This window comes from Streptomyces sp. NPDC001880 (genome assembly GCF_053594575.1).
In genome coordinates this window covers 1-57671 of the sequence record NZ_JBSFET010000035.1, presented here as the reverse complement: position 1 = coordinate 57671, position 57671 = coordinate 1, and the positions used below count along the sequence as shown (strand labels likewise).

The 57671-nt window shown below is 70.4% G+C and carries 49 protein-coding genes (1 of these 49 running past the window's edge); 31 read left to right on the top strand and 18 right to left on the bottom strand.

Annotated elements, in window-relative coordinates; translation table 11 throughout:
- The 4 genes in view from ACWCQ6_RS20310 to ACWCQ6_RS20295 are tightly spaced (at most 46 nt apart) and all read left to right on the top strand, a layout consistent with a single transcriptional unit that may run on beyond the window.
- Positions 1–402, top strand: the 3' portion of a protein-coding gene (locus ACWCQ6_RS20310; RefSeq protein ID WP_451091043.1) for a peptidase. It extends 270 nt beyond the left edge of the window; 402 of the gene's 672 nt are visible here — the last part of the coding sequence; the start codon falls outside the window, past its left edge; the stop codon is at positions 400–402.
- Positions 403–448: 46 nt separating this feature from the next.
- Complete coding sequence (locus ACWCQ6_RS20305) at positions 449–1414, top strand: COG1470 family protein (RefSeq protein WP_451091027.1); 966 nt, start codon at positions 449–451, stop codon at positions 1412–1414.
- Positions 1411–2571 carry a hypothetical protein gene (locus ACWCQ6_RS20300; RefSeq protein ID WP_451091025.1) on the top strand — a complete coding sequence of 387 codons (1161 nt, stop codon included), beginning with the start codon at positions 1411–1413 and terminating at the stop codon, positions 2569–2571. Before ACWCQ6_RS20305 ends, ACWCQ6_RS20300 begins: the two co-directional genes overlap by 4 nt.
- A gap of 38 nt (positions 2572–2609) precedes the next feature.
- The gene (locus ACWCQ6_RS20295) at positions 2610–3953 is read left to right on the top strand and encodes a hypothetical protein (protein ID WP_451091041.1); all 1344 of its coding nucleotides are present in this window, start codon (positions 2610–2612) and stop codon (positions 3951–3953) included.
- Positions 3954–4171: 218 nt separating this feature from the next.
- Here ACWCQ6_RS20295 and ACWCQ6_RS20290 read toward each other — a convergent pair whose 3' ends face one another.
- Complete coding sequence (locus ACWCQ6_RS20290; RefSeq protein ID WP_451091023.1) at positions 4172–5662, bottom strand: peptide MFS transporter; 1491 nt, start codon at positions 5660–5662, stop codon at positions 4172–4174.
- A 491-nt stretch (positions 5663–6153) separates the two neighbouring features.
- Between ACWCQ6_RS20290 and ACWCQ6_RS20285 the strand changes: the two genes are divergently transcribed.
- Both ACWCQ6_RS20285 and ACWCQ6_RS20280 read left to right on the top strand, forming a co-directional pair.
- Positions 6154–6831 (top strand): response regulator transcription factor, encoded by a 678-nt coding sequence (locus ACWCQ6_RS20285; RefSeq protein WP_072488330.1) that lies wholly within the window; start codon positions 6154–6156, stop codon positions 6829–6831.
- A gap of 88 nt (positions 6832–6919) precedes the next feature.
- A complete protein-coding gene (locus ACWCQ6_RS20280) occupies positions 6920–8185 on the top strand; it encodes an ATP-binding protein (protein ID WP_451091021.1) in 1266 nt (421 codons plus the stop codon).
- A 17-nt stretch (positions 8186–8202) separates the two neighbouring features.
- Here the strand turns inward: ACWCQ6_RS20280 and ACWCQ6_RS20275 are convergent, their stop codons facing one another.
- Positions 8203–8751, bottom strand: a complete 549-nt coding sequence (locus tag ACWCQ6_RS20275; protein WP_451091019.1) for a GtrA family protein — start codon at positions 8749–8751, stop codon at positions 8203–8205.
- Positions 8752–8924: 173 nt separating this feature from the next.
- On the opposite strand from ACWCQ6_RS20275, the gene ACWCQ6_RS20270 reads away from it, so the two are divergent.
- From ACWCQ6_RS20270 to ACWCQ6_RS20260, 3 genes are read left to right on the top strand one after another with little or no spacing between them, the layout of a single operon-like run.
- A complete protein-coding gene (locus ACWCQ6_RS20270) occupies positions 8925–10064 on the top strand; it encodes a 5-(carboxyamino)imidazole ribonucleotide synthase (protein WP_451091017.1) in 1140 nt (379 codons plus the stop codon).
- Complete coding sequence (purE, locus tag ACWCQ6_RS20265; protein ID WP_451091015.1) at positions 10061–10600, top strand: 5-(carboxyamino)imidazole ribonucleotide mutase; 540 nt, start codon at positions 10061–10063, stop codon at positions 10598–10600. Before ACWCQ6_RS20270 ends, purE begins: the two co-directional genes overlap by 4 nt.
- Before the next feature lie 6 nt (positions 10601–10606).
- Positions 10607–11800, top strand: a complete 1194-nt coding sequence (locus ACWCQ6_RS20260; protein WP_451091013.1) for a dipeptidase — start codon at positions 10607–10609, stop codon at positions 11798–11800.
- A 50-nt stretch (positions 11801–11850) separates the two neighbouring features.
- Here ACWCQ6_RS20260 and ACWCQ6_RS20255 read toward each other — a convergent pair whose 3' ends face one another.
- Complete coding sequence (locus tag ACWCQ6_RS20255) at positions 11851–12213, bottom strand: VOC family protein (protein WP_451091011.1); 363 nt, start codon at positions 12211–12213, stop codon at positions 11851–11853.
- A 144-nt stretch (positions 12214–12357) separates the two neighbouring features.
- On the opposite strand from ACWCQ6_RS20255, the gene ACWCQ6_RS20250 reads away from it, so the two are divergent.
- The gene (locus ACWCQ6_RS20250; RefSeq protein WP_451091009.1) at positions 12358–12867 is read left to right on the top strand and encodes a CGNR zinc finger domain-containing protein; all 510 of its coding nucleotides are present in this window, start codon (positions 12358–12360) and stop codon (positions 12865–12867) included.
- 92 nt (positions 12868–12959) lie between these two features.
- Here ACWCQ6_RS20250 and ACWCQ6_RS20245 read toward each other — a convergent pair whose 3' ends face one another.
- On the bottom strand, positions 12960–14303 hold the full coding sequence (locus ACWCQ6_RS20245) for a UDP-glucose dehydrogenase family protein (RefSeq protein WP_451091007.1): 1344 nt from the start codon (positions 14301–14303) through the stop codon (positions 12960–12962).
- 235 nt (positions 14304–14538) lie between these two features.
- Between ACWCQ6_RS20245 and ACWCQ6_RS20240 the strand changes: the two genes are divergently transcribed.
- Positions 14539–15696: an acyl-CoA dehydrogenase family protein gene (locus ACWCQ6_RS20240; protein WP_451091005.1), complete on the top strand. Its 1158-nt coding sequence runs from the start codon at positions 14539–14541 to the stop codon at positions 15694–15696.
- 259 nt (positions 15697–15955) lie between these two features.
- Positions 15956–16351 carry a hypothetical protein gene (locus ACWCQ6_RS20235; RefSeq protein ID WP_451091003.1) on the top strand — a complete coding sequence of 132 codons (396 nt, stop codon included), beginning with the start codon at positions 15956–15958 and terminating at the stop codon, positions 16349–16351.
- Positions 16352–16758: 407 nt separating this feature from the next.
- On the opposite strand, the gene ACWCQ6_RS20230 is transcribed toward ACWCQ6_RS20235, so the two are convergent.
- Positions 16759–17733, bottom strand: a complete 975-nt coding sequence (locus tag ACWCQ6_RS20230; protein WP_451091001.1) for a helix-turn-helix domain-containing protein — start codon at positions 17731–17733, stop codon at positions 16759–16761.
- Between the two features lie 215 nt (positions 17734–17948).
- Positions 17949–18440 (bottom strand): ATP-binding protein, encoded by a 492-nt coding sequence (locus tag ACWCQ6_RS20225; RefSeq protein ID WP_451090999.1) that lies wholly within the window; start codon positions 18438–18440, stop codon positions 17949–17951.
- 163 nt (positions 18441–18603) lie between these two features.
- On the opposite strand from ACWCQ6_RS20225, the gene ACWCQ6_RS20220 reads away from it, so the two are divergent.
- Positions 18604–19482 carry a helix-turn-helix domain-containing protein gene (locus ACWCQ6_RS20220; protein WP_451090997.1) on the top strand — a complete coding sequence of 293 codons (879 nt, stop codon included), beginning with the start codon at positions 18604–18606 and terminating at the stop codon, positions 19480–19482.
- The gene (locus ACWCQ6_RS20215; RefSeq protein WP_451090995.1) at positions 19479–19688 is read left to right on the top strand and encodes a DUF397 domain-containing protein; all 210 of its coding nucleotides are present in this window, start codon (positions 19479–19481) and stop codon (positions 19686–19688) included. Before ACWCQ6_RS20220 ends, ACWCQ6_RS20215 begins: the two co-directional genes overlap by 4 nt.
- Before the next feature lie 38 nt (positions 19689–19726).
- Here the strand turns inward: ACWCQ6_RS20215 and ACWCQ6_RS20210 are convergent, their stop codons facing one another.
- On the bottom strand, positions 19727–20476 hold the full coding sequence (locus ACWCQ6_RS20210) for an SMI1/KNR4 family protein (protein ID WP_451090993.1): 750 nt from the start codon (positions 20474–20476) through the stop codon (positions 19727–19729).
- 124 nt (positions 20477–20600) lie between these two features.
- Positions 20601–21896 carry an LCP family protein gene (locus tag ACWCQ6_RS20205; RefSeq protein WP_451090991.1) on the bottom strand — a complete coding sequence of 432 codons (1296 nt, stop codon included), beginning with the start codon at positions 21894–21896 and terminating at the stop codon, positions 20601–20603.
- A gap of 119 nt (positions 21897–22015) precedes the next feature.
- On the opposite strand from ACWCQ6_RS20205, the gene ACWCQ6_RS20200 reads away from it, so the two are divergent.
- Positions 22016–22564 (top strand): acyl-CoA thioesterase, encoded by a 549-nt coding sequence (locus ACWCQ6_RS20200; RefSeq protein WP_451090989.1) that lies wholly within the window; start codon positions 22016–22018, stop codon positions 22562–22564.
- Positions 22565–22655: 91 nt separating this feature from the next.
- Here the strand turns inward: ACWCQ6_RS20200 and ACWCQ6_RS20195 are convergent, their stop codons facing one another.
- Complete coding sequence (locus ACWCQ6_RS20195; protein WP_451090987.1) at positions 22656–24134, bottom strand: LCP family protein; 1479 nt, start codon at positions 24132–24134, stop codon at positions 22656–22658.
- Positions 24135–24315: 181 nt separating this feature from the next.
- On the opposite strand from ACWCQ6_RS20195, the gene ACWCQ6_RS20190 reads away from it, so the two are divergent.
- Complete coding sequence (locus tag ACWCQ6_RS20190) at positions 24316–25329, top strand: glycosyltransferase family 2 protein (RefSeq protein ID WP_072488348.1); 1014 nt, start codon at positions 24316–24318, stop codon at positions 25327–25329.
- 102 nt (positions 25330–25431) lie between these two features.
- On the opposite strand, the gene ACWCQ6_RS20185 is transcribed toward ACWCQ6_RS20190, so the two are convergent.
- The 4 genes from ACWCQ6_RS20185 to ACWCQ6_RS20170 all read right to left on the bottom strand — a co-directional run bounded on the left by ACWCQ6_RS20185 (position 25432) and on the right by ACWCQ6_RS20170 (position 31354).
- A complete protein-coding gene (locus ACWCQ6_RS20185; protein WP_451090984.1) occupies positions 25432–27114 on the bottom strand; it encodes an LCP family protein in 1683 nt (560 codons plus the stop codon).
- A gap of 49 nt (positions 27115–27163) precedes the next feature.
- Positions 27164–28963 (bottom strand): LCP family glycopolymer transferase, encoded by a 1800-nt coding sequence (locus ACWCQ6_RS20180; protein WP_451090982.1) that lies wholly within the window; start codon positions 28961–28963, stop codon positions 27164–27166.
- Positions 28964–29186: 223 nt separating this feature from the next.
- Entirely contained in the window at positions 29187–30419 is a 1233-nt protein-coding gene (locus ACWCQ6_RS20175; RefSeq protein ID WP_451090980.1) for an LCP family glycopolymer transferase, read from the bottom strand.
- Between the two features lie 182 nt (positions 30420–30601).
- The gene (locus tag ACWCQ6_RS20170) at positions 30602–31354 is read right to left on the bottom strand and encodes a TIGR03089 family protein (protein ID WP_451090978.1); all 753 of its coding nucleotides are present in this window, start codon (positions 31352–31354) and stop codon (positions 30602–30604) included.
- A gap of 138 nt (positions 31355–31492) precedes the next feature.
- Between ACWCQ6_RS20170 and ACWCQ6_RS20165 the strand changes: the two genes are divergently transcribed.
- From ACWCQ6_RS20165 to ACWCQ6_RS20155, 3 genes are all read left to right on the top strand, one after another.
- Positions 31493–32863 carry a peptidoglycan recognition protein family protein gene (locus tag ACWCQ6_RS20165; RefSeq protein ID WP_451090976.1) on the top strand — a complete coding sequence of 457 codons (1371 nt, stop codon included), beginning with the start codon at positions 31493–31495 and terminating at the stop codon, positions 32861–32863.
- Between the two features lie 217 nt (positions 32864–33080).
- Positions 33081–34172 (top strand): sugar phosphate nucleotidyltransferase, encoded by a 1092-nt coding sequence (locus tag ACWCQ6_RS20160; RefSeq protein WP_451090974.1) that lies wholly within the window; start codon positions 33081–33083, stop codon positions 34170–34172.
- A 103-nt stretch (positions 34173–34275) separates the two neighbouring features.
- Positions 34276–35274 (top strand): DNA-3-methyladenine glycosylase family protein, encoded by a 999-nt coding sequence (locus ACWCQ6_RS20155; protein ID WP_451090972.1) that lies wholly within the window; start codon positions 34276–34278, stop codon positions 35272–35274.
- A gap of 493 nt (positions 35275–35767) precedes the next feature.
- Here ACWCQ6_RS20155 and ACWCQ6_RS20150 read toward each other — a convergent pair whose 3' ends face one another.
- From ACWCQ6_RS20150 to ACWCQ6_RS20140, 3 genes are all read right to left on the bottom strand, one after another.
- Positions 35768–37078, bottom strand: a complete 1311-nt coding sequence (locus tag ACWCQ6_RS20150; protein WP_451090970.1) for a coenzyme F420-0:L-glutamate ligase — start codon at positions 37076–37078, stop codon at positions 35768–35770.
- Positions 37075–38031, bottom strand: coding sequence for a 2-phospho-L-lactate transferase (gene cofD / locus ACWCQ6_RS20145; RefSeq protein ID WP_451090968.1), 957 nt, complete (start codon positions 38029–38031; stop codon positions 37075–37077). Before cofD ends, ACWCQ6_RS20150 begins: the two co-directional genes overlap by 4 nt.
- A gap of 103 nt (positions 38032–38134) precedes the next feature.
- On the bottom strand, positions 38135–38635 hold the full coding sequence (locus tag ACWCQ6_RS20140) for a cysteine dioxygenase (protein WP_451090966.1): 501 nt from the start codon (positions 38633–38635) through the stop codon (positions 38135–38137).
- A gap of 714 nt (positions 38636–39349) precedes the next feature.
- Here ACWCQ6_RS20140 and ACWCQ6_RS20135 point away from each other — a divergent pair.
- The 3 genes from ACWCQ6_RS20135 (at position 39350) to ACWCQ6_RS20125 (ending at position 45286) form a co-directional block, all read left to right on the top strand.
- Positions 39350–39613: a WhiB family transcriptional regulator gene (locus ACWCQ6_RS20135; protein WP_030927001.1), complete on the top strand. Its 264-nt coding sequence runs from the start codon at positions 39350–39352 to the stop codon at positions 39611–39613.
- 346 nt (positions 39614–39959) lie between these two features.
- Positions 39960–43778 carry a glycosyltransferase gene (locus ACWCQ6_RS20130; RefSeq protein ID WP_451090964.1) on the top strand — a complete coding sequence of 1273 codons (3819 nt, stop codon included), beginning with the start codon at positions 39960–39962 and terminating at the stop codon, positions 43776–43778.
- Positions 43775–45286, top strand: a complete 1512-nt coding sequence (locus ACWCQ6_RS20125; protein WP_451090962.1) for a DUF5719 family protein — start codon at positions 43775–43777, stop codon at positions 45284–45286. Before ACWCQ6_RS20130 ends, ACWCQ6_RS20125 begins: the two co-directional genes overlap by 4 nt.
- Before the next feature lie 49 nt (positions 45287–45335).
- Here the strand turns inward: ACWCQ6_RS20125 and ACWCQ6_RS20120 are convergent, their stop codons facing one another.
- Positions 45336–45776, bottom strand: a complete 441-nt coding sequence (locus ACWCQ6_RS20120) for a metallopeptidase family protein (protein WP_451091039.1) — start codon at positions 45774–45776, stop codon at positions 45336–45338.
- Positions 45777–46144: 368 nt separating this feature from the next.
- Here ACWCQ6_RS20120 and ACWCQ6_RS20115 point away from each other — a divergent pair, with 368 nt between their 5' ends.
- The 8 genes from ACWCQ6_RS20115 to ACWCQ6_RS20080 all read left to right on the top strand — a co-directional run bounded on the left by ACWCQ6_RS20115 (position 46145) and on the right by ACWCQ6_RS20080 (position 54963).
- On the top strand, positions 46145–46522 hold the full coding sequence (locus tag ACWCQ6_RS20115; RefSeq protein WP_451090960.1) for a DUF3499 domain-containing protein: 378 nt from the start codon (positions 46145–46147) through the stop codon (positions 46520–46522).
- Positions 46523–46585: 63 nt separating this feature from the next.
- Complete coding sequence (locus ACWCQ6_RS20110; RefSeq protein ID WP_451090958.1) at positions 46586–47986, top strand: phosphomannomutase/phosphoglucomutase; 1401 nt, start codon at positions 46586–46588, stop codon at positions 47984–47986.
- 652 nt (positions 47987–48638) lie between these two features.
- Complete coding sequence (locus ACWCQ6_RS20105) at positions 48639–48821, top strand: Trm112 family protein (protein WP_072488362.1); 183 nt, start codon at positions 48639–48641, stop codon at positions 48819–48821.
- Between the two features lie 72 nt (positions 48822–48893).
- Positions 48894–50030: an SIS domain-containing protein gene (locus tag ACWCQ6_RS20100; protein ID WP_451090956.1), complete on the top strand. Its 1137-nt coding sequence runs from the start codon at positions 48894–48896 to the stop codon at positions 50028–50030.
- A 111-nt stretch (positions 50031–50141) separates the two neighbouring features.
- Positions 50142–51323, top strand: coding sequence for a mannose-6-phosphate isomerase, class I (gene manA, locus ACWCQ6_RS20095; protein ID WP_451090954.1), 1182 nt, complete (start codon positions 50142–50144; stop codon positions 51321–51323).
- Positions 51324–51410: 87 nt separating this feature from the next.
- A complete protein-coding gene (locus tag ACWCQ6_RS20090) occupies positions 51411–52421 on the top strand; it encodes a cation diffusion facilitator family transporter (RefSeq protein ID WP_451090952.1) in 1011 nt (336 codons plus the stop codon).
- 300 nt (positions 52422–52721) lie between these two features.
- A complete protein-coding gene (ahcY, locus tag ACWCQ6_RS20085) occupies positions 52722–54179 on the top strand; it encodes an adenosylhomocysteinase (RefSeq protein WP_451090950.1) in 1458 nt (485 codons plus the stop codon).
- A 163-nt stretch (positions 54180–54342) separates the two neighbouring features.
- Entirely contained in the window at positions 54343–54963 is a 621-nt protein-coding gene (locus ACWCQ6_RS20080; protein WP_451090948.1) for a hypothetical protein, read from the top strand.
- 160 nt (positions 54964–55123) lie between these two features.
- Here ACWCQ6_RS20080 and ACWCQ6_RS20075 read toward each other — a convergent pair whose 3' ends face one another.
- A complete protein-coding gene (locus tag ACWCQ6_RS20075) occupies positions 55124–56080 on the bottom strand; it encodes an RDD family protein (protein WP_451090946.1) in 957 nt (318 codons plus the stop codon).
- 120 nt (positions 56081–56200) lie between these two features.
- Here ACWCQ6_RS20075 and ACWCQ6_RS20070 point away from each other — a divergent pair, with 120 nt between their 5' ends.
- The gene (locus tag ACWCQ6_RS20070) at positions 56201–57208 is read left to right on the top strand and encodes a stage II sporulation protein M (RefSeq protein WP_451090944.1); all 1008 of its coding nucleotides are present in this window, start codon (positions 56201–56203) and stop codon (positions 57206–57208) included.
- The last annotated feature ends 463 nt before the right edge of the window (positions 57209–57671 follow it).

The window sequence follows — 57671 nt, the reverse complement described above, 5'->3', positions numbered from 1 at the left end:
CGGGTGGGCGGCGCCGACCCGGGCCAGGTCCAGGTCTCCGGCCCGCCGAACTCCGCCGCGATACCCGCCAACACCCCCATCAAGATCAGTGACCTGTCGGGTACGTACACCCCGAAGAAGAGCGGCAAGGTCGACTTCACCGCCGGGGTGCTCACCATCAAGGCGCTCGGTACGACCACGACATGCACCCCCTCCAACAACCCGGGACCGTCGCTCCAGCTCGATGTGACGGCCGCGGGCAAACCGCAGACCACCCCGGACGACGGCGGCGGGCAGCTGCCGAAGACCGGCCCGCTCGACTCGGCCGTGGCACTCGGCACGCTGGGCGGCACGGTGCTGCTGGCCGGTGCGGCCGGGGTGCTCTGGCTGACCAGGCGCGGGCAGGGGGCCGTGAGCCGATAGGCGTTGCCGGACCCAGCCGCCGCCGTCACGCACCAGGGAGCAGCCCATGCCGTCGCCGACCGGTCACGCCGCCCGACTCGCCCTTGCCGTACTGCTGTGCGCCCTCGCCATGACACCGGTGACCGCCGCCGCGACGGGGCCCGCGTCGCACCCGGGCGCCACTGGGTGGACGGCACGGCCCGCGGTGAGCGGCTCCGGCACGGGTGGCAGACCGTACTTCTATCTGGAGGGCCCGCCCGGCACCGTGCTGCAGGACCGGCTCTCCGTCACCAACCCGGGCCGGTCCCCGGTCACCGTACGGCTGAGTGGCGCCGACGGTGCCGGGGGCAACGGCGCCACCGGGACCGGGCGCTGGCTGCGGACCGCCGCCGGCGAGGTGACCGTCCCGGCCCGCACCCGGGCCGATGTGCCGTTCACCGTCACGGTGCCGGCCGGTGCGACGCCCGGCGACCACTCCGGCGCGATCGTCGTGCGCGGCGGTGACCGCTCGGTGGACGTACGGGTCCGGCTGCGGGTCGGCGGGCCGACGCTGGCCGCGCTCACCGTCGAGGACGTCACGGTGTCCGGGCGGGCCATCCACTACACGCTGGTCAACCGGGGCAACGCGGTTCTCGCGCCGCGGATCGCGGTCCGCGCCGACGGGGTGTTCGGGGCGCTGCTGCGACGTGAGGCCCGCACCCTGCCGGTGCGGGTGCGGCCCGGACAGCGCGTCAGGCTCACCGAGCCGTGGCGGGACGTCCCCGCGCTCGACTCGGCGACCGTACGCCTGCGCGTCACGGCGGCGGGCGGCGCACACGGCGAGGCGACGGCCCGCGCGGTCTTCGTCCCGTGGGCACCGCTGACCGCCGGCGTGCTGCTGGTCCTGGGCGCCGCCGGCGCGGGCGCGTACGCCCTCCGGCGCAGGCGGGCGCGCGACCGGCGGCCGGACGACGACGAACGGCCCGGACGGTCACCGGGCGACCTACAGCACTCCGGGAGCAGACACTTGGCGAAGGCGGGAGCGGAATCGTGACTGGACAGGCCGGACCGGCAGCACCCCGCAGCGCCCATCACCGGTGGGCCGCCGCGCTGTTCGTCGCGCTGCTCGCAGCACTGCTGTCCGCCCCGCCGGTGCTCCCCGCGACCGGGGCCGAGGCGGCGGTGGTGAGGGCCGCAGACGCGAAGCCCGGGGTCACCCTCTCCAAGCAGCAGGCGGGCAAGGGCGGCGAGATCACCGTGAAGGGAAGCGGCTGGCGCCCGAAGGCACTGCTGATGATCCTGATCTGCGGGCGCTCCGCACCGGACCGCGGTGTGATCGGCGGGACGAACTCCTGCGCCAACGCCGAGGGCAGGGCCGTCACGACCGACGCCAAGGGAGCCTTCCGCAAGAAGACGCCGGTCGCCGAACCGCCCGTGCCCTGCCCCTGCGTGGTGCATGTCGCCACCGTCACCGGCGAACAGGCCACCGCCGACGCCGTGTTCGTCGTCGCGGACCACCCGCTCGCCGCGCTGCCGAAGGAGACCGGGGGCGGCAGGCTCGCGGTGCTCGCCACCACCCGGCTGGAGGGCGACAGCGGGATCCTCACCTGGTTCGGCGCCCCGCCCGCCCGGAATCTGGTCTTCACCGTGGGCAACCTCGGCTCCGACCCCGTCAAGGACCCGGTCTTCGAAATCGGCACCGCGCACGGCGTCTTCGCCCCGCAGTGGGAGGAGCGGCAGTGGCGAGGCACCATCGCCTCCGGCCGCAAGGCGCAGATCGAGCTGCCGGTCGAACTGACGGCGGGCGCCCACGGCGACTACCAGGTCTCGCTCAAGTACGGCGGCAAGGTGCTGGCCGAACAGCCGTGGGGGGTCGGCCGCCCCTGGGGCGTCACACTCTTCTGGATCCTGCTGTGCCTCGTCGTACCGGCCGCCGTGTTCCGGATCGGCATGGCGATCGTCGACAAGGTACGGCCCCGCTCCTCGCGCGCCCCGGGCCGCGCCGGACGCCGCCGCCCGCCGGGACCGGCCGACGCCGCCGCGAAAACCCCGAAGCGCCGCCGCGCCCGGGGGACCGCCGCCGGAACCGGAGTCGCGCCCACCGGCGGTCCGCCCGCCGACGGTCCGTCCACCACCACGGCCACGCTGCCGTGGTTCACACCCGATTCCGCACCGTCAGAGAACAGACCGACGACGAAGGGACATTCGTGAGTACGCAACGCAGGACGGTCGCGGCGGGAGTCGCGATGATGCTCGGCGGCGCGGGCTTGGTGCTGGCCGCGAGTCCGGCCCAGGCCGCCGACGTCTCGTACAGCACGGAGTGCATTCCGCCGCCCATCTCGGGGCTGCCGGCCGTGCAGGGGACCACCAGGGTGCAGCTGACCGCGCCCGCCGAGGCGAAGGTCGGGGACACCGTCGAGGTGGTGTGGAAGACGGTCGAGGCCGCTTCCAAGAACCCCGATGTGCTCGATCTGGACAAGGACACGGTCAAGCCGACCGGCACGCTCAAGGTGGGCGGCGCCGCCACAGGCACAGTGAAGATGGAAGGGCCGCGGCAGAACCCGCCGATCCCCAAGAACAGCGCCATGGTGCTGCCCGACATGAAGGGCACGCTGAAGCTGGAGAAGGCCGGTGAGATCACGCTGACGCCGGATGCGTACAACATCAACGTCTCCAAGCCGATCTCCACGGACACCAAGTGCACCCCGAAACAGACCGTCCAGCCGGGCGTGACCATCAAGGTCACGGACGGCGGCGGCTCCACCACCACGGGCGGTACGACGAGCGGCTCGACCACCGCGGGCGGTACGACCTCCGGCTCCACCACCGCCGGCGGTACGACCTCCGGCTCGACCTCGGGCTCCACCACCGCGGGCGGTACGACGACGGGCGGCGACTCCGGCTCCTCGACCTCGGGCTCCGGTGGCGGCAGCGGACAGACCGACTTCCCCGGCAAGGAGGTCGCGGTCCACTTCGCCTGTACGTCCCCGGGACCGGCCGACATCTCCTCCAAGGTGACGATCAACGCCAAGAAGAGCGGCGGCAGCTACGCCCTCACGGTCAAGACGGCCAAGGGCGTGATGGACAGCCCGGCCGCGCTGCCGGCCGGCGCGCTCAAGCCGTCGATGGACATCACCCTGGGCGGCGCCGACAAGGGCTCGGTGAAGGTCACCGGCCCGGCCAACGCCGAACCGCTGGAGCAGGGCAAGCCGGTCGACCTGTCCGACATGACCGGCACCTACAGGCCCGGCGCCTCCGGCAAGTCCACGCTCAGCCCCGGCACCCTGACGATCGACGTCACCCTGGGCGCCTCGAAGATCAACATCCCGTGCAAGGTGAAGGGCTCGGTGACCCCGTCGCTGGAGCTCGACACCACCGCCCAGCAGGGCGGCGCCTCCGGCTCCGCCACCTCCGGCTCCACGGGCGCGGGCTCCGCGGCCGGCGGCACGGCCTCCGGCGGCGGACTGGCCGCCACCGGGGCCGAGGACACCGGCACCCTGCGCGCCCTCGGACTGGTCGCGGGCACGGCGATCCTGCTCGGCGGTGCCGTGTTCACCTTCACCCCGTGGCGCAGGCTGCGCGGCACCAGGTGAACCGGCTCCCGTGACCACGGCACAGGGGCCGCGACAGCCGTAGCAATGGCACAGGGGTCGCGACAGGCGTGACCACGGCACAGGGGCCGCCGCACCGGTCGACGGTGCGGCGGCCCCTGTGTGCGGGCAGAAGGCGATCAGTGCGTCAACGCAGCGGCGCATCAACGCAGCGGCGCGTCAACGCATCAGTGCATCGGCACATCAGTCCATCAAGTGCGTCAGCGCACGTCGCCCATGAGCTGGCTGACCTTCTTGCGGTACATCCAGATCGAGAACGCCGCGACGATCGCGAGCGTCGCCTCCAGACCCACGATCCCGGTCTTGTTCAGGTCGACACCGGCCAGCGACAGCAGGCTGGTGGTGCAGTCGCCCGCGGTGACCGCGAGGAACCAGACACCCATCATCTGGCTGCCGTACTTCGCCGGCGCCATCTTCGTGGTGACCGACAGGCCGACCGGGGAGAGGCAGAGCTCGCCGACGGTCTGCAGGAAGTAGATCGACACCAGCCACATCGGGCTGACCTTGTCGCCGTCCGTCGTCATGGTCAGCGGCAGCATGAAGACGAGGAAGGAGACGCCGACCAGGAAGAGACCCGAGCCGAACTTGACGACCGTGCTGGGCTCCTTGCCGCGCCGGTTCAGCGCCAGCCATATCCAGGCGACGACCGGGGCCAGCGCCATGATGAAGACCGGGTTGATCGACTGGTACCACGAAGTCGGGAACTCCATACCGAACAGGCTGTTCGTGGTGGAGGACTCACCGAAGAGCGACAACGTGGAGCCGCCCTGGTCGTAGATCATCCAGAAGATGGCTGCGGCGACGAAGAACCAGATGTAGCCGGACATCTTCGACTGCTCGGTCTGCGAGAGATCACGGTCGCGCTTGATCCGCACCAGTACGGCGATCGGAATGACCAGGCCGGCGACGGTGATCGGAACGAGCGCCCAGTTCAGCGTGTACACATCGGTGGCGACGAGCACACCGTAGAAGACGACGGCGACGACCAGCCACAGCAGACCCTTGCGCAGGGTCGTACGGCGTTCCTCGGCCGACAGCGGCATCGGGACGACGCTGCTGCGGGCGCTGAGGTGGCGCGTACCGATGAGGAACTGGGCCAGACCGAACGCCATGCCGGCCGCGGCGAGGGCGAAGCCGAGGTGCCAGTCCACCTTCTCGCCGATCGTGCCGATGATCAGCGGAGCGGCGAAGGCACCGAGGTTGATGCCCATGTAGAAGATGGTGAAGCCACCGTCGCGACGCGGGTCCTCCGGACCGTCGTAGAGGTGGCCGACCATCGTCGAGAGGTTGGCCTTCAGCAGACCTGAGCCGAGTGCGACCAGTGCCAGACCGGCGAAGAAGGTGCCGGAGCTGGGCAGGGCCAGAGTGAGATGGCCCGCCATGATGATCGCGGCCGAAATGGCGACCGTCTTGCGCGGCCCCCAGACCCGGTCGCCGAACCAGCCGCCGGGCATGGCGAGCAGGTACACCATCGCCAGATAGATGGAGTAGATCGCGGTGGCTTTGGCCGCGTTCATGTCCAGGCCGGAATTGGAGACCAGGTAAAGCGGAAGCAGGGCCCGCATGCCGTAGAAGCTGAAGCGCTCCCACATCTCGGTCATGAAGAGAGTGGCCAGGCCGCGGGGGTGGCCGAAGAAGGTCTTCGCGGATCCAGATGTACTGGCCGGGTCCTTCGTCAGGCTGGACGCCATGGTCGATCCTTGTGTGCTCGGGACGCAACGCCTTGTCGGCGTGGTGCGCCCGGTGGGGGGAGGCCGGCACCGGCACGGGCGTGCCCCACCCCTCACGCCCGGGAGGGGATTCGTCCCGCTCGCCGGATTTATTAGGGAGCCGGCGGTAGGGGACGGGGAGCGACCGTGTCGGGATCCACGCCCGGTGCGCATCCTTACGCTCCGGGCCCGGCCACAGGTCATTCACTGATTCCATGACTGGCGGGTACCAGTCGGCCAACAAAAGAGACCCTTGGCGCTAAGAGCTGCCCAAAGGTCCTTGAGTGGTGCAACAGGCGTCGAGCCACCATACGCCACGACAGAGTCCGATATGAATGGACTTGAGAGATGGATCACAGGTCCTGATGGGGTCGAATTCCCATATTCAAAGGCGCCCACTCGTTTATCTCGCAGACCCGCAGGGCTTTTGGATCACCTCACGGCAGCCACTCCGCGCGGACTACCATCACTGCATGACCCGTGTACTGCTCGCCGAGGACGATGCATCCATCTCGGAGCCGCTGGCCCGCGCACTGCGTCGGGAGGGTTACGAGGTCGAGGTCCGCGAAGACGGGCCGACCGCACTCGACGCCGGCCTCCAGGGCGGAATCGACCTGGTCGTGCTCGACCTGGGTCTGCCCGGGATGGACGGCCTCGAAGTTGCCCGCAGGCTCCGTGCCGAGGGTCACACCGTGCCGATCCTGGTGCTGACCGCCCGCGCCGACGAGGTGGACACCGTCGTAGGCCTCGACGCGGGTGCCGACGACTACGTCACCAAGCCCTTCCGCCTCGCCGAGCTGCTCGCCCGGGTCCGCGCCCTGCTGCGCCGCGGCGCCACCGAGCCCGCGCCCCAGCCCGCGACGCACGGCGTCCGGATCGACGTCGAGTCGCACCGCGCCTGGATGGGCGAGGAGGAACTCCAGCTCACCGCCAAGGAGTTCGACCTGCTGCGGGTCCTGGTCCGCGACGCCGGCCGGGTCGTCACCCGCGACCAGCTGATGCGAGAGGTCTGGGACACCACCTGGTGGTCGTCGACGAAGACCCTCGACATGCACATCTCATGGCTCCGCAAGAAGCTCGGCGACGACGCCGCCAACCCCCGCTACATCGCGACCGTACGGGGCGTCGGCTTCCGCTTCGAGAAGAGCTGACGTTCCGAGGAGGGAGCGACGTGCCGGGAAGAGACGACCCGCTGGCAAGAGGCGACCTGCTGGGAAGAGCTGACGTGCGGAAGCATTCATGCGCCGCAGACTGATCAATTCCACGCTCGCGGTGGTGCTCGTGGTGATCGCCGTCTTCGGGGTCTCCCTGGTCATCGTCGAGACCCGCACCATCAGCAACAGCGCGCAGGAGAGCGTCGACTCCGAGGCGCTTCGGCTGATCAGCGCCGTCGAGAGCCGGCTGCTGGAGGACGAGCGGATCACCTCGGCGCTGCTCTCCCAGCAGCTCACCAGCAAGCGCTACGCCCTGATCGAGATCCCTGGCCGCCCCCCGCTCGAAATCGGCAAGCGCCCCACCGGCAATGTGATCAGCGGCACCGCCGAGGGGGAGCACGGCGAGAAGGTCACCGTCGAGGAGTCCAGCTCCGCGGTCACCCGCGAGATCGGCCGCACCCTGATGATCATCGGCGCGGTGGCGCTGCTGGCCATCGTCTCCGCCGTGCTGCTGGCCGTACGCCAGGCCAACAGGCTGACCTCACCGCTGACCGACCTGGCCGAGACCGCCGAGCGCCTGGGCTCCGGCGACCCGCGCCCGCGCCACAAGCGGTACGGGGTGCCGGAGCTGGACCGGGTCGCCGATGTCCTGGACGCCTCCGCCGAACGGATCGCCCGGATGCTGACCGCGGAACGCAGGCTGGCCGCCGACGCCTCCCACCAGCTCCGTACGCCGCTCACCGCGCTCTCCATGCGGATCGAGGAGATCTCGGCCACCGACGACCCGGACACGGTGAAGGAGGAGGCGAACATCGCCCTCACCCAGGTCGAGCGGCTCACCGACGTGGTGGAGCGGCTGCTGACCAACGCCCGTGATCCGCGTACCGGCTCCGCCGTCGTCTTCGATCTCGACGAGGTCGTCAAGCAGCAGATCGAGGAGTGGCGTCCCGCCTACCGGAGCGCGGGCCGCGCCATCGTCCGCTCCGGCAAGCAGGGGCTGCGGGCCGTCGGCACACCGGGTGCGGTCGCCCAGGTGCTGGCCGCGCTGATCGAGAACTCACTGATGCACGGGGGCGGCACGGTCGCGCTGCGCACCCGGGTCACCGGCAACCAGGCGGTCATCGAGGTCACGGACGAGGGCCCCGGGGTTCAGCCCGATCTGGGCGCCCGGATCTTCGAGCGGACGATCAGCGGCCGCAACTCCACCGGCATCGGCCTCGCGGTGGCCAGGGACCTCGCGGAAGCGGACGGCGGCCGCCTCGAACTGCTCCAGCAGCAGCCCGCGGTCTTCGCCCTGTTCCTCAGCCGGGTGGCCCTGAAGAGGCAGGAACCGGAACGCCCGGTGCGGTGAGCGGCGGGGGAGGCCCGCTATCGCCGTACGGAATCCGCCCCTACCTGCGGCACCGGCTCCGTGCCCCCCTGCTTCAGGAACCTCTCGGCCCCACCGGCCACGGGCTTCTCGGCGGCCGGCGCGGGCTTCTCCACGGGCAGCGCCTTGAACACCCACGTCCGGTAGGACCAGAAGCGGAACAGGGTCGCGATGCCGATCCCGAGGATCTTGAAGACATTGCTCTGGACCGGGCTGTCCCAGCCGAAGCCGTACGTCGCCACGTACAGCACACCGGTCTCGATGACCGCGCCCGCCCCGCTGAACAGCAGGAACAGCGTCAGCTCACGGGTCCGTCCGCTCTTGTCGCGGTCCCGGTACGTCCAGTAGCGGAAGCCCAGGTAGTTGCCGAGGACGGCGACGAGGGTGGCCAGCAGACCGGCCCGTACCGTCGGGATGCTCGTGTAGCGCCAGAGCAGGTTGGACACCGAGATGTTGACCACCAGGCCGACCGCGCCGACCGCACCGAACTTGGCGACTTCCCGGGCAAGCAGCTCCAGCCGCGCCCGTAGTGCGCCCCGTTCGCTCATGGTGATCGCTCAGCCTGTCTGTCGGAAACGTCAACCCGGTCATGCTAACCAGCCCGTCCTCGCCCCGCCCGTGGATGCAGTGACTGGTGTGGCGATGCTGTGACACGGCTGCCGGACCGGGCGGCCGGAGGGCGTCGTCGGGAGCGCCCCGGGGCGGCGGATACCCTGGAGAAGTGACGTTCCCGGTAGTCGGCATGGTCGGTGGCGGTCAGCTCGCCCGAATGACCCACGAGGCGGGCATCCCCCTCGGCATCAAGTTCAAGCTCCTCAGTGACACCCCCCAGGACTCGGCGGCCCAGGTGGTGAGCGAAGTCGTCGTCGGCGACTATCGCGACCTGGACACGCTGCGTGCCTTCGCGCGCGGCTGTGACGTGATCACCTTCGATCACGAGCACGTACCGACCGAGCACCTGCGGGCCCTGGAGGCGGACGGCATCCCCGTGCGCCCGGGACCCGACGCGCTGGTGCACGCCCAGGACAAGGGGGTGATGCGCGCGAAGCTCACCGAGATCGGCGCGCCCTGCCCCCGCCACCGCATCGTGAAGGACCCGGCCGATGTCGCCGCCTTCGCCGAGGAGACCGGGGGCTTCCCCGTCGTCCTCAAGACGGTCCGCGGCGGTTACGACGGCAAGGGCGTCTGGGTGGTCCGCTCCGAGGCGGACGCGGCGGAGCCCTTCCGGGCCGGGGTCGCGGTCCTGGCGGAGGAGAAGGTCGACTTCGTACGGGAGCTGGCGGCCAACATCGTCCGCTCACCGCACGGCCAGGCCGTCGCCTACCCGGTCGTCGAGTCGATCCAGGTCGACGGGGTCTGCGACACGGTGATCGCCCCGGCCCCCGAGCTGGACGAGCGGCTCGCCGGCGAGGCCCAGCAGCTGGCTCTGCGCATCGCCTCCGAGCTCAATGTCGTCGGCCACCTCGCGGTCGAACTCTTCGAGACCCGTGACGGACGCATCCTCGTCAACGAGCTGGCCATGCGCCCGCACAACTCCGGTCACTGGACGCAGGACGGCGCGATCACCTCGCAGTTCGCCAACCACGTCCGCGCCGTGCTCGACCTGCCTCTCGGCGACCCGCGCCCGCGCGCCACCTGGACGGTCATGTCCAATGTCCTCGGCGGCGACTTCCCGGACATGTACCAGGCGTATCTGCACTGCATGGCCCGCGACCCCCAGCTCAAGATCCACATGTACGGCAAGGACGTGAAGCCCGGCCGCAAGGTCGGACACGTCAACACCTACGGCGACGACCTGGCGGACGTGCGGGAGCGCGCCCGGCACGCGGCCGACTACCTGCGAGGAACGATCACCGAATGACTTCCCCCGCCACTGCCGCACCGCTTGTCGGCATCGTCATGGGCTCGGACTCCGACTGGCCCGTCATGGAAGCGGCGGCCAAGGCCCTCGACGAGTTCGAGATCCCGTACGAGGTCGACGTCGTCTCCGCCCACCGCATGCCGCACGAGATGATCGCGTACGGCGAGCAGGCGGCGGACCGCGGCCTCAAGGCGATCATCGCGGGCGCGGGCGGCGCCGCCCACCTGCCCGGCATGCTCGCCTCCGTCACCCCGCTGCCCGTCATCGGTGTGCCGGTCCCGCTGAAGTACCTCGACGGCATGGACAGCCTTCTCTCCATCGTGCAGATGCCCGCCGGTGTGCCGGTCGCGACCGTCTCGGTCGGCGGCGCGCGCAACGCGGGCCTGCTCGCCGCCCGCATCCTCGCCGCCCACGACGGCGAGCTGCTGGCCCGGATGCGGGAGTTCCAGCAGGAGCTGAACGACCAGGCGACGGAGAAGGGCAAGCGGCTCCGCAGCAAGGTCCAGGGCGCCGACTCCTTCGGCTTCGGGAAGTAGGCGAAAGTGACGCAGCTGGAGCGGGCGAGGGAACTCCTCGCCGAGTACCCCGTCGTCGACGGGCACAACGACCTGCCGTGGGCGCTGCGCGAACAGGTCGGCTACGACCTCGACGCCCGCGACATCGCCACCGACCAGTCCGGCCATCTGCACACCGACATCCCCCGGCTGCGCGCGGGCGGCGTCGGCGCCCAGTTCTGGTCCGTCTACGTACAGTCCGACATGGCGGGCGACGAAGCCGTCAGCGCCACCCTGGAACAGATCGACGTGGTCGCCGAGCTGATCGGCCGCTACCCCGCCGACCTGCGGCGCGCCCTGACCGCCGACGACATGGAGGCGGCCCGCGCCGAGGGCCGCATCGCCTCCCTGATGGGCGCCGAGGGCGGCCACTCCATCAACAACTCGCTGGGCACCCTGCGCGCCCTGCACACCCTGGGCGTCCGCTACATGACGCTCACGCACAACGACAACATCGCCTGGGCGGACTCGGCGACCGACGAGCCCGGCGTCGGCGGCCTCTCGCCGTTCGGCCACGAGGTCGTACGGGAGATGAACCGCACCGGCATGCTGGTCGACCTCTCCCATGTGGCGGCCAGCACGATGCGCGACGCGCTCGACACCTCCACGGCGCCGGTGATCTTCTCGCACTCCTCGTCGCGGGCGATCTGCGACCACCCGCGCAACGTCCCGGACGACGTCCTCGGCCGGCTTCCCGCCAACGGCGGCATCGCCATGGCGACCTTCGTACCGAAGTTCGTCCTGCCGGAGGCGGTCGCCTGGACCCGGGCCGCGGACGAGAACCTGCGTGCGCACGGCCTGCACCACCTCGACACCACCGCGCAGGCGATGGAGATCCACGCCGCCTTCGAGGCGGCCAACCCGCGCCCGATGGCCACCGTGGCGACCATCGCCGACCATCTCGACCACATGCGCGAGGTCGCCGGCGTCGACCACATCGGCATCGGCGGCGACTACGACGGAACGGCCTTCCTCCCCGACGGCCTCCAGGACGTCGCCGGCTACCCGAACCTGATCGCGGAGCTGCTCGGCCGCGGCTGGTCCACCGCCGATCTCGCCAAGCTCACCTGGCAGAACGCCGTACGGGTGCTGCGTGACGCCGAGAGCGTCGCGCGCGAGCTGCGCACCCGCCGCGGCCCGTCGCACGCCACGATCGAGCAGCTGGACGGCGCGACCGTCTGAAGACGTTGACGTGTGGGGGCGGCCCCCGGGGCGCCCCCACACGTCAACCACTACCCCGCGCAGAGGCAGAACGGGTGCCCCGCCGGGTCCGCGTACACCCGGAAGCTCCGCTCCCGGTCCTCCGCCTCCAGCACGGTGGCGCCCAGCGCGAGCGCCTCCTTCTCCGCCGCGTCCGGATCCGCCACGGTCAGATCCAGATGGACCTGCTGCGACGCCTCCGCGCTCGGCCACCGCGGCGGTACGAAACCGGGCGCGGCCTGGAACGCGAGGAGTGTGCCCCCGATGCCGGTCAGCTCCACCCAGTCCTCCCCGTCGGGCACGATCTCTCCGCCGAGCAGGCCTGCGTAGAAACCGGCGAGCGCGGCCGGGTCGGGGCAGTCCAGAACTACCGATCCCAGGGTGGCGACAGCCATGACAATTCCTCCTCGGGCAGATGGATGCGGTTGGTTACCCGTAGAAGCCTTCAACAGGTAACCGTTACTGCATGCTGCCGCAAAGGAAGTAACGTCGCAACCATGAGGTCGCAATCGTGAGGTCGCAGTCATGAGGTCGCAGTCATGAGTGAGAAGGAACCCGCGCCCGGTGCGCTCGCGCTGATCGAGGCACTGGTCAACACGCTGGACGTCGAGACGGGCGCGGACACTCTCGACACGGCGGACGGACGCGCCGCCTTCGGCCTCACCGAACCCGAGGTCCCGGACGCACGCGCCCTGCGCGAGGCGCTCCGTACCGCCTGCCTCGCCCACGCCGGCCACCGCTCGCCGGACGACGCCGCGGCCACGCTCGACCGGCTCCTCGCCGAGGCGCCCCTGCGCGTCACCGTGGACGCGGCGGGCGCCGCCGCACTGCGCCCCGCCACCGAACCGGCCGGGCTGACCGCACGCATCGCGTCGGCCATCGCCACCGCGGCGGCCGAGGGCACCTGGGCCCGGCTCAAGGCCTGCGAGGCGGAGGACTGCCGCTGGGCCTACTACGACCGCAGCCCGGCGGGGCGCCGCCGATGGTGCTCCATGTCGGTGTGCGGCGCCCGCGCCAAAATGCGCACCTACCGCGCGAAGCGCGGCTGAGGCTGTCCCGCAATCCCCGGTGGGCACGCGACGACAGCCACGGCACTTACGGGACAGCCCTCAGGCCAGGGCCTGGGGTCTTTCTCTCCGGCTCAGGCCGTCGGACGGCCCATCGCCCGGTACGTCCAGCCGGCCCCGCGCCACAGCTCGCCGTCGAGCGCGTTGCGGCCGTCCAGGATGATCCGGCGGGACGCGACCTCGCCGAGCGCCGCCGGGTCCAGCTCGCGGAACTCGCGCCACTCCGTCAGATGCAGCACCACATCGGCGCCGCGCACCGCGTCCAGCGCCGTGTCCGCGTAACCCAGGGTCGGGAAGAGCCGCCGGGCGTTGTCGATGCCCTTGGGGTCGAAGACCGTGACCTGGCCGCCCTGCAGATGGATCTGCCCGGCCACGTTCAGCGCCGGCGAGTCCCGTACGTCGTCCGAGTCCGGCTTGAACGTCGCGCCCAGCACCGCCACCCGCTTGCCGAGGAAGGAATCGCCGCCCACGGCTTCCCGGGCCAGCTCCACCATGTGGCCGCGGCGCCGCATGTTGATCGAGTCGACCTCGCGGAGGAAGGTCAGCGCCTGGTCCGCGCCCAGTTCGCCGGCGCGCGCCATGAAGGCCCGGATGTCCTTCGGCAGACAGCCGCCGCCGAAGCCGATCCCGGCCCGCAGGAACTTCGAGCCGATCCGCTCGTCGTGCCCGATCGCCTCGGCCAGCTTCTTCACATCGCCGTCGGCGGCCTCGCAGACCTCCGCCATGGCGTTGATGAACGAGATCTTCGTGGCCAGGAAGGAGTTGGCCGCGGTCTTCACCAGCTCGGCGGTCGGGAAGTCCGTCACCACGAACGGCGACCCCTCGGCGACCGGCGCCGCGTACACCTCGCGCAGCAGCTTCTCGGCTCGCTCGCTCGCCACCCCGACGACGATCCGGTCCGGGTGCAGGGTGTCGTTCACGGCGAAGCCCTCGCGCAGGAACTCCGGGTTCCAGGCCAGCTCCGCGTCGGCGCCCGCCGGTGCCAGCTCCGCCAGCCGCGCCGCGAGCCGGGCCGCCGAGCCCACCGGGACGGTCGACTTCCCTACGACCAGGGCCGGCCGGGTCAGATGCGGGGCCAGCGACTCGAACGCGGAGTCCACGAAGCTCATGTCGCAGGCGTACTCGCCGTGCTTCTGCGGAGTGTTCACACAGACGAAGTGCACATCGCCGAAGGCCGCCACCTCCTCCCAGGAGGTGGTGAACCGCAGCCGTCCCGTGGACCCCGCGATGCCCTCGACGTGCTTGCTCAGCAGCTCCTCCAGCCCCGGTTCGTACATCGGGACCCGGCCGGCGCTCAGCATCTCGATCTTCTCGGGCACGACATCGAGGCCGAGCACCTCGAAGCCCAGCTCGGCCATGGCCGCGGCGTGGGTGGCGCCGAGGTAGCCGGTGCCGATCACAGTGATCCTGAGGGCCATGAAGTGCTCCTGTGAGATGCGGACAGACGTGCGGTGAACGAGCATAGTCGTGCCCCCGAAGCCCAGATTTTCCCCCTGCCCGCACCCCTTTCACCACCTTCTTCCAGCCCTGTTTCTCCACCTTTCTCCCACCCCTGTCGTGAAGCTCACGCGGGCATTGCATAGGCCATCGCGGGAGCCGCGCTCTAAAATTGGGTTACTTAACGGTAGTTAGCGTCTTTGGGGAGTGAGCGTCTTGGCGGGTTCCACCGATTTCGACCTGTACCGTCCGGCCGAGGAGCACGAGATGCTCCGGGAGACGGTGCGTGCGCTCGCCGAGGCGAAGATCGCCCCGCACGCGGCGGCGGTCGACGAGGAGGCGCGCTTCCCGCAGGAGGCGCTGGACGCCCTGACCGCGGCGGACCTGCACGCGGTGCACGTACCCGAGGAGTACGGAGGCGCGGGCGCCGACGCCCTCGCCACGGTCATCGTGATCGAGGAGGTGGCCCGTGTCTGCGCCTCCTCCTCCCTCATCCCCGCCGTGAACAAGCTCGGCTCCCTCCCGGTGATCCTCTCCGGCTCCGAGGGCCTGAAGAAGAAGTACCTGGGCCCCCTCGCCAAGGGCGACGGCATGTTCTCGTACTGCCTCTCCGAGCCCGACGCGGGTTCCGACGCGGCCGGCATGAAGACCCGGGCCGTATGCGACGGCGACTTCTGGGTGCTCAACGGCGTGAAGCGCTGGATCACCAATGCGGGCGTCTCCGAGTACTACACGGTCATGGCCGTCACCGACCCGACCAAGCGCTCCAAGGGCATCTCCGCCTTCGTCGTCGAGAAGTCGGACGAGGGCGTCTCCTTCGGCGCCCCGGAGAAGAAGCTCGGCATCAAGGGCTCCCCGACCCGCGAGGTCTACTTCGACAACGTCCGCATCCCCGCCGACCGCATGATCGGCGAGGAGGGCACCGGCTTCGCCACCGCGATGAAGACCCTGGACCACACCCGCGTCACCATCGCGGCCCAGGCCCTCGGCATCGCCCAGGGCGCCCTCGACTACGCCAAGGGCTACGTCCAGGAGCGCAAGCAGTTCGGCAAGCCGATCGCCGACTTCCAGGGCGTCCAGTTCATGCTCGCCGACATGGCCATGAAGCTGGAGGCGGCCCGCCAGCTCACCTACTCGGCCGCCGCCAAGTCCGAGCGCGTCGACGGAGACCTCACCTTCTTCGGCGCCGCGGCCAAGTGCTTCGCCTCCGACGTCGCCATGGAGATCACCACGGACGCGGTCCAGCTGCTCGGCGGCTACGGCTACACGCGGGACTACCCGGTGGAGCGGATGATGCGCGACGCGAAGATCACCCAGATCTACGAGGGCACGAACCAGGTGCAGCGGATCGTCATGGCGAGGAACCTCCCGTAGCGACTTCGTCCCGACTGCGTCAACGTCACGGCCCCCGGCGCCATGCCGGGGGCCGTGACGTGCTCTGTCCGCTTGGCAGCCGCGGTTCGTTCCGGCGCGTTGCTCAACTATGCCCCCTTTTTTTTGGGGGGTCTCCTTGAACGCGTTCTCTTGCACGAGAATCCGGAATTCCATATTCCGGAAATATATTCCATTGGCTCCGTCGTGGTGCGTGCTACAGTCCTCAACTGCAAGATCACCGGGACTTTGGAGGGTGAATATGGGGAAGCTCAAGGTTATCGGCGTGGCATTTTTTGCCTCGGTGGCGGTTGCTGCCGGAATGGGTACCGCGAACGCTTCATCCGGTTGGGATCCTGTCGGATCGAGCACTTTCAAGTACCGTGACGTAAACCTGGGCCAGTGGTTCACCGGCTATGTCTATTCGTCCGGTGGTAATTTCATGGCCTGCGTCGACTCCACGTCGCGATCCCACTCGTACACCCTGTGGGAGCACGACCCCAGCGGTTCCAAGAAGGTCGCGACGAAGACCAGTTCGGGCGGCTGTCTCACCTTCAATAGCATCGGCGACTACGTCGACGGCGACAACAAGAAGGCGGAGTTCATGCTCTCGACGAACAACCCTGAGGGTGGTTACGGAGTCGTTTTCTACGACTAGGCCGCGGCATCGGGCGACATTAAATAATGCAGGGACGTCATATGCTCGCAGGTCGATCGCGAGCATATGGCGGCCTTTCTTTTTTCATCACCCAGTTTGTTCTCTGCCGCCCAGGCTGCCCACCGATACGGGCAAAAGTCGACCCTCGGCCGGTGTTTCGTATCAGGCCACGCCCGTGCGTTCTTGCGGAACCGGGCTCCGATCGATACCAGCCGTATCCAGCTCCTCCGTGGTGAACCTCAACAACTGTGCGGGTGATCCATTGGCGTAGGAGCGGGAGTTCGTAGCAGGTGTCAATTTGTTCGCGGACCCCGTCGGCGATGGCGATCCCGCGTGCTTCGAGGACGATCAGGAGCCCTTCGGCCAAGCCCTCGGGGCGATTGCTCGGGCGTTGAGTGGTGTTTCGGTCAGGCGGCTGTGCGGAGGTCTGTCCGGCATTCGCGGCAGTGGCCGGGGTGGCGGGAGCGGAAGGCGCGGTCGCAGTGGTCGCAGTTCTGGAGCGGGATGACGACGGTGCCGGGGCGTGCGGGTGCGATGTCCTGGGCTCCTGGCAGTGGTGGTGGCAGGAGTGCGGTGATTCGGTGGCGCAGGAGCTTGGCGGGGTGTTTCAGGGGGTTCGGGAGGTCGTTGGTGAGGGTGTGGCGGATGGTGTCGGGGTGGGCGTCGCGTTCGAGCCAGGTGGCGACGCCGGGGGTGAGGGTGTGGATGTCGTTCTCGGAGAGGACGAGTTGAGGTGCGTGGCGGCGCAGGTCGGCGAGGAGTGCGGTGGCTGCGTGCTGGAGTTCCGGGGTGAGTTCCTGTGGCTGGGGGAGCGGTGGTGGTGGTGTGGTGCGCGCGGTGGGGGCCGGTACGAGGGCGGGGGCTGGCTGCGGCTGCGGTGTCGGTGACGGGGGTGGTGCGGGGGCTGGGACGGGGTGCGGTTCGGGAGTGGTTGCGTGTGGTGGCGGTGCGGTCCGTGGAGTCGGCTTGCTGGGGGCTGTCCGGGGGCGGGGCGCTGTCACGGGGTGGGCGGTGGCGCCGGGCTGGTTGTACGAGATGGTGCGGGTGATGATGCGGCCGTCGGGGAGGCGTACGCGGCTGCGGTGGAGGTAGCCGTGGGCTTCGAGTTCGCGCAGGGCGGCGGCGATGCGGGTCTCGCTTTCGGGGAAGCGTTCGGCGAGGCGTTTGATGCCGATCCTGGCTCCGGCGGGGAGCGACTGGATGTGGGCGGCGAGTCCGATCGCTGCGAGGGAGAGTCCGCGGTGCTGGGCGAGGTGGTTGCCGATGACGGTGAAGCCCGCGGCATGCCGGAAGTTGATGTGGATGACGCCGGATGACGGTGTGGTGTCTCCGGGTACGGGGGACGGGGCGCACGGGGGCGCGGTAACCTGCGGGGTATCCATCAGGAAGGGCCTAACTTCCTCGGTGGTCAGGCCCCCGGTTGAGACTGTGAATCTCGTCGGGGGCCGTCGCATGTCTGGAGTTGTCGCGGCGAGCATATGCCGACCAACCCACCCGAAATCCAGCCCAGTTGTCCCATGTCACCCGAGTGAGTGACGAGTGTGGGGCGGGGTCGGGTTTGGGTGGGGAGGGTGATTTCCCCAGGTCCTTTAAAGCTTTATGCGTCGTGGGACGCGGGGACGTGGTGCACCGGGTCGTGGGTTTCCGCGACCCGGTGGAACGGTCGTGGTGCGAGGTCGAGTTCGGCCCAGACGGTCTTGTGCGGGACGGGTCCGACATCGATGCCCCAGCGGTCGGCGAGCGCCTCGACGATCAGCAGACCGCGCCCGCTCTCCGCGTGCCGGTCGGGGGCGGAGGCGACGGGCAGTTGCTCGGCCCGGGTGTCGGTCACCTCGATCCGTAGGAGCTCGTCGCGGTGGGCGATGAGGCTGAGTCGGAAGTCCCGGCCCGGTACGCGGCCGTGGACGGCGGCATTGGCGGCCAGCTCGGCAACGACGTGCGCGGCTGGTTCGCAGGCGATCCCCCAGTCGCCCAGATGCGCCGTGGCCAGGAGTCGGGCGAGCCTGGCGCCCCGGCGGGTGGGGGAGAGCAGCACGGTGAACTGCCGGACGGGAGCGGAATGTTCGGTTCGGGTGATTTCTCGGGTCACGTCACTCAGCGTGGCCGCGCATGCGTACCGTGAACAGCAACGAGCCCCTTGCGTACGGTAATTGTCCCGTGCTTGTCCAGTGCTGTCCCGGCTGTCCGGGTGACGCACCGGGGAGACCAGGGGTTGAGCCAGGGACGGCATGCACATCGGAAGTGGGGCACGGATGAGCGTGGATGAGACCGGTACGGAAAACGGCGACGCCGGGGCGGACGAGCCGGGCTGGGACGTCGATCCCGATGACGAGTCGGGGGCGGCCGTGGTCGCGGCGGTGGGCCGCCAGATCAAGGCGTGGCGGGAGGCGGCGGGGCTACGGGCCGGCGAATTCGGGGCCGCGATCGGGTACGGGGAGGACCTCGTCTACAAGGTGGAGGGCGGCCGTCGCATCCCCCGCCCGGAGCTCCTGGACAAGGCGGACCAGGTGCTCGGCGCGCGCGGGAAGATCGCGGCGATGAAGCAGGACGTGGCGGAGGTCCGGTACCCGAAGAAGATCCGGGACCTGGCGAAGCTGGAGGGGCGAGCCGTCGAGCTGTCGGCGTACGGGGATCACAATTTGCACGGGCTGCTTCAGACGGCGGAGTACGCACGGGCGTTGTTCGAGATGCGGCTGCCCCCGTACGAGCCGGACGAGATCGAGCGGGCCGTTGCGGGTCGCATGTCCAGGCAGGCGATCTTCGAGCGAGCCCCGGCTCCCGCGCTCAGTTTTGTGCAGGAGGAAACGACGCTGAGGCGTCCGCTCGGGGGCACAATGGTTCTGCGTCGGCAGCTCGAACACCTCCTGTCGGTCGGGCAGTTGCGGAATGTTGCGATCCAGGTCATGCCAACTGCCCGAGAGGAGCACGCCGGAATGCAGGGGGAGACGCAGGTTCTGAAATTCAAGGACGGTACGGCCATGGGGCGCTCGGAAGGGGCGTTCAACGGTCGGGCGGTCTCCGATCCGAAGCAGCTCCGAATCCTTGAGCTGCGGTATGGCATGATCCGGGCCCAGGCTCTTACTCCGCGTGAGTCGTTGGCCTTCATCGAGCAACTTCTGGGAGAAACATGAACTGCGAGCTCTCCGCCAGGGGCGGCCATGAGCTGGAGTGGCGCAAGAGCAGCTACAGCAGTAACAGCAGCGAAGCTGACTGCGTGGAGGTAGCCCCCGCCCCTGGCGGGATCTGCGTCCGGGACTCCAAGAACGCCCAAGGCCCACGCCTCGCCTTCGGCCCCAACGCCTGGGCGGGCTTCGTCTCCTACGCGGCCGGGCACTGATCCCGCTCGGCCGCCGGCCCCGGGCAGGGCGACTCCAGTCAGCCCTCCTCGCCCTCCTCGTCCTCCCCGTCGAAGCGGTCGAGGGCCGCTTCCGTGCGGGCGCGGAACAGCGCGGTCTGGTGGTCGTCGCGGAGGATGATCTCGTCGTGCGCGTACCAGTGTGAGCCCGGCCGCTGGCTGATCGGGTACTCCGGGAGCGGCAGGCGCTGGAAGGTGGCGGTGATGTCCTCGGGCAGCCCGGCGCCGTCGTCGGGGGTCACCCATCCCATGAGGTCCTCATCGGCGCACAGGGCCTCGGACAGAACGATCTCGACGAACGCGACGCTTACCCGGCCCAGCCATGCGGCCCAGTCGTCGGCGGTGGGCCCGACGAGGTCGGCGCGGACCACGACCGGTGGGTCGTCCTGGTCGAGATCCGTGACGCGTATGCCCCAGTAGGCGCAGGACTGGTTCTCGACGCGGAAGACCAGTACGCCGCGGTCCTTGTCCAGGTAGAGGTCCTTCGGGGCGAGCAGCGCGTCCTGATTGTCGGTCAGGTCCTTTCGTCGGCCGAGCAGTTGGTAGGCCTCGCGCAGCGCTGCGGGCAGGGGCAGGCCGAGCCGGGCCTGTGCCGCGTCGAGTTCGGCGGGGGCGTAGCCGTCGGTCCCGGTGAGGGGGCGCTGGCTCCAGTCGCGGGCGAAGGCACGGATGAAAGCCCATGCCGCCTGTCTGTCGGGCTGCTCGCCGACGGCCGCGGTGAGCGCGTCCAGGTCGAGCATGAGGTTCGGGGACTGCGGCTCCTGAGTCATGGGTGCGACTGTAGGCGCCGCCACTGACAAGGTTCCGGGTGAAGGAGCGCAAGAAGAAGACCACATGAGCGAAGAGCAGCAGGGCCCGGACGGCGAACCGTCGGGGCCCTGCTGTGAAGCGTTGTCAGTTCTCGGTGACGGTTACCTTCTCGTCGTTGTTGAGCTGCTCGACGAGCTGCTTGACCTTGGCCTTGTCCCAGACCAGGTTGCCGCCGGTGGAGCCCGAGATCGGCATGTTCATCGAGGTGCCGTCGCCGCCCGTGACGCCCTTCATGGCGAAGAACATCTGGCCCAGGGACCAGATCGACATGTCCTTGTCCACGATCAGGGTGTCCAGGCCGGCGCCCATCGTCGGGTAGAACTTGAACGGGTTGAGGATCGTGGACGGCGTGGCCGTCTGGCTGGCCAGGGCGGCGAGGAACTTCTGCTGGTTCTTCGTGCGGTCCAGGTCGCTGCCGGCGAAGGCGTACCGGGTGCGGACGAAGGCCAGGGACTGCTCGCCGTTCAGCGTCTGCTTGCCGGCCTGGAAGTCCGCGCCGGACTTCTTGTCCTTGAAGGCCTTGGGGATGTCCATCTCCACCCCGCCGATCGCGTCCACGATCTGGGCGAAGCCGCCGAAGCCGATCTCGACGTAGTGGTCGATGTGCAGTCCGGTGTTGAACTCGACGGTACGGACCAGGAGTTCGGGCCCGTCCATGGCGTACGCGGCGTTCAGCTTGGTGAAGCGGCCTCGGCCCGGGTAGAGCTTGCCCGAGTCGGAGCCCTTGAACGAGGGGATCTCGACGTTCGAGTCGCGCGGCAGGGATATCAGCGTCGGCCCGTTGGATCCGTCGTGCAGGATCATCATCGAGTCGGTCCGCTTGCCTTCGGCGGAACCCGTGTGGAGCTTCTTCTTGTCCTCGGCCGTCATGCCCTCGCGGCTGTCGGAACCGACGATCAGGTAGTTGGTGCCGTCACCGCTCTCCGGCCGTTCGATGACCTTGGAGAGGTCCACCTCGCGCTTGAGCTTGGAGTCGGCCCAGAAGTACGTGCCTATGGAGACCCCGAGGACCACGACCGCCAGGGTCAGCGAGCCTATCTTGATCCGGCGGCGCCAGTCGGGCGCCGGGCGTCCCTGGGTGTAATTGCTGCCCTGGCCGCCCCCCTGACCACCGCCGTGGCCGCTGCCCCGGCCGCCGCCGTAGACCTGGCCCGTGTTGTAACCGCTGTCGTACGCCGCGGCGTCGTCATGGCCGCCGGCGTACTGCCGCGGCTCCCCCTGACGCTGCCGGGGCGGGGCGGGACGGTACTGGGGCGGGGCGGGAGGGCGCTGGACGTGCCGCATGACGCGGGCGCCCTCGGGCCGCTCACCGGCGCTGCCCTGCCCGTAGCGGTTGCCGCCGCGGTTGTCGTCCGACCATCCCTCGGGCCAATCGTTCATGCGGACCAGTGTGCAGGCCAGGTGTGCTGGTATTACAGGGGGTCTGGGAAATCGCATCAGGGCTGTTGCGAAGCTGATGCATTGTGGCCGGGCGGAAGGCCCCGCATAAGGTAGACGGTATGACAGATCAGGCCCTGCGCCCGGAGGGCGACATTCCGGGCAAGCCGACCGCCGCTTCCCGGACCACCCTCAGCCACATCATGACCGGCAACGACACCAACCTGCTGGGCACCGTCCACGGTGGCGTGATCATGAAACTGGTCGACGACGCGGCGGGCGCCGTGGCCGGCCGGCACTCCGGCGGCCCCGCCGTGACAGCCTCGATGGACGAGATGGTCTTCCTGGAGCCGGTCCGCGTCGGTGACCTCGTGCACGTCCGCGCCCAGGTGAACTGGACCGGCCGCTCCTCGATGGAGGTCGGCGTCCGGGTCATGGCCGAGCGCTGGAACGAATCCACCCCCGCCCAGCAGGTCGGCAGCGCCTACCTGGTGTTCACCGCGGTCGACGCGGACGGCAAGCCGCGCCCCGTACCGCCGGTGATACCGGAGACGGAGCGCGACAAGCGGCGCTACCAGGAGGCGCAGATCCGGCGCACCCACCGCCTCGCCCGCCGCCGCGCGATCAGGGAGCTGCGCGAGAAGCGCGCGTCGGAAGGCATCGAGGACTGAGAACGCCCGGTAGTGGGCCCTTCGGCGTCGCGGGGCCTGCTGCGGCCCGCTCGGAGAGCCCGCTCCGAGCCTCGGGGCGGCGCCACCGCGGTCACGGGCAGACCACCTGGTCGCCCGTGACCGTGCCGAACTCGCCGCTTTCCGTCTCCTTGGCCTGCACCCGCCGCACCTTCTCGAAGTCCGTGCCCGCCGTCACCCGCATCGTGACGCCCTGCCCCCGCACCGCCCGCAGCTCGGCCCCGGGCAACGCGGCTGCCAGCGACTTGGCGGACCGGTCCCAGCGCGGGTCGTAGGTGATCAGGGTGTGCTCGACGGCGCGTGGCTCCCCGTTCACGCGCGCCTCCCCGTTGAGCGGGACGCGCGTGGTGTTGAAGCCGGTGGCGCGCAGCGCGTCGTCGACCGTCCTGCCGAGCCCGTCCTTCGAGGTCCCGTTGTAGACCTGGACCCGGATCTGCTGGGGGTCGACATCGACCTTCACCGCCTTCGGCTGCTTGGGCCGCGCGGGGGTGAGGGGCTTGTCCTCGCGGAGTGTCTGGAAGAGCTTCTTCGACTTCGCCTCGTCCCACTTGACCGTCGAGCCGATGCCCTTGACCGGGTAGGAGACGTTCTCCATGGGTACGGAGGCGAACTCCGACGAGGCGGGGGAGAAGTCGCGCATCGCCTGGCCGAGCTCCAGCATCTGCTCCGTACCGAAGCCCTTGTCCGCCCGGACCGAGCCCAGCATCGTCGAGGCGACGTCCCGGAACTTCACCGGGTTGAGCAGCACACCGCTGCTGGTCGCCTGCTTGATCAGCGAGGCGAGGAACTTCTGCTGGCGCTGCATCCGGCCCAGGTCGGAGGCTCCGTCGATGTGCCGGGAGCGTACGTACTGAAGGGCCTGGCCACCGTCCAGCTCATGGGTGCCCGCGGCGAGGTCGAGACCGGTGTACGAGTCCTTCATCGGCCGGGCCGTGCAGATCTTCACCCCGCCCAGGGTGTCCACCGTCTTCATGAAGCTGGTGAAGTCGACCTCCAGATAGTGGTCGACCTTGACGCCCGTCATGTGCTCGACGGTCCGCACGGTCAGACTCGGCCCGCCCTCGGCATAGGCCGCGTTCAGCTTCTGCGGGTGCGCGGCGTGCTGCTCACCGGTGTTCCGGTCGGTGTGCTCGGGGACCTCGGCGTAGCTGTCGCGAGGGAGCGAGACGATGCTCGCGCGCTCCTTGTCCGCCGACAGATGCACCAGCATGAGCGTGTCGGTGCAGTGGCAGGGCGCACCGCCCAGCCGGTACTTCTTCTTCTCCGCCGGGGTGATCCGGTCGCGGCCGTCGGTGCCCACGAGCAGCAGATTCATGCCGTTGCCCGCGGGGGGCCGGTTCTTCATGTCCTTGAACGGATCGATCCGGTCGATCCCGGTCGCCAGACTGGTCACCACCGCATGGCCGACCCCGCCGGCTCCCAGCACCAGCACGGAGAGGCCGGTCACCATCCGCATGCCCCAGCGTGGTCGTTCGTCCTGTTTTCTGGATCGGCGCTGCGGCGGAACCGAGCGGGACTGCGGCGGACGGGGGGAGTGGTGCGGTGTGGGCACTTGGGGGACCTCCGCGGTGCGAGGGGAACCGTTCGCACAGTAGGTCCATACGATCAACGGCTCGGTGTGCGACCCGGTGGGGCGCGCCGGTGTCCCCCATTCGCGGTAACGTGGCGGCCGAATCATGCCGCCTGGTGGGGTGCGAACCCCCGGCGCTCCCGAGGACCACCCGAGGACCACCATGTCTGCCGCGCAGCACCCCGCCGTCTCCGTGATCATGCCGGTGCTCAATGAGGAACGTCACCTCAGGAACTCCGTCCGGCACATTCTGGAGCAGGAGTACGCAGGTGAGATGGAGGTGGTCATCGCACTGGGCCCCTCCACGGACCGCACGGACGAGATCGCCGCGGAGCTGGTGCGCGAGGACCCCCGGGTCCACACCGTCCCGAACCCGACCGGCCGCACCCCGGCCGCCCTCAACGCCGCGATCAAGGCATCCCGCCACCCGATAGTCGTGCGGGTCGACGGCCACGGCATGCTCTCGCCGAACTACATCGCGACCGCCGTCCGCCTCCTGGAGGAGACCGGCGCGCAGAACGTGGGCGGCATCATGCACGCCGAGGGCGAGAACGCCTGGGAGGACGCCGTCGCCGCCGCCATGACGTCGAAGATCGGCGTCGGCAACGCGGCCTTCCACACCGGTGGCCAGGCGGGCCCGGCGGAAACCGTCTACCTCGGTGTCTTCCGCCGCGAGGCGCTGGAGAAGGCGGACGGCTACAACGTCGAGTTCATCCGGGCCCAGGACTGGGAGCTGAACTACCGCATCCGCGAGGCCGGCGGACTGATCTGGTTCTCGCCCGAGCTGAAGGTGCAGTACCGGCCGCGCCCCTCCGTGCGGGCGCTGGCCAAGCAGTACAAGGACTACGGCCGCTGGCGGCACGTCGTCGCCCGCTACCACTCCGGCTCGATCAACCTGCGCTACCTGGCGCCGCCCACCGCCGTCTGCGCGATCGCGGCGGGCATCGTGGCCGGCGCGGCCGTCACCCCGTGGGCCTTCGTCGTCCCCGCCGGGTACGCGGCGGCGATCGTCGCCGGTTCCGTACCGGCGGGCAAGGGGCTGTCGCTGAAGGCACGGGCACAGATCCCGGTGGCCCTCGCGACCATGCACATGTCGTGGGGGTACGGCTTCCTGACCAGCCCGCGCTCGCTCGCGAAGAAGGTCATCGCCAGCCGTCGCCCGGCCATGACCGTCTGAGAGCCGGTCGGAGGTCATCCGACAGGGTTTCTGAGCACCACGAACGCCGCGGGGGCCCTCCGATGTGCCGGAGGGCCCCCGCGGTGCGTCGTGTCCCGGTACCTACCAGCCGAAGCCCGGCTGGATGTCCATGCAGGCCGTCTCGTCGTCGCCGTTGAGCGCCCGTGCGCTCTCCGGGGTCTTCTCCTTGGCGGAGGGCGCGTGGTAGTCGCCGTCCTCGCGCCAGTCGGCCCCCACGGTCAGCGTGATGCCCGAGACGTCGGTCGACTTCTTCACCGCCGACAGCGGGATGCCGAGCGCCTTGGCGACCGCCTGGGCGTTGCCCTCCATGTCCACGGTGGGGAAGAGGATCCCGGTCCGCTTCGCCGCCTCGGTGTTCTGCGCGTCGACCGCGGCCTGGGTGAAGCCCTTCCCGGCCAGCAGTTCCTTGACCGCCGAGGCGCGGCCCTTGGCCGGGTACTCGGTGTCGGTGCGGGTTCCGTTGCGGACGGTCACCGGGATCTCGGCCGGGGACGCGGTGGGCTTCTTGGCGGCGGCCGGTGTCTTGCGCTTGGACGCCTTGCCGTCGAGCGGGATGTCGTCGCGGACCATCTGGAAGAGCTGGTCGGCGTCGCCGGGCTTGGGGAGCACCCGCTCCTTGAGCACGCCCGTCCCGTAGACGTTCGGCATCGTCGTCATGGTGATGCGCTTGGTGGGTACCTTCTTGAGCTCCTCCGCGAGGTCGTAGAGCCTGTTGATCGAGCCGAGGCCGTTGTCGCCCTTGTCGACCGTCAGCGCGTCCGTCGCCGCCTCGGCGAGATTCATCAGCTTGCCCGGGTCGGTGAGCTTGGTGCCCTTGCGCAGCTCACGGACCATCGAGTTCATGTACATGTGCTGGGCGTGGGCACGGCCGAGGTCGGTGCCGTCCTCGAAGCCGTAGCGGGTGCGCAGCCACTGGAGGGCCTGCTTGCCCTTGATCTTCGTGGTGCCCTTCTCCAGCTTCAGCCCGGAGCCCTTGCCCTCACTGGTGTGCGAGTAGACGTTGCCCTTGACGCAGACCGGGACGCCGCCGATCGCGTCCGCCATCGAGATCACACCGGAGAAGTCGATCATCATGAAGTGGTCGATGGTGATGCCGGTGAGCTCGTACCAGGTGGCCACGGAGCAACCGGGACCGCCGCGGCCGAGCGTCTCGTTGGTCATTGCCAGGCCGGTGCTCGCGGGGTAGACGCGCTTCGTCTCCGGGTCGGTGCACTTCGGGATCTTCAGCATGGTGTCGCGCGGCATGCTGATCACCGACATGTTGCTGCGGTCGGCGGAGAGGTGGAGCAGCATCTGCACGTCGGCCAGGGGCGGCGCTCCGAAGGTGTCCTTGGCCCCGCCGAGCTTCTGGTTCTCCTTGGAGTCCCGCGCGTCCGAGCCTATGAGCAGGATGTTCATAGGGGTCTGACCGGCGGCGTTGGCCTTGTGGTCGGCCATCTTCCTGTCGCCGAGGGTCAGATCGGCCTTCTTGAGATTGCTGTTGAGGTGCTCGTAGTAGAGGTATCCGGCGCCGGCGCCGCCGATTATGAGCAGCGCGAGAACCGACGCGCCCCAGCGCAGCACCCGGCGTTTGCCCTTCTTGCCGTGCTGTTTCGGGCCACCGCGCCGGTGACCTTTCTCCCCGGAAGCGGCCTGCCGCTCCCCGGAGCCGGAGTCCGTTTTCTTCTCCGGCCCCTCCTCGTAAAGCCCGTCGTCCCAGCCGAGTTGGCCGGCGTGCCGGACGCGTGGTCGCGTCCCCTCTCCGGGCGTGCTGCTCCGTGCCACCAGGACCCCCCTGCTGCTCAGACTCGTGGTTCCGCGCAGTGACCCGGTGTCACTTGGCGCACACTGCCTTGTCGGCGTTTGCTTGCTGAATGTCGGCCGGCGCCTTCGTCGGCCCGACGATGGGAATGCCGGCGCCCTTGAAGTCGTCCCCCAGCGTCAGCACCATCGCCTGGAGCCCTTCGGCGTCCGTGGTGCCCTTCTTCATGGCCGAACCGGGCAGGCCCATCATGGCGGCCAGCGCGCGGGCCTGGTCCGCCTGGTTCGGCGCGTACTCCAGCGTCGTCTTCGCGGCCTTCGCCGGGGCGTTGGCCTTGTTGGTGGACTTGAGTACGCCCTGCTCGTTCTGGAGCCAGGTGACCGTCGTCTGCGCGGCGCCGGGCACCTTGCCGCCGTTGTACACATCGACGCGCACGTCGCCCGCGGCCGCCTTGGAGCCCTTGAGAAGCGCGTCCTGCTTGCTCTTCGCGTCCTTCTTCTTCGACTTCACCTCGGTCAGCGAGGTGTCGTCGCGCATCATGGCGAACAGCGGGTCGGCCCTGGCGTGGTCCACGACGACGGTGGCCTTGACCTTCTCGGCCGGGTTGTCGAGCACCGGCACCGTGGTGAAGGTGATGTTCTTCGTGTTGACCTTGCCGAGCTCCTGGGCCAGCGATGCCAGTTTCTTCACCGAACCGATGCCGGAGTCCACGGTGAGCGCCTTGGTCGCGGCGTCCGCCAGGCTGTACAGCTTGGTCGGACTGGTCAGGGTCTCGTCCGACTGCATCTGCCGCATCATCGACGCCATGAACTGCTGCTGGGCCTTGATCCGGTCCAGGTCGCTCTCGTTGCCGAAGCTGTGCCGGGTCCGTACGAACGCCAGGGCGTCCTCGCCCTGGATCCGGTGCTTGCCCTCCGGCAGGTCCAGGTGCGAGTCCGGGTCCTTGACCGGCTTCTCCAGGCAGACCTCGACCCCACCGACCGCCGTGGACAGCTCCTTCACCGCGTTGAAGTCGACCATCATGAAGTGATCGACCTGCAGGCCGGTGATCGCCTTGACCGTCTCCATGGTGCAGCCCGGTCCCCGGCCCTTCTGGCCGAGGCTCTCGTTGAAGCGGACGCCCTGGGTGCCCGAGACCACCTTGTCCGTCCCGTCCTCCTGCCTGACGGTGCAGTCCGGGATGTCGGTGATCATGTCGCGGGGGATGCTCAGCGCCGTCGCGTTGGTGCGGTCCTCGGAGACATGGAAGAGGATGTTGGTGTCGGCGTGGCCCACGCTGCCCTTGTCGCCGTACCCCTCGTTGCCCTTGCCGGTGCGCTTGTCGGTACCGATGACCAGGATGTTGATCGGGGCATCGGTGTCGAAGACGTTCTTGTTGCCGGACCCGCCCACGTCGATCGCGTTGAGGTTGCCGTCGAAGTGCTGGTACAGCGCGTACCCGCCCACCGACAGGCCGACGAGCACGAACGCCATCGTGCCGCCCGTCCACAGCAGCGCCTTCTTGCGGCGGGTCTTGGGGGCCTTGCGGCTGCGGCGGCTCGCCGGGCCGGAACTCTCCTGGCCGCGCGCACCGTTGGCCGCGCGCCGGCTGCGCTGACCGGGCACCTCGCGGCCCGGACCGGACCCCTGGTCCTCGCGGGGCGCATTACGGCGATCGCCCTTGCCGTCGCGGGACGCGCCTCTGCGTCCGCCGTCATTGTCGCGGACCGGCTCTCTGCTATGAGGAACACGCGCACCTGAAGTAGAGGAAGGGGCATCCGAATCCCCTCCGGATTGATTCAGTCGCAGTTCGTAATCACCGGTGTGCGGGTTGAGGACCCACTGGTCTGCGGGGTCGATTCCGTCCGCCCGCCCACGGCTTTGCGCATCCACGGTTGCTTGAGTCCTCCGTCGGTGCCACGCGAGGCGCCTCCCCCGGTCAGGCGCTCGATCTTTCGCTCCAGAAATGCGCGGCCTGGCGGCCGGCAGCGCCGGATCGCGTCACACTATCGGCCCAGTTCGGCATCGAGCGACGTGCGTGACAAATTCCACGCTCCTTACAACTGGTCATACTGCTCATTACACGCCGATCACCGGCTTCTGTTTGGGAATTGCTTTACTGCTCGCACGGGTCCGCCGCCGCGTTGTTGCCCGAATAAGTGGGCGTGGGGCTGGGGCCCGAAGCGTCCGGGGTATCGGTCGCGGCATTGTTTTTCCCGCTGTTCTTCTCGTCGTCACGTTTGAGTTCGTCCGCCGGGACCACGGCGACCGGATCGTCCTCGCGCAGCCGCTTGAAGAGCCGTTCCGCGTCGGGCTGTACGAGTTCGTCCCGATTCGGGTTGACGGTGTAGGGCTGCCGAGGCACGGTCAGGAACTGCACCTTGTCGGTCGGTACGTTGCGCATGCCGCGCACCAGCTCGTACAGGTCCTTGAGGGTGTCGAGCCCCGGGTCGGTGGTCAGTGCCTTGGTGGCCGCGTCCAGCACCGTGTAGAGGCGGGTCGGATTGAGCAGCACGCCGTCGCTCTGAACCTTGTTCACCAGCGCGCCCAGGAACTGCTGCTGGCGGTTTATCCGTTCGGTGTCACTGCCGTTGCCGATCGACTTGCGGGCCCGTACGTACCCCAGCGCCTGCTCGCCGTCGAGCGTCTGGCGGCCGGCGGGGAGCTTCAGATGGGCGTCGGCGTCGTCGACCGGCTTCTTGAGGCAGACCTCGACCCCGTCCACGGCGTCGACCATGTCCTTGAAGCCGTTGAAGTCGACGACCATGTGGTGGTCGATCCGGATGCCGGTCATCTTCTCGACCGTACGGATCGTGCAGGCCGTGCCGCCGAACTCGAAGGCCCAGTTGAACTGGGCGAATTGCTTCTTCGTGGTCGTGCCGTCCGCCTTGTGGCAGACCGGGATCTCCACCATCAGATCGCGCGGCAGGGACATCGCCGTGGCGCTCTTCCGGTCCGCGGCGAGGTGGAGCAGGATCGTGGTGTCCGAGCGCTGGCTGCCGCCGTCGTCACGGCCGTACTTGCGGTTGTCGCCGGCCCGGCTGTCCGAGCCGATGAGCAGGATGTTCTCCGCGTCGTGCACCACGGAGGCCGGCCGCTCCCGCTCGTACGCCTTGAGTTCGGCCGCGGCGGACGTGTCGGTCCTGATGTTGCCGTCGAGCTTCCGGTACAGCCACCAGCCGGCGCCCGCCGCGACCAGGACGACGAACGAGGTGCCGAGCGCGGCCCAGCGCATCCAGTGGCGCCGATGGCCGGATCCGGTCACCGGGGTGGCGCCGGACCTGCCCCCGTGCCGCGACTTGTCCCCGCCCGCCGCCGGGTCGTCCGGCGGGCCGGCGCTTTCGCTCACGTCTGCGTCCATCCTTCACGTTCGGCGGCGCGTCGGGCCGCCGGTCGCAGGAGTAGACGGCTGAACCTCACGCTTGGTTGTGTCCTTGGTGGTCCGTATCGCCGATCATGTACCGGAGTTGAGGCGCAGCCCCCGAGGACTCGACGCGGTGTGGGCCGGAAGAGTGATCCTCGGCGTGCTTGTCATACCGCACTGTTGGTGACCCGCTCGCTCGCCACGCGCTTCGCCAGCCCCTCCTCGCCCAGCTGCCCCAGGTGACGGCAGAGGACCACGGACCCCCCGGCGGCCAGCGGCGCGAACAACCCCGTGCTCAGCCCCTCCCAGCTGTCGTACGCACGTCCCGTGAGCAGCCGCGATCCGGCGGCCAGACCGAGTGCGGCGGCATCCTCGCGGGCCCGCGCCACCAGTTGCGCCGACGTCAGCTCGACGCCGTCCACCGCCAGCGCGGGGGCGTCCGGGTCCACCGGGGCGAAGGGTGCGAACCGGTCGCCCTGGCTCGGCACCTCGACCGCGTAGTCCGCGAAGCCCTCGGGCGCCTGCGGGAACCTGCCGCCCAGCGGGCGCAGTGCCAGGGCGACCCGCTCGCCCCGGCAGGCGCGCGCGGCCTCCAGGGTGTCCGGGCCGGTGACGACGAGGTCGGCCGCGGCCGGGTCGCCCTGCACATCGGCGATCACGCCGACCGAGGAACAGGCGAGCAGCCAGACCGCGGACTGCCAGTGCGCGGGCAGCAGGAGCGCGAGCCGGTCGCCCGGCTCGGCGGCGAGGTCGCCCTGCAGGAGATTGGCGGTCTTGGCCACCCAATTGGCGAAGGTGGCCACCGACAGTTCGACACGTTCTCCGGTGGCGTCGTCGTAGAAAGTGACCAAAGGGCGGGCCGGGTCCGCGGCGAGTGCGGAACGCAGCAGGTCGGCAGCGGTGCGGTCGGTGGCGTTCATCCGCGCAAGAGTACGCGGCGGCGGCCGGTCCGGCGGGAGCAGAAGGGGGCCGGGTGCACCGGTTGGGCAGACGGGCCGTCAATTGCACCCGGACATCCCGGTGGCCGGAGTTGCCAGAGTATGCCCAGGATTATTCGCATGCGTGCCTTCCTTGCATCTTCGATAGGTGTCACCTGTGCGGCCGTTCTCGTACTGCCGTCGGCCGTGCCCGCGGGCGCCGCCCCCGACACCAGCACCGTCCCCGCCGAGTCGGCCGAGCAGGCCGAGCCCGTCGATGTGCCGGGCTCGACGCAGTCCCTGCCGATGCGGACCCTGCCGGCACCCTCCGAACGGTCCGCCGGCGACCCCACCCGGGCCGCGGCCGCCCCCGAGCAGGGGCTGCCCGAACGCGACGTCCGTCCCTTCTCCCTGGTCGGCGTCGTCTGGGACGACGCCGACACCGAACTCCACGGCACCGTCCAGGTCCGCACCCGCGCCACCGGCACCGGAAAGTGGTCCCCCTGGCAGGACCTGGAGACCCACAACGCCGAGCACGGCGCCGACCCCGGCACCGCCGAGCGCGAATCCGGGACCGTCCGGGGGGCCACCGCCCCGCTCTGGGTCGGTGACTCGGACGGCGTCGCGGTCCGCGTACGCCCCGAGGCCCCGGACCTGCAGGGCCGGACCGCCTCCGCCGTACCGCTGCCCGCCGGGCTGCGCCTCGAACTCGTGGACCCCGGCAAGGACCCGCAACTGCTCCCCGCGACAAACGCCGCTGGGGCGGGCGGCCAGGCCGCGGCAGGCGCCCAGGCCGCCGGGGACGGGCACACCGCATCCCTCCGGGGCGTGCTCCCCGCCCTGGGCAAGGCGGAGTCCGAGGCGCGGTACGAGGCCGAGGCCGGCCTCGTACCCGGCGCCCGGCCGTACATCGGCCCCCGCCCGCGCATCGTCACCCGCAAGGGCTGGGGCGCCGACGAGAAGCTCAGGGAAAGCAAGTTCGTCTACACCAGCAAGGTCAAGGCCGCCTTCATCCACCACAGCGCCACCGGCAACAACTACAAGTGCTCCCAGGCGCCCTCGGTCCTGCGCGGCATCTACCGCTACCACGTCAAGAGCAGCGGCTGGCGCGACATCGGCTACAACTTCGCCGTCGACAAGTGCGGAAACATCTACGAAGGAAGGGCCGGAGGCGTGACCAAGGCCGTCCTGGGAGCGCACACGCTCGGCTTCAACAGCAACAGCATGGGCATCGCGGTGCTCGGCACCTTCAGCAAGTCGAACCCGCCCGCCGCCGCGGTGAACGCCGTCGCGAAGCTCACCGCCTGGAAGCTCGGACTGTTCGGCGCCGACCCGCGCGGCAAGGCCACGCTCGTCTCGGGCGGCGGGAACAAGTACAAGAAGGGCAAGAAGGTCAAACTTCACGTCATCTCCGGTCACCGGGACGGCTTCGCAACCGAATGCCCCGGAGCGCGTCTCTACAAGAAGCTCGGCTCGGCCCGCTCCAGCTCCGCCAAGCTCCAGGGCCGCTAGGGTCTTTCGTCCCGATCAGGCCGATCAGGCCGATCAGGCCGATCAGGCCGATCAGGGCTCGCGTGCCGGGGCACGCGAGCCCTGCGTGATCCGGACGAGAGGCCCCTGACGGAACAGGAGACTGCCGCGGGCCGCTGACCGGGGACGACCGGACCGGTCTGCATACACTGGCCAGCCGAAACCAGGCCAGGCCCCAGCAGGAAGCAGAGTCAGTGCTGTGACAGAGGCAACAGAAGCGATCCTCCTGGTCGGCGGAAAGGGAACCCGGCTGCGCCCGCTCACGGTGCACACGCCCAAGCCCATGGTTCCGGCAGCTGGCGTTCCGTTTCTTGTGCACCAGCTGGCGCGCGCAAGGGCCGCCGGGGTCGAGCACATCGTGCTCGCGACGTCGTACCTGGCGGAGGTCTTCGAACCGTACTTCGGCGACGGCTCCTCGCTCGGCCTCCACATCGAGTACGTCACCGAACGCGAACCGCTCGGCACCGGCGGCGCGATACGCAACGTCGCGTCCCGCCTGGCCTCGGGCCCGGACGACCCGGTGCTCATCTTCAACGGCGACATTCTCACCGGCCTGGACATCCGGGCGCTGGTCGCCTCGCACACGAGCTCCGGAGCGGATGTCTCCCTCCACCTCACCCGGGTCGAGGACCCGCGCGCCTTCGGCCTGGTACCGACGGACGGCACCGGCAGGGTCACCGCGTTCCTGGAGAAGCCCGAGACGCCCGAGGAGATCGTCACCGACCAGATCAACGCGGGGGCGTACATCTTCCGCCGCTCGGTCATCGACACCATCCCCGCCGGCCGCCCCGTCTCCGTCGAGCGCGAGACCTTTCCCGGACTGCTCGCCTCCGGAGCGCACCTCCAGGGCATGGTCGACTCCACCTACTGGCTGGACCTCGGCACCCCGCAGGCCTTCGTGCGCGGCTCCGCCGATCTGGTCCTGGGCCTCGCCCCGTCCCCGGCCGTCCCCGGCCGGTGCGGCGACGGACTCGTACTGCCGACGGCCTCCGTCGCCCCCGACGCCAAGATCAGCGGCGGTACGGTGGTCGGAGAGGGCGCCCTGGTCGGCGAGGGGGCCCGGATCGACGGCTCCGCGATACTGGCCGGCGCGGTCGTCGAACCAGGAGCCGTGATCAAGGACTCGCTGGTCGGAGCCGGTGCCCGGATCGGCAGCCGTACGGTGCTCACCGGCGCGTTCGTCGGGGACGGGGCCCGGGTCGGCGCCGACAACGAACTGTGCGACGGCATCCGCGTCTGGTGCGGGGCGGTCCTGCCGGACGCGGCGGTGCGCTTCTCCTCCGACGAGTAGCCGGACGCAGTACGGAGAGCAGCCGGGCACGGGACGGAGAGCAGCCGGGCACCGGCCGCAGCGTTTACCCTCGACAGGCACCCCGACGACCGAGGACCCCACCGTGGCAGGACGATTCACCCCCCGCAGCGCTCCCCGCGCGGCCGTCCCGCACCAGGCGGCGGCCCCGGCGGCCCACGCGCTGACCCGTGAGTGGACCCCGCCCGGCCCCTTCGACCTGCGCCTGGTCGTCGGCCCACTGCGCCGCGGCCCCGCCGACCCCACGTACCGGATGACCGGGGACGGCACGGTCTGGCGGGCCAGCCGCACACCCGCGGGCCCCGGCACCCTCCGCCTCACCCCCCTGGGCGGCCGGATCGAGGCGGCTGCCTGGGGTCCCGGCGCATCGTGGCTGCTGGACCGGCTCCCGACGCTGCTCGGCGCGACGGACGACCCGGACGCCTTCCGCCCGCGTCACCGCCTGCTCGCCCTGACCCGGCACCGCCGCCCCGGCCTGCGGCTGCTGCGCACCGGCCTGGTCATGGAGTCGCTGATCCCGTCGGTCCTGGAACAGAAGGTCACCACCGACGAGGCCTACCGTGCCTGGCGCCTCCTGGTCCGGGGGCACGGCACCCCGGCGCCCGGCCCCACGGACCACGCCGCGTTCAACGCGCTGGGCCTGCACGTCATGCCGGACGCCCGCACCTGGTCCCTGATCCCGTCCTGGGAATGGCACCGCGCGGGCGTCGACGCCAAGCGCTCGGGCACGATCCTGCGCGCGGTACGCGTGGCCCGCCGACTGGAGGAGGCAGCGGCCATGGAACTCCCGGAGGCCATGGCCCGCCTCGAACTGATCCCCGGCATCGGCCCCTGGACCTCGGCCGAGACGCTCCAGCGCTCGAACGGCGCCCCGGACGCGGTCACCGTCGGCGACCTCCACCTCCCCGGCATCGTCGGCCACGCCCTGGCGGGCAACAGGGACGCCGACGACGAGGAGATGCTGGCCCTCCTGGCCCCGTACGAGGGCCAGCGCCACCGGGCGACCCGCCTGATTCTGCTCTCGGGCCGGACTCCGGCCCGCCGCGCCCCGCGCATGACCCGCGGTGACATCGCCCGGCTGTAGCACCTGTGCCCCGCGTGTGGCCTGCGGCGTCATCGCCCGGTTGTGGCACCCGTGTCCCGCGTGTGGCCTGCGGCGTCATTGCCCGGTTGTGGCACCTGTGCCCCGCGTGTGGCTTGTGGTGGCGTTGACCGGCTGCAGCACCCGCGCCCCGCGCATGACTCGCGGTGACATCGCCCGGCTGTAGCACCTGTGCCCCGCGTGTGGCCTGCGGCGTCATTGCCCGGTTGTGGCACCCGCGCCCCGCGCATGACTCGCGGTGACATCGCCCGGCTGTAGCACCTGCGGCCCCGCCTCGGCGCCTGTCGGGCGGCCTCCGACCGGGCGGCCACGACCCGGCACGCACGCTTCCCGCGGTGTCGTCGCCCGCCGGCGCTCCTTCCCCGAGCTCTCGGCTCCGTTCGACCGGGGGAGACCCCGTCGACTCCCTCCTCCGTCTGGAATCGCACGCACCGGACCGCGTCCGCCATCCGGTCGGAGGCCTCCCGGCAGGCTCTCAGCGCACCTCGATGAACCTCTCCGCGTCCCGCCCCGGCCGCGCCGCGGGCTCGGCCGCCGCGCGGCCCACCGCCACCGTCCCCAGCGGATCCCAGCTCTCCGGCAGCTCCAGCACCTCGCGCACCACGGAGCGGCAGAACATCGTGGACGAAACCCACGCCGAGCCCAGCTGCTCACCGGCCAGCGCCACCAGGAAGTTCTGGATGCCGGCTCCCGCGGCGACCACGAACATCTCGCGCTCCGCCATGTCCCGCCGCTCGTCCCCGTAGGTGTGGGAGCCGTCCATCACCAGACACGGCACCACCAGATACGGCGCCCGGCGCAGCACATCGCCCCGGCGCACCCGCTTGGCGACCGACTCCTCGCTCTTGCCGTCGCGGCGCAGATCCGCGATCCACGCGTCCCGCATGGCGTCGAGCAGCCGGGTCCGCGACGCCTCGGACTCCAGCAGGACGAACCGCCACGGCGTGGTGTGATGCGGCGCGGGCGCCGTCACCGCCGCAGCCACGGCCCGCCGCACCGCCCCCGGGTCCACCGGGTCGTCGGTGAACTCGCGCACCGTACGCCGCAGGGTCACCGCCTCCCGTACGGCCTCCGACGTGCCGAGCCGGAACATGTCGTCGGCCGCGACCCGCACCATCGCGCGGGCACCGTCGGCATCGCCCGGGTCCACCACATGACCGAGCCCCCGCACGACCGCGACGGGCAGTCCGTCCGCCTTGCCCTTGATCAGGTCACCGGCCGAGGCCAGCTCGTCGGCGGTGGCGACCACGGTGGCGCTCAGCGGATTGCCGTACGTGTCCGTGCCGCCGCGCAGATCGTCCAGCACCCGGACCCCGGCCGCCCCGATCGCCACATCGGTCAGCCCGTTGCGCCACGGGCGCCCGAAGGTGTCCGTGACGACGACCCCGACCTCCACACCCAGGGTGTCCCGCAGCCCGTCGCGGATCGCCCGCGCCGAGGCGTCCGGGTCCTCGGGCAGCAACAGCACCGTCCCGGCGGGGGTGTTCGAGGCGTCGACCCCGGCTGCGGCCATGACCAGCCCCTGCCGGTTCTCCACGATCCGCAGCGGGCCGCGCCGCGCCACCACCCGTACCGTCTCGGCGTCTATCGCCGCCTCACGGTCGGTGGCCTCGACGATCCGGCCCTCCGCCTTGGAGACGATCTTCGAGGTGACCAGCAGGACGTCTCCGTCGACCAGACCCGGCTCGGTCGCGGCGATCAGCTTCGCCAGGTCGTCCCCGGCCCGCACCTCGGGCATCCCGGGCAGCGCCCAGACCCGGTACGAGGGTGCCGCACCGGTGCTCACGCCCGTACCTCCTCGGCCAGCACCAGAGCCTGCCGGGCCATCTCCGCCGTCGCGTCGACATCGGTCATCATCAGCGGCACGGAACGGCAGCGGATGCCCGCCGCCTCCACTTCGCCGACCGCACCGGCGTCCACCGTGTCGACGAGCCAGCCGTCGAGCAGTCCGGAGCCGTAGTGCCTGGCCACGGCCGACGCCGTCGATTCGACGCCCACCGCGGCGAGCACCTTGTCCGCCATGCCGCGCACCGGCGCGTCCCCGACGATGGGGGAGAGGCCGACGACCGGCACCCCGGCCTCGGCGATGGCCTCCCGGATCCCGGGCACGGCGAGGATCGTCCCCACCGACACGACGGGGTTGGACGGCGGAAAGAGGATCACATCGGCCTGGGCGATGGCCTCCAGCACTCCCGGGGCCGGCTTGGCCTGCTCGGCGCCGACCGGCACGATCGCCTGCGCCTCGACCGAGGCGCGCAGCTTCACCCAGTACTCCTGGAAATGGATCGCTCTGCGCTCGCCGTCCATGTCGACCGCGACATGGGTCTCGACCCGGTCGTCGGACATCGGCAGCAGCCGTACCCCCGGCTTCCAGCGCGCGCAGAGCGCCTCGGTGACGGCGCTCAGCGGGTAGCCGGCGCCCAGCATCTGCGTGCGGACGATGTGCGTCGCGAAGTCACGGTCTCCGAGCCCGAACCACTCCGGCCCCACGCCGTACGCGGCGAGCTCCTCCTTGACGTGGAAGCTCTCGTCCGTACGACCCCAGCCCTGCTCCTCGTTGATGCCACCGCCGAGGGTGTACATCACGGTGTCGAGGTCGGGGCAGACCTTCAGCCCGAACAGATGGATGTCGTCACCGGTGTTGCCGATCACCGTGATGTCCGCGTCGGGCGCGGCCTGCTTGAGGCCACGCAGAAAACGAGCACCACCGATGCCGCCGGCCAGAACCACAATGCGCATGCAGACAGTCTGTCAGGCGGAGCCTGGCCATTGCTGGGGTGGTGGTGGGCGACGGGTGGGCTGTCAGGCGGAGCCTGGCCATTGCCGGGGCGGTGGCGGGCTGTCAGGCGGGTACGACATCCACGGCTGCCGGGGCGCATTGCGCCGCGTGCATGGGCATCTCGGTCAGACCCGGGTAGTAGATGTGCAGACTGACGGCCGGTTCGAGGGAGTCGTTGACCACCTCGTGCGCATAGCCGGGCGCGAAGACCCGCTGTGCGCCCGGGTCCAGCGCGCGCGTGGCGCGCTCGGTGCGCTCGGTCAGCCGGCCGTCCAGGACGGTCAGTACGCCGCAGGACAGGCCGTGGTCGTGGAGCCCGCTGCCCTGTCCGGGCACCCAGCTGAGCAGCCAGACCTCGTAGCCCGGTCCGGTGCGTAGCCGGTGGTACCAGCGGGTGGTGGTGTCGTACTGGACGAGCGGCGCCCACTGGGCGCGGTCGGCGGCGATGGAGCGGGCGAGTCCGACGTACTCGGAGACGGTGGCGGGGTGCTCGCGGGCCGGCTGGAGGAGGTGCTGGACCTCAAGGATGTCGCCGGCGATCTGGAGGTCGCTGTCGCTGTTCATGGGTGAGGTGCTTCCTCGGCATGGGGGTGCGTGTGCTGGGGTGTCGCGGAGGCCGGAGAACCCCGGCCGCGGGGAACGCCGGATGAAGAAGTCCCGCGGATGCGGAAGTACTGCGGAGAGCCTCTGCGAGAGGAGCTGGATCAGAGCCGGCGCCCTGGGGGCATCAACAGCTGTGACAGCTGGAACAGCAACAGCGGGCCTGGACAGCGGTGCGGAACCCACGGACGTGGGTGGCGTACATCGCGGCAGTCGCTGGCATGCGTTAAAGGAGACCGGCTGGATGCGCCACTGTCAACTCAATGCCCGTTTTGGGGGTTATGTTTCGCCCCATCCGGTTACTGGGGGCGGGGGGTGGTTTATGTGTCCACCGCGACGGAGATGTGGCGCACCAGTCGTGCCCCCAAACGTCGTTGACGCTCCGTGACCAGACTGTGATCTTGATCGCTTCGGTGATCGAATCGAAACACCGGGGCGACTCCGCTCGTCTCACCCAGTGAGAAGCGTGGGCGTGGCGAGGCCCGTGTCATATGTCAGGTTTTTGGTGATTTGCATGCTTTCCGCATAGGCTTGGTTCCGCAGAGTGAATACCTGGGCCAATAGCAGATCCTTGCTTGACTGACCTGGAGCTACACACTTGTAATTTCACTCGTGTCGTTCGGCCGCGATCAGTAACGGCTGCATCACGGGGACGCAAGAGACAGACGAGGGGCGCACATGACCGAGCTGTTCCAGCAACTGCTGGTCGAGGACGCGGACGAGGAACTCGGCTGGCAGGAGCGCGCACTGTGCGCGCAGACCGATCCCGAGTCCTTCTTCCCCGAGAAGGGCGGATCCACCCGCGAGGCCAAGAAGGTCTGTCTCGCCTGTGAAGTCCGGTCCGAATGCCTTGAATATGCCCTTTCCAACGACGAACGCTTCGGAATCTGGGGCGGTCTGTCGGAACGTGAACGGCGCCGCTTGAAGAAGGCAGCGGTCTGACCGCGGAACACCGCGGCAACCGCCCGCGGAACACCGCGGCAACGAAACGCCTCAGCGCCGGACACCCCGGCCACCGAGCACTTCCACAACCGAAGACCCGGACCGCGACCGACCATGGCCCGCCGCCTGTGCCCTGCCGCAGACGACGGGCCATCGCCGTACCCGCCGCGACTCCACCACCGTCCCGCTGCGGCCCCGTTCGAGCGCTCGGCGCCCTCGTGGTTATCCGTACCGTTAGTGTGGGGCCCCGTCCGAGACACGCCAACGCCCCGACGGGGCGCGCGTGTACACCGATGCATCCCCCGGGGAAACGCCCCCCGGACCCGGCCGGAGGGCCCGTACCTCGATGTCCGTGCACAGCCAATCGGCGGCGCCGTACGCGGCCGCCACCGCCCCAGAGTTCCCCCGGCATGTCGTCACCGCCGTGCTCGTCTCCCACGACGGCGCACGCTGGCTGCCCGACGCGCTCGCCGGGCTGCTCGGGCAGGAACGCCCCGTACAGAACGTCGTCGCCGCCGACACCGGCAGCGCCGACGACTCCGCGCAACTGGTCACCGAGGCGCTCGGCGCCGAACGGGTCCTGCACCTCGCGCGCCGTACGAGCTTCGGCACCGCCGTCGACGAGGCGACCCGCACGGCCGGCGTCCTCACCGCCGAGGACCTGCCGTACCTGAAGCGCCCCAGCAGCTGGGACCCCGCCAGCAGGACCTGGCGCGACGACGCCTACGACCTGCCCGAACTGCCGCACGGCGAACCGGTGCAGTGGCTCTGGCTGCTCCACGACGACTGCGCACCCGAGCCCGACGCGCTCGCCGAGCTGCTGCGCGTCGTCGACACCGACCCGCACGCCGCGATCGTCGGCCCCAAGCTCCGCGGCTGGTACGACCGCAAGCAGCTGCTGGAGGTCGGTGTCTCCATCGCCAACAGCGGACGCCGTTGGACCGGGCTCGACCGCCGCGAGCAGGACCAGGGCCAGCACGACCAGGTCCGCACCGTGCTCTCCGTCTCCACCGCCGGCATGCTGATCCGCCGTGATGTCTGGGAGGAGCTCGGCGGGTTCGACCGCAGCCTGCCCCTGATGCGTGACGACGTCGACCTGTGCTGGCGCGCACACGTCGCGGGACACCGGGTGCTCGTCGCCCCCGACGCCGTCCTCAGGCATGCCGAGGCCTCCGCCCGCGAGCGCCGCCCGATCGACTGCGCGGGTCGCTCGGTCGCCTCCCCGCACCGCGTCGACAAGGCCGGCGCCGTCTACACGATGCTGGTCAACGCCCGCGCCAAGGTGCTGCCCTGGGTGCTGCTCAGGCTCGTCGTCGGCACCCTGCTGCGTACCCTCGCCTACCTCGTCGGCAAGGTGCCCGGCCAGGCCCTCGACGAGGTCGCCGGGCTCTTCGGCACCCTGCTGCGCCCCGGACGGATCCTCGCGGCCCGGCGCGGCCGCGGCAAGGGCGCCGTCGACCAGGCCGAGTTGCGCGGCCTCTTCCCGCCGCCCGGCGCCACCGTCCGCGCCACCGTGGACCAGGTCGCCGGTAACTTCGGCAGCGGCTCCGACGCCGACTCGGGCGGCTCCCGGCACGGCGCCGTGGAGTCCGGACCCGGTGGTGACGACGCCGACTTCCTGGAGATCGAGCAGTTCGCACGGCTCAAGCGGATCGGGCGCAAGCCGGGCCCGGTCCTCTTCGCCGTTTTGCTGCTGGTCTCGCTCGTCGCCTGCCGCGACCTGCTCGGCGGCGGCTCGCTGGCCGGCGGCGCGCTGCTGCCCGCCCCCGGTGACGTCTCCGACCTGTGGAACAAGTACGCGGACGGCTGGCACACGGTCGGCACCGGCGGCACGCAGACCGCGCCGCCCTACCTCGCCGTGCTCTCCGCCCTGTCCGCGCTGTTCCTCGGCTCGACCGGCTTCGCGCTCACCCTGCTGCTGGTCTGCTCCGTACCGCTCGCCGGACTCACCGCCTACTTCGCCTCCCGGCCGCTGCTCGAATCGAGGCTGCTGCGGGCCTGGGCGAGCGTCGCGTACGCCTTCCTGCCCGCCGCGACCGGCGCCCTGGCGACCGGCCGTCTCGGCACCGCCGTACTGGCCGTCCTGCTCCCGCTGATCGCCCGCGCCGCCGTCTCCGCGCACGGCATGCGGGCCGACGGCGACGCCCGCGGCAGCTGGCGCGCCACCTGGGCGTACACCCTGCTCCTCACCTTCGTGATGGCGTTCACGCCGATCGTCTGGCCGCTCGCCGTGGTCCTCGGCATCGGCGTGCTCGTACTGCGCCGCGGCGACATCGCCGCGTACGGGCTCCGCTTCCTCGCCACGATCGGCACCCCGCTGGTCGTTCTCGCGCCCTGGTCGCTCTCGCTCCTCACCAACCCGTCCGCCTTCCTGAAGGAGGCGGGCCTGGACATGGGTACGGGCACGGCCTCCGCGCTCGACCTGCTCGGCATCAGCCCCGGCGGCCCCAAGGCCGCGGGCGGCGTGCTGCTGCTCGGCATCGTGCTTGCCGCGCTGGCCGCGCTGCTGCGCGGGGAGCGGCAGTTCGCGGTACGCACCGCGTGGACGGTCGCGCTCGTGGCGCTTTTCTTCGCCGCGCTGGCCAACGGCTCGGGCTGGGCAGGCCCCGCCACCCTCGTCTACGGCATCGCGCTGATCGCCGCCGCGCTGGTCGGCGCGGACGGTGCCCGGGTGCGCGTCGCCGAGCTCAGCTTCGGCTGGCGCCAGCCGGTCGCCGCGCTGATCGCCCTCGCCGCGGCACTCGCCCCGGTGCTGGCTGCCGCGGGCTGGATGATCGGTGGCGCGGCGGGACCGCTGGAGCGCCGCGACCCGGTGCAGGTGCCCGAGTTCGTCGCCGAGGAGAGCACCACTCGTGACCAGCCGCGCACCCTGGTCCTCGGCGGCAGCTCGCCCGGCACCGTCTCGTACACCCTGGTGCGCGGCTCCGGCGCGCGGCTCGGTGACGCCGAACTGACCGAGGCGGGCGGCAGCAACAGCCACCTCGACAAGGTCGTCGCCAACCTGGTCGCGGGCTCCGGAGCCGACCAGGGCCGTCAGCTCAGCGGCTTCGCGATCCGTTACGTACTGGTGCGCGACAGCGCTCCGAAGGAGATGAGCCGGGTCCTCGACGCGACCCCGGGGCTCAGCCGGCTCAGCCAGCTGGACGGCAGCGCGCTGTGGCGGGTCGACCGCCAGGTCGCCCGAGTCATGATCATCCCGTCCGGCGCCGACGAGGAACCGCTGCCCGTCGGCTCGCAGCCCGTCGAGGCGCACACCAAGATCCCGGCGGGCGGCTCGGGCCGTGTGCTGCGGATCGCGGACGCCGCCGACCCCGGCTGGCAGGCCACGCTCAACGGCCGGGCGCTGACCCCGAAGACGGTCGACGGCTGGGCCCAGGGCTTCGAGCTCCCCGCCGAGGGCGGCACGCTGGACCTCACGTACGACACCCCGTTCACCCACACCGCCTGGATCTGGACCCAGGCCGCGCTGGCCGTCGTCCTGCTGGTCCTCGCCCTGCCCGGCCGCCGCCGGGAGATCGACGACGACCTGCCCGAGGAGGCCGTGACGGTCCCCGCGGAGCCGGTCGCCGGCGAGGGACGCCGGGCCCGCAGGCTGCGCGCGGCCGCCCAGGCGGAGGCGGAGGCGGAAGCCGGGCCGGCCGAGGAGGCAGGGCAGTACATCCCGGCCCAGCAGGCGGGGGAGTACCCCCCCGCCGAACAGGCCGCCGAGCCGCAACCGCACGCAAGCGACGACCACAGCGCCTTCGCCCCGCAGACCGGCGGCGAGGATGCCTTCGCCCCGCAGGCCGACGCCGGCCAGTACGCGGCGATGCCGCAGCAGTACGGCGAATGGGACGCGCAGCAGTACCAGGACGCCGGCTACCAGCAGTACCAGGGCGAGCAGTACGGGGACGGCCAGTACGCCCCGCAGCAGGACGGCCAGTACGGCACGCAGCCGGACCACCTGGCTGCCGACCCGTACCAGCAGAACACCTACGACCCGTACGGCTACGCCGCCCAGCAGCAGTACGACCCGCAATCCCAGGCCCCGTACGACCCCCAGGCCCCCTACGGGCAGCAGGCCGCACCGCAGGGCCAGTACGACCCGCAGAACCCCGACGAGAACCCCGCCCCGGGCCAGAACCCGTGGCCGGCCGGTAACGCATCGCGAGGCGAGTCCGAGTGAAGTCCACCATGTCCCTCATCGCGGGCACCGTCGCCCTCGCCGCAGTCACCGGATTCGCCGCGTTCACCGCGCCCGGCGACGAGGCCGCCGCACCGGCGAAGACCGCCGCACGGCTGCCGGTGGAACGGTCCAGCCTGCTCTGCCCGGCCCCCGGCCTCTCGGACCTGGCGGAGACGACCTACACCTCCTTCACCCCGGCGGGCGCCGGCGGAGGCGAGGCCGGTACGGCCGAGCTGCTGAAGTCCACCGCCACCACGTCCGACGGCGGCAAGGCGCACGAGAAGAAGGACAAGAAGAAGGCGGATCCCGGAAAGCCGGTCGTCGCGCTCAAGGAGCCGGGCAAACCGGCCACCGCCGAGGTATCGGGCGCCGACGCCCCTGCGCTGGTCGGAACCGCCACCGGCAGCCTGGCCTCCGGCTGGACCACCCAGCAGACCACCACGGTCGAGGCGGGCGGCGGCCGCGGCCTGCTCGGCGTCAGCTGCACCGGGCCCGACACCGACTTCTGGTTCCCGGCCGCGAGCACCGCGAAGTCCCGCGAGGACTACGTCCACCTGACCAACCCGGACGACACCGCGGCCGTCGCCGACATCGAACTGTACGGCCCGGACGGCTCCCTCAAGTCCGATGTCGGCGAGGGCATCACGGTGCCCGCCCGCTCCAGCGTGCCGGTACTGATCTCCACGCTGACCAGCGAGGTCGCCGAGGACGTGACCGTCCACGTCACCACCCGTACCGGACGCGTCGGCGCGGTCGTCAGGACCGCGGACGAGGAGACCGGCAGCGACTGGCTGGCCGCCTCCACCGACCCGACGGGCACCCTGGTGCTCCCCGGCATCCCCGCGGACGCCACCTCGGTCCGTCTCGTGGCCTTCGCGACGGGCGACAATGACGCCGATCTGAAGGTGAAACTGATCGGCAAGACCGGCGCGATCTCCCCGGTCGGCAACGAGAGTCTCCACGTCAAGTCCCGGATGACCGCGGGCGTCGACCTGAACGACATCACCAAGGGCGAGGCCGGCTCCCTGCTGCTGACCCCCACCGGGGGGAAGAAGAACGCCCCCGTGGTCGCCGCGCTGCGTGTGGTCCGCGGCACCGGCGACAAGCAGGAGGTCGGCTACATTCCGGCGACCGGTCCGGTGGGCGCACGGGCGACCGTGGCCGACAACCGGGACAAGGGCTCGACGCTCTCGCTCACCGCGCCGGATGCCACCGCCACCGTGAAGGTCACCGCGTCGGCGGGCAGCGAGGGCGGCGAACAGACCGTCAAGAAGTACACGGTCAAGGGCGGTACGACGCTGGCGGTCACCCCGCCCGTACCGTCCGGCCTCAAGGGCTCCTACGCCCTGACGGTCGAGACGGAGTCGGGCGGCCCGGTCCACGCCGCGCGCACGCTCACCCTCACGCAGAACGGCATCCAGATGTTCACCGTGCAGACCCTGCCGGACGACCGCGGCACGGTCGAGGTGCCCGCCGCCGAGCAGGACCTGTCGGTGCTCGACGACTGACCGGACGGTACGGGCAGGGGCCGGGGCCGGGCAGGACGCCGGGGCCCCGCTACTCCTGCCCGTACCGCGGATCCACCGACTCCGGTGCGAGCCCGAGCAGTTCCGCGACCTGCTCCACCACGACCTCGTGCACCAGCAGGGCGCGCTCGTCGCGGTTCTTGGCGCGGATCTCGACGGGCCGCCGGTAGATCACGATCTGCGCCGGCCGCCCCTTCTCCGCGGAGACAGCACGCCCCAGCGGCACGGTCTCCCCCTGCGTCCCCTCCTGCGTCCCCGGCACGTCGAGCACCATGAAGTCGACATCGGTCAGCTGCGGCCAGCGCCGCTCCAGCCGTTCCACCGAGTCCTGCACGAGATCGCGGAAGTTCTCCGCCCTGCTGACCGAGAGCGGTACCTGGGGCGGGGCGACGGGCCCTCGCATGCCGCGGCCATGGCGGTCACGACGGCGCGGGCGCGGCTCGGACGGGTGCGGCGGTACGGGGCTGTCCATCACTGACGCAGCGTAACGCTCCCAGCAGCAGGTGGAACGCCGCTCCCTGACAGGGCATCGCCGTTTCCACGGCAGCGCACCGGCCATATCAGGGACAGAGCATCCCACCTGTCCAATCCTGAACAATCCGGCCATTCAGAGGCCCGTTTCAGGCCCTGCTCCTGATCGCTGATCCCTTGCTGTATGACAGATTTTGTGCTGATCGGTGACCGGAATCGTTGCCGACCATGCCGGTGCATATCCGCTCCCGCGCAGGTCAGAACGACTGTCCGGAAGGTGCTTGTGCCGGAGTTCACAGGGCGACACGGTGGGGTGACCTGAGGGAGAGTCGTCGCAGCCCGCTCAAGAGTGCGGTACCGTCCAACATCGTGAGCCCTGTACGTCGCTGTTCGCGCACCGCGTGCGGCCGCCCTGCCGTCGCGACACTGACGTACGTCTATGCCGACTCGACTGCGGTCCTCGGCCCGCTCGCCACCTACGCCGAGCCCCACTGCTATGACCTCTGCGCCGAGCACAGTGAGCGGCTGACGGCACCTCGCGGCTGGGAAGTTGTCCGGCTCTCCGACCCCTCCGCACCCACCCGCCCCAGCGGCGACGACCTCGAAGCGCTCGCCAATGCCGTACGCGAAGCGGCGCGGCCGCAGGACCGCGGTGCCGACGGCCGGATCAGCGGTCCGCACGCCGTCGATCCGATGGAGGTCGCGCGCCGTGGCCATCTGAGAGTGCTGCGCTCACCGGACTCCTGAGCTCGGCCCACGAGCCCTCCGGGTAGTTTGGGCGGTCCGCAGGATTCTCAGGAGGACCGGCCCGTGGCTGCTGATCTGTCGCAGATCGTGAAGGCGTACGACGTGCGCGGAGTGGTGCCCGATCAGTGGGACGAGGCGCTGGCCGAGCAGTTCGGGGCGGCGTTCGTCGAGGTGACGGGCGCGGACGCGATCGTGATCGGCCACGACATGCGGCCCTCGTCGCCCGGCCTCTCGGGAGCCTTCGCACGGGGAGCCGCCGCGCGCGGCGCGGACGTCACCCTCATCGGCCTCTGCTCGACCGACCAGCTGTACTTCGCCTCGGGCAGCCTGGGCCTCCCCGGCGCGATGTTCACCGCCTCGCACAACCCGGCGCAGTACAACGGCATCAAGCTCTGCCGGGCGGGCGCCGCACCCGTGGGCCAGGACACCGGGCTCCTGGAGATCCGCGCCCTGGTCGAGAAGTGGTCCAGGACGGGCGCCCCGCAGCCGGTCGCCGCCCCCGGCACCGTCACCGAGCGCGACACGCTCGCCGACTACGCGGCCCACCTGCTGTCCCTGGTCGACCTGACGTCCGTCCGTCCGCTGAAGGTCGTCGTCGACGCGGGCAACGGCATGGGCGGCCACACCGTCCCCACCGTCTTCGCGGGCCTGCCCGTCGACCTCGTACCGATGTACTTCGAACTCGACGGCACATTCCCCAACCACGAGGCCAACCCCCTCGACCCGAAGAACCTCGTCGACCTCCAGGCCCGGGTCGTGGCCGAGGGCGCCGACCTCGGCCTCGCCTTCGACGGAGACGCGGACCGTTGCTTCGTCGTCGACGAGCGGGGCGAGGGCATCTCGCCGTCGGCGATCACCGCCCTGGTCGCGGCCCGGGAGCTCGCCCGCAACGGCGGCAAGGGCACCGTCATCCACAACCTGATCACGTCCCTCTCGGTCCCCGAGGTCGTCCGCGAGAACGGCGGCACCCCGGTCCGTACCCGCGTGGGCCACTCCTTCATCAAGGCGGAGATGGCCGAGCACGGCGCGATCTTCGGCGGCGAACACTCCGCGCACTACTACTTCCGCGACTTCTGGAACGCCGACACGGGCATGCTCGCCGCGCTCCACGTCCTGGCCGCGCTGGGCGGCCAGGACGGCCCCCTGTCCGAACTGGTCGCCCACTACGACCGCTACGCCGGCTCCGGTGAGATCAACTCCACGGTCGCCGACCAGCCGGGCCGCACGGCAGCGGTACGCGCCGCCTTCGCACCCCGCGACGGCGTCACGACCGACGACCTGGACGGCCTGACGGTCACGTCCCCGCACTGGTGGTTCAACCTCCGCGCCTCCAACACGGAGCCGCTGCTGCGCCTGAACGTGGAGGCCCGCGACGAACGGACGATGGCGGCGGTACGGGACGAGGTCCTGGCCCTGGTCCGAACCCCGGATTCCCCCGGTACGTCAAGTCCCTCCGGCGACTGATCCAATCCTTCCGGCCTCGCTCCGTCCGGTACGCCCAGGCCCTTCGGTGACCGATCCGGACCCTCCCGGTCCCAGCCCCTCCGGCTTTACCCGCCTCGGTCTCACCGCCCGTCTTGGTCTCACCCGCTTCGGCCTCACCTCCTCCGGCCTTACCCTGCCTGCCTCGGCCTGACCTCCTCCGGCCTTACCCGCCTCGGCCTCACCCTGCCTGCCTCGGCCTGACCTCCTCCGGCTTTACCCGCCTCGGCCTCACCTCCTCCGGCCTTACCTTGCCTGCCTCGGCCTTGCCTCTTCCGGCTTTACCCGCCTCGGTTGCACCCGCTCGCTCCGGTCTTACCCCTCCCGTGATACCTCCCCGGCCTCATCCCCTCCGCCTCCAAGCCCCTCGGGCACCATCTCCAGCCCCTCCGGCGTTTGAGGAGCGGGGGTCCGGGGGCGGAGCCCCCGGTTACGGGAAGGGGCGGGCAGGGGACAAGCCCGCCGCAGGCGCAGGCACCCCACCCGCACCGCACCACCCCCGGCCCCGCGCCTCCACCTGCGGGCCCCCGGCCCGCCCCGCACCCCCACCCGTGGCCCCCGGCCCGCCCCACACCCCATCGCCCCCAGCGGTAGGCTGACGTCGCCTGATCCGTTGCTCGAAGGGACCCACCCCATGCCGCTCGAAGCCGGCCTTTTGGAGATCCTCGCCTGCCCGGCCTGCCACTCCCCGCTCGACGACCGGTCGGCAGCCGACAGCCCCGAGCTGATCTGCACCGGCCAGGACTGCGGCCTGGCCTACCCGGTACGGGACGGCATCCCCGTCCTCCTCGTCGACGAGGCCCGCCGCCCCGCGTAACGGTGCCGGGCCCGCGACTGCCCCGCACCGCACCCCGCACGGTGATCAGCATGTGATCGGAGGACCGTCCCCATGCTCGACGAGTCGCTGCTCGACGCCCCGGAGGCCCTGGCCCGAGCCGACCGCCGCGGCCTGCTCCGCGGCGCCGCCGAGGCCGGGGCCCGGGTCCGTACCGCTGCCCGGCACGCAGCCGAGGCGGGGATCGCCGAGCTGAACCCGGAGGGCCGCCCCCGCGCCGTACTGGTCGCGGGCTCCGGCACCGCCGCGTCCGGCGTCGCCGACCTGATCACCGCCCTGGCAGGCGCCTCCGCGCCCGTCACCCGCATCCATCCCACCGGGGTCGCCCCCGCACCGGGCGCGATGCGCTGGACGCTGCCCGGCTGGGCCGGCTCCGTGGACCTGCTGCTGATCGTCACGGCCGACGGCTCCGAGCCGGGCCTCTCCCTCCTCGCCGAACAGGCGTACCGCCGAGGCTGCAGCGTCGTCGCCGTCACCCCGCGCCAGTCACCGCTGCGCGAGGCGATCGACACGGCGCACGGCCTCGTCGTACCGATGGCCTCCGCCCCGCACGGCGAGTACGACGCCGAGACCTCGGCCGCGGGCCCCGGCACGCTCTGGGCCCTGTTCACCCCGCTGCTCGCGCTGCTGGACCGGGTGGGCCTGCTCACCGCCCCCACCGAGGCGTTGCAGAGCGTCGCCGACCGCCTGGACCGCACCGCGGAACGCTGCGGCCCGGCCATCGCCACGTACAGCAACCCCGCCAAGACCCTCGCGGCCGAACTCGCCGAGAGCCTGCCCCTCATCTGGACGGAGGGTGAGTCGGCCGCCCCGGTCGGCCGCAGATTCGCCGCCGTCCTGGCCGAACTTTCCGGCCGCCCGGCCCTCGTCGCCGAACTGCCCGAGGCGCTACCCGCCCACGGCACACTGCTGGCGGGTGCCTTCGCCGCCGGGGCCGACCCCGACGACTTCTTCCGCGACCGGGTCGAGGAGCCGGAGCCGCTGCACGCCCGCGTCGTACTGCTCCGCGACCGCCCCACCGGTGGCCTGAGCGCGGCTCCAGCCGCCCGCGAACTGGCCCTCGGCCACGACACCGCGATCAGCGAGCTCGAACCCGACGAGGGCACCGAGCTCGAAGCCCTCGCCGAACTGCTCGCAGTCACCGACTTCGCCGCCGTCTACCTGGCACTCGCCTCCGCATCCGGCGCCTGACCCCAACAAGCCCCCGCCGACCGCACCCAGCGCACCTCCGACAAGAGCGCCCCCACACCCGAGCACAGAGCACAGCACCCCCGATCCACGCATCTCACGAGGACGAACACCATGGACCGGCTCTCCAACACCGTGCGCCCTTACGCCTGGGGCTCCATCACCGCCATCCCCGAACTGCTCGGCGTCGCCCCCACCGGCGAGCCGCAGGCCGAGATGTGGATGGGTGCCCACCCCGGCGCCCCCTCCCTCCTCATCCGTATGACCGCCGCCGGAGAGGCCGGCCCCGAACAGCCCCTCACCGAGGTCATCGCTGCCGACCCCGAGCGCGAACTGGGCCGGGCCACCGTCGAGAAGTTCGGGCCCCGTCTCCCCTTCCTCCTCAAACTGCTCGCCGCGGGCGCCCCCCTCTCCCTCCAGGTCCACCCCGATCTCACCCAGGCCAGGAGGGGGTACGAGGACGAGGAACGCCGGTCCGTCCCCATCGACGCGCCCCACCGCACGTACAAGGACGCCAACCACAAGCCCGAGCTGATCTGCGCGCTCACCCCCTTCGCAGGCCTGTGCGGCTTCCGCCCGCCCACCGAGGCGGCCGAGGTGATGGCGGCACTCGGCGTCGACTCCCTCAAGCCGTACGTCGACCTCCTCGGCGCCCACCCCGAAGAGGCCGCCCTGCGCGAGGTCCTCACCGCGATCCTCGGCGCCGACCCGGTGGAGATGGCCGAAACGGTGCACCTGGCGGCGGCCGCCGCCGAACGCCTCGGCGGCGCCCACGCCCCGTACGCCCGGATCGCCCACCACTTCCCCGGCGACCCCGGTGTCATCGCGGCGATGCTGCTGAACTACGTGGAACTCCAGCCCGGAGAGGCACTGTTCCTCGGCGCGGGCGTGCCGCACGCCTACCTCGACGGCCTTGGCGTCGAAATCATGGCAAACTCGGACAATGTGCTGCGCTGCGGACTCACGCCCAAGCACATCGACATACCCGAACTACTGCGCATCGTCCGTTTCGAGGCGACCGAACCCGGCGTCTTGCGCCCCGAGGCCTCGCCGTCCGGTGAGGAACTGTACGAGACGCCCGCGGACGAGTTCCGGCTCTCGCGCTTCGACCTCTCGCCCGGCGCCGCCCCCGTCGACCTGACCAGGGAGACCCCGCAGATCCTGCTCTGCACCGGGGGAGCCCCGAAGGCGGGCGAGCTCGATCTCGCACCCGGCGCCTCCGTGTTCGTACCCTCCGGCGAAAAGGTCGAAGTATCCGGTACAGGAACTCTGTTCCGAGCCACAGTGGTGGTCTGACGTACCTTCCGCACCAGCGACTGCAACAATGTCCGGCCGTACCGCGGCACCAGGGCCGCAGCATCGAAGAAGGGACACCAGGCACCCATGAGTGCGTCAGGCGGAACCAAGGCGATCGTGGCGGCACTCGCCGCCAACCTCGCGATCGCAGTGGCCAAATTCGTGGCGTTCCTGTTCAGTGGCTCGTCGTCGATGCTCGCGGAGAGTGTCCACTCGGTCGCCGACTCGGGCAACCAGGGCCTGCTGCTGCTCGGCGGCAAGAAGGCCCAGCGCGAGGCCACCCCCCAGCACCCCTTCGGCTACGGTCGTGAGCGCTACATCTACGCGTTCCTCGTCTCCATCGTGCTCTTCTCGATCGGTGGCATGTTCGCGGTGTACGAGGGCTACGAGAAGATCAAGCACCCGCACGAGATCGAGGCCTGGTACTGGCCGGTCGGGGTGCTCGTCTTCGCGATCATCGCCGAGAGCTTCTCCTTCCGTACGGCCATCAAGGAGTCCAACCAGACCCGCGGCACTCTCTCCTGGAGGGAGTTCGTCCGCCGGGCGAAGGCCCCCGAGCTTCCCGTCGTCCTGCTGGAGGACCTCGGCGCACTGGTCGGTCTGGTGCTCGCCCTCGCGGGTGTCGGCCTGGCCCTCGTGACGGGCAACGGCGTCTGGGACGGCATCGGTACCCTCTGCATCGGCATCCTGCTGATCATCATCGCGATCGTGCTCGCCGCCGAGACGAAGTCCCTCCTGCTCGGCGAGGCGGCCGGCGCCGACCAGGTCGAGAAGATCAAGGCCGCGGTCGTCGACGGCGACACGGTCACCGGCGTCATCCACATGCGTACGCTCCACCTCGGCCCGGAGGAACTCCTCGTCGCCGCCAAGATCGCGGTGCAGCACGACAACACGGCCACCGAGGTCGCCAACGCCATCAACGCGGCCGAGAGCCGGATCCGTGCCGCGGTCCCGATCGCCCGGGTCATCTATCTGGAACCGGACATCTACAGCGAGGCTGCCGCCGCAGCCGGCACCAACCCCGGCAAGGCCCCGGGCGGCACCCCCGGCGGCACCCCCGGCGGCACCCCGGACACCCCGACGGAATCCGGCCACTGACCACCCTCTCCACCGTCCTCCCTCCCGCTCCCGGTACAGCGCCCCGACCGCTTCCCGACTGCCTCCCGGCCGCGTCCGGCCTCGGGGCGGACTGGGAGCGGCTGGGCCGATCGGTGTAGATTCGATGGCAGTGTCAGACGTCGCTGCTGATGGCGGTCGATCGGTCCGTACGCGTGGACCGGCCGAGGGAGAGAGGGCCTCCGACGGACTGCGCTGCGAGCGCCCGGGCATTCGTGTGCCCGACGGCGCCGCAGAGCCATCCGTGCCCCACCTCGACCCCATTACGAGGAGCAGCCCGTTATGACGACGGTCGCCAATCGACAGGACTTCAAGGTCGCCGACCTCTCCCTCGCGGCGTTCGGTCGCAAGGAGATCACCCTCGCCGAGCACGAGATGCCCGGCCTGATGTCGATCCGCAAGGAGTACGCCGCAGCGCAGCCGCTGGCCGGCGCCCGCATCACCGGCTCGCTGCACATGACCGTGCAGACGGCCGTGCTGATCGAGACCCTGGTCGCCCTCGGCGCCGAGGTCCGCTGGGCCTCCTGCAACATCTTCTCCACCCAGGACCACGCCGCCGCGGCCATCGCCGTCGGCCCGAACGGCACCCCGGAGGCCCCGGCGGGCGTCCCGGTCTTCGCCTGGAAGGGCGAGACGCTGGAGGAGTACTGGTGGTGCACGGAGCAGGCCCTGACCTGGCCGAACACCCCCACCGGCGGCCCGAACATGATCCTCGACGACGGTGGTGACGCCACCCTCCTCGTCCACAAGGGTGTCGAGTTCGAGAAGGCCGGCGCCGCCCCGGACCCGTCGACCGCGGACAGCGAGGAGTACGCCCACATCCTCACGCTGCTGAACCGCACCCTCGGCGAGTCCCCGCAGAAGTGGACCCAGCTGGCGTCCGAGATCCGCGGCGTCACCGAAGAGACCACGACCGGCGTGCACCGGCTGTACGAGATGCACCGCGACGGCACCCTCCTCTTCCCGGCGATCAACGTCAACGACGCCGTCACCAAGTCCAAGTTCGACAACAAGTACGGCTGCCGTCACTCGCTGATCGACGGCATCAACCGTGCCACCGACGTCCTGATCGGCGGCAAGACCGCCGTCGTCTGCGGTTACGGCGACGTGGGCAAGGGCTGCGCGGAGTCCCTGCGCGGCCAGGGCGCCCGGGTGATCGTCACGGAGATCGACCCGATCTGCGCCCTGCAGGCGGCGATGGACGGCTACCAGGTCGCCACCCTCGACGACGTCGTCGGCCAGGCCGACATCTTCGTCACCACGACGGGCAACAAGGACATCATCATGGCCGCCGACATGGCCAAGATGAAGCACCAGGCCATCGTCGGGAACATCGGCCACTTCGACAACGAGATCGACATGGCCGGCCTGGCGCAGATCGAAGGCATCGTCAAGGACGAGGTCAAGCCGCAGGTCCACACCTGGACGTTCCCCGACGGCAAGGTCCTCATCGTGCTGTCCGAGGGCCGCCTGCTGAACCTGGGCAACGCCACCGGCCACCCCTCGTTCGTCATGTCCAACTCGTTCGCGGACCAGACCCTGGCCCAGATCGAGCTGTTCACCAAGCCCGAGGAGTACCCGACCGATGTCTACGTGCTGCCCAAGCACCTGGACGAGAAGGTCGCCCGTCTCCACCTCGACGCGCTCGGCGTGAAGCTCACGACGCTCCGCCCCGAGCAGGCCGCGTACATCGGTGTCGAGGTCGAGGGCCCGTACAAGCCCGACCACTACCGCTACTGATTCCGCCGGTCAGCGACCGCGCACGTCACCACCGGTCAGTGACGACCGGCCGCTGACAGCCGGAACAGCTTCAGCAGCAGTACGAGCGCAGGCCCCCGCACCCCCGTGCCGGGGGCCTGCCCCGTATTGCGTCGGCTCAGCCCGAGGAACCCCGAAGGACCCCATGCCCCGCGGCCGATATTCGCTCCACGATCTCCACGATCTCCACGATCACACCCCCCTCGGCGAGGAACACTTCCAGTGCGCACCCGGACCCTCCGGCTGGCGCTATCTCTCCCGGACCACCACCCCTTCCGGCGACCACCTCGGCTCCGTCGACCTCACCCTCGACGAGGTCGGCCGTCCCATCCGCCTCGAACTCCATGCCGCGAGCTGGCAGGTCCGCGGCGCCGCCCTCGAAGGCGTCACCTGGGTCCGCACCGATCCGACCGGCACCCATGCCACCGAAGGCAATGTCCGCGCCCACGCCTTCACCGGCACATCCCCCGCGTTCCTCATCGCGACCGCACGTCTGCTGCGCCTCACCCCCGATTCCCCCGCGAAGCGCGTCCGCCTGGTCGCCTTCACCGACCCGGTCCTCGCACCCCGCACCGTCGACCAGTCCTGGGCCCTGGTGAACAGTGAAGCGCACGCCACTGACAACGGCCCCCTGACCGTGGACGAATACCAGGTCAGCGCCCTGGACACCGGCGAACAGCACACCGTCCACATCGCCGGCGACGTGGTCCTCGCGGCCCCGGGCATCGAGCTCGAAGACCTGGACTCCCCGCCCTCACGGTTCTAGTGCCGCGGCAGGCGACGCTCGCCCCGTCGCGACGCCGGGCACGCATTCTTGCCGCACCGGACGAAAGCCCGAGTACGTCCAGTACGAGGGCTTCCGTCCCGCACGTCGAGAGCACGCACCGGACGCCGCTCGTTGACGGGCAAACGTTGCCCCCGCGGCACTAGGCAGGCGGCGCGAACCCCGTGGCGGCGGGCGGCACCTGTCCGCCCTCGGCCCCCGCCGCCGGCACGGCCGCTCCCGCCCCGGCAGTTCCCGCGGATGGCGCTTCCCCCACCGGCGCCCAGCCGGCACCACCCCCACTCACCGGAGCCCCATCCACCGGTCGCCCGGCCTGCCCCGCAGAACCACCGTGAGCAGCCCCGGCCTGAGCGGCAGCCAACACCCTCCGGGCATCCCGAGCCTGCCGCTCGTTCACCACCGCCGCCAGATACGCACCGGCCGGCACCCCCTCCGGCACCGGCACCCCGGTCCGAGCCGCCAGCTCCCCGGCCAGCCGCTCCGCAATAGACCAGCCCACCTGAGCATCGAGCTGATGCATGCGGGTCAGGTACTGCCGTACGGCCAGCCAAAGGGAGTCCGGCACCGCCGACAGATCCAGCCCCGCGAACCGTCCGGCCAGCCAAGACGGCGGAGGCGGCACGGCAGCCGCCCGTCCCGCGGGCACCCGTTCCCGTACGACGAGCGTCCCTGCGAACACATCTCCGAGCCGCCGCCCCCGCTCGGACACCAGCGAGGCGATGCACGCGACGACTCCGAGCGTCATCAGAATCTCGACGGCCCCCATGGCTCCCCGTACGAGCGCATGCCGGAACCGGATCGGCCCCCCGTCGTCCCGGACCACCCGCAACCCGCACGCCAGCTTCCCCAGCGAACGTCCGTGGCTGAGCGTCTCCACCGCGATCGGCCCGCCCACCAGCACCAGCAGGAAGGCCGCCACGGACACCGCCGCGAGTGCCGCGTCGTCCAGCGTCGCCGTAGCGACGGCCAGCCCGATCGACACCAGGACGAAAGCCGCTCCCACCACGACAAGATCGATGGCCAGCGCCAGCGCCCGACTCGGCAGTTTCGCCGGCCGCAGCCCCAGCACGACCGCGTCCCCGGTCACGAGCTCACTCATCGCCGCCCCACCCTTCGCCGATCATCCCTGCCCCTCGGGGCCTCAGTCTGCCAAGCTGACCCGCAGCGCGCCGCCGTAGTACGAACCCGTACGCACCCATGCCTGGAGCAGCAGCCGATCATGGATCTCGATGTCTTCGTGACCGCCCACCGCACCGAGTGGGACCGCCTGGACCATCTTCTGCACCGCGGGCGCCGGCTCACCGGCAAGGAAGCAGACGAACTCGTCGAGCTCTACCAGCGCACGGCCACCCATCTCTCGCTTCTCCAGTCCAGCGCCCCGGACCCTATGCTCACGGCACGCCTCACCCAGCTCGTGGCCCGTGCCCGGGCAACGGTCACCGGCACCCGCCGAGCCTCCTGGCGCGACGCCACACGCTTTCTCATCGCGGGATTCCCCGCCGCCGTCTACCGGTCCAGGCACTGGTGGATACCCACAGCGGTTCTCTCCACAGTGCTGGCGGCGGTCATCGGCTGGTGGATCGGTGCGCATCCGGAGGTCCAGTCCGCCATCGCGGCTCCGGACGACCTCCGCCGCATGACCAGCCCGGGCGGGGAGTACGAGACCTACTACTCCAGCCACCCTGCCGCCTCGTTCGCCGCCCAGGTGTGGACGAACAACGCCCAGGCCGCAGCCATGTGCCTGGTCCTGGGAGCGTTCCTCTGCATCCCGGTGATCTGGATCCTGTTCATCAACGTGCTCAACCTGGCGGTCGGCATCGGCCTGATGTCCTCGGCCGGCCGGCTCGACACTTTCCTGGGGCTGATCCTCCCGCACGGCCTGCTCGAACTCACCGCCGTGTTCGTTGCCGCGGGTACGGGCCTGCGCCTGGGCTGGACGGTCATCGACCCGGGCCCACAGAGCCGGCGCTCCGCCCTCGCTCAACAGGGCCGCGCCGCGATCGGCATGGCCATCGGCCTCGCGCTGGTCCTGTTCGTCTCCGGCGTGATCGAAGGCTTCGTCACCCCCTCCGACCTCCCGACGTGGGGGCGCATCACCATTGGTATTGCAGCCGAGCTGGCCTTCCTCGCCTACGTCTACGTCCTGGGCGGCCGAGCAGCGCGAGTCGGCGACAGCGGCGACATCGATGCCACCGAACGGAGCGCCGAGCTCCCGGTCGCAGCCTGATGTGCGTACGACCCCGCTGACCTGCTAGTCTCCTCCTCGCCCCCAAGGACCATTGACATGGCCGACAAGGGGAGGTAGATTTTAACGGTTGCCTCGGACTGGACATGTCCGAGCCCAGCAGTTAGCATCTGTCTCGCTCTCGCTGGAGATTGAATTTCCGCAGAGCCATTGATTCCTCAATCCGAATCATGAAGCCGATTTTCCGGTCGAATGTTTCTGATAAAGTCGAATCAGCCGAAAGGCAAAGACCATTTCAACGGTCACCGGAATTCAAATTCGAACCGGAAACGGAACGAAAAAGAGTCTGGTAAGGTTGGAGCCGCCGGAAAGGGAAACGCGAAAGCGATGAACTGGAAAGCGAAGCGGGACCCGCTTCGACCGGGAATCGGACACGAAAGAGTCTGATAGAGTCGGAAACGCAAGACCGAAGGGAAAAGCCCGGAGGAAAGCCCGAGAGGGTGAG

Excerpts from the sequence above, each read along its gene's own strand:
- ACWCQ6_RS20305 (WP_451091027.1), top strand. The coding sequence starts at position 449 with ATGCCGTCGCCGACCGGTCACGCCGCCCGACTCGCCCTTGCCGTACTG.
- ACWCQ6_RS20295 (WP_451091041.1), top strand. The coding sequence starts at position 2,610 with ATGCTCGGCGGCGCGGGCTTGGTGCTGGCCGCGAGTCCGGCCCAGGCC.
- ACWCQ6_RS20290 (WP_451091023.1), bottom strand. The coding sequence starts at position 5,662 with ATGGCGTCCAGCCTGACGAAGGACCCGGCCAGTACATCTGGATCCGCG.
- ACWCQ6_RS20285 (WP_072488330.1), top strand. The coding sequence starts at position 6,154 with ATGACCCGTGTACTGCTCGCCGAGGACGATGCATCCATCTCGGAGCCG.
- ACWCQ6_RS20280 (WP_451091021.1), top strand. The coding sequence starts at position 6,920 with ATGCGCCGCAGACTGATCAATTCCACGCTCGCGGTGGTGCTCGTGGTG.
- ACWCQ6_RS20275 (WP_451091019.1), bottom strand. The coding sequence starts at position 8,751 with ATGAGCGAACGGGGCGCACTACGGGCGCGGCTGGAGCTGCTTGCCCGG.
- purE (WP_451091015.1), top strand. The coding sequence starts at position 10,061 with ATGACTTCCCCCGCCACTGCCGCACCGCTTGTCGGCATCGTCATGGGC.
- ACWCQ6_RS20255 (WP_451091011.1), bottom strand. The coding sequence starts at position 12,213 with ATGGCTGTCGCCACCCTGGGATCGGTAGTTCTGGACTGCCCCGACCCG.
- ACWCQ6_RS20250 (WP_451091009.1), top strand. The coding sequence starts at position 12,358 with ATGAGTGAGAAGGAACCCGCGCCCGGTGCGCTCGCGCTGATCGAGGCA.
- ACWCQ6_RS20245 (WP_451091007.1), bottom strand. The coding sequence starts at position 14,303 with ATGGCCCTCAGGATCACTGTGATCGGCACCGGCTACCTCGGCGCCACC.
- ACWCQ6_RS20235 (WP_451091003.1), top strand. The coding sequence starts at position 15,956 with ATGGGGAAGCTCAAGGTTATCGGCGTGGCATTTTTTGCCTCGGTGGCG.
- ACWCQ6_RS20230 (WP_451091001.1), bottom strand. The coding sequence starts at position 17,733 with ATGGATACCCCGCAGGTTACCGCGCCCCCGTGCGCCCCGTCCCCCGTA.
- ACWCQ6_RS20220 (WP_451090997.1), top strand. The coding sequence starts at position 18,604 with ATGAGCGTGGATGAGACCGGTACGGAAAACGGCGACGCCGGGGCGGAC.
- ACWCQ6_RS20215 (WP_451090995.1), top strand. The coding sequence starts at position 19,479 with ATGAACTGCGAGCTCTCCGCCAGGGGCGGCCATGAGCTGGAGTGGCGC.
- ACWCQ6_RS20210 (WP_451090993.1), bottom strand. The coding sequence starts at position 20,476 with ATGACTCAGGAGCCGCAGTCCCCGAACCTCATGCTCGACCTGGACGCG.
- ACWCQ6_RS20205 (WP_451090991.1), bottom strand. The coding sequence starts at position 21,896 with ATGAACGATTGGCCCGAGGGATGGTCGGACGACAACCGCGGCGGCAAC.
- ACWCQ6_RS20200 (WP_451090989.1), top strand. The coding sequence starts at position 22,016 with ATGACAGATCAGGCCCTGCGCCCGGAGGGCGACATTCCGGGCAAGCCG.
- ACWCQ6_RS20190 (WP_072488348.1), top strand. The coding sequence starts at position 24,316 with ATGTCTGCCGCGCAGCACCCCGCCGTCTCCGTGATCATGCCGGTGCTC.
- ACWCQ6_RS20170 (WP_451090978.1), bottom strand. The coding sequence starts at position 31,354 with ATGAACGCCACCGACCGCACCGCTGCCGACCTGCTGCGTTCCGCACTC.
- ACWCQ6_RS20165 (WP_451090976.1), top strand. The coding sequence starts at position 31,493 with ATGCGTGCCTTCCTTGCATCTTCGATAGGTGTCACCTGTGCGGCCGTT.
- cofD (WP_451090968.1), bottom strand. The coding sequence starts at position 38,031 with ATGCGCATTGTGGTTCTGGCCGGCGGCATCGGTGGTGCTCGTTTTCTG.
- ACWCQ6_RS20140 (WP_451090966.1), bottom strand. The coding sequence starts at position 38,635 with ATGAACAGCGACAGCGACCTCCAGATCGCCGGCGACATCCTTGAGGTC.
- ACWCQ6_RS20135 (WP_030927001.1), top strand. The coding sequence starts at position 39,350 with ATGACCGAGCTGTTCCAGCAACTGCTGGTCGAGGACGCGGACGAGGAA.
- ACWCQ6_RS20130 (WP_451090964.1), top strand. The coding sequence starts at position 39,960 with ATGTCCGTGCACAGCCAATCGGCGGCGCCGTACGCGGCCGCCACCGCC.
- ACWCQ6_RS20120 (WP_451091039.1), bottom strand. The coding sequence starts at position 45,776 with ATGGACAGCCCCGTACCGCCGCACCCGTCCGAGCCGCGCCCGCGCCGT.
- ACWCQ6_RS20105 (WP_072488362.1), top strand. The coding sequence starts at position 48,639 with ATGCCGCTCGAAGCCGGCCTTTTGGAGATCCTCGCCTGCCCGGCCTGC.
- ACWCQ6_RS20100 (WP_451090956.1), top strand. The coding sequence starts at position 48,894 with ATGCTCGACGAGTCGCTGCTCGACGCCCCGGAGGCCCTGGCCCGAGCC.
- manA (WP_451090954.1), top strand. The coding sequence starts at position 50,142 with ATGGACCGGCTCTCCAACACCGTGCGCCCTTACGCCTGGGGCTCCATC.
- ACWCQ6_RS20090 (WP_451090952.1), top strand. The coding sequence starts at position 51,411 with ATGAGTGCGTCAGGCGGAACCAAGGCGATCGTGGCGGCACTCGCCGCC.
- ahcY (WP_451090950.1), top strand. The coding sequence starts at position 52,722 with ATGACGACGGTCGCCAATCGACAGGACTTCAAGGTCGCCGACCTCTCC.
- ACWCQ6_RS20080 (WP_451090948.1), top strand. The coding sequence starts at position 54,343 with ATGCCCCGCGGCCGATATTCGCTCCACGATCTCCACGATCTCCACGAT.
- ACWCQ6_RS20075 (WP_451090946.1), bottom strand. The coding sequence starts at position 56,080 with ATGAGTGAGCTCGTGACCGGGGACGCGGTCGTGCTGGGGCTGCGGCCG.
- ACWCQ6_RS20070 (WP_451090944.1), top strand. The coding sequence starts at position 56,201 with ATGGATCTCGATGTCTTCGTGACCGCCCACCGCACCGAGTGGGACCGC.